Here is a 57,671-nt window from a genome sequence, read left to right as displayed (position 1 = left end):
GGAATGCTTAGTGGCTTTTCTGCGAGTGGAAACGTCCAGTCAGTTTCAACCGGTGCGATCCAAGTCCCGGTCAACGTTCCCGTCACCATGTTCTTTTCGTTGACGACAAGTCAAGGATATGACCTGACACGTTCGACGATTGACTTTGGCAGCACGTTCAACCTGACGAGATTTGGAGACGTTTTCACGATTCAGGGACCGAATGCATCAGAAGTCTATTCGGTTGACTCCATTGATGCTGGTATCGTGAACAATCGATTTCAATCCAAGGTTGTCCCGGAACCATCGTCTTTCGCATTGATCGGGTTAGGAAGTTTCAGCTTCCTCAGCTATGTAAGGAAACGTCAACGACCTCTCAAATTGGTTCGCCCCGCCGGGTAAGCGCGCAGGATGGCCCGGCCGACAACGGCGCGGGTGCCATGCCCTCGCTTGCGTGGGCATGTTGATACGGGGCAGTCGAACAGTCTTGAGTTGAGCTCGTCTTCGAGAACCGTAAGAGTCGGAACGGAATGCGGCTCAATCGAAATCGGAACATCCGACCCCGTATCCAAGTTCTTTCTGCAATGCCACCTAGCCACATGTTAAAGACATCTTGTGTCTTTGGCGCCCAGCCGACGTCGGCCAGACCACGCAGCTAAGTCTTCGACAGATAGTTCCTCGACCTCATTTCTTAAGACCTCCGACACCGTTGCGAATCAGTAAGTCTTTAATCTCGTACGGATTCATTTCAGCGTAGAGTACTGAGACTCGATGCTTGATCGTCGCCGTACTTAAGATGACATCGCACCGTGATGTGTTTTGCAGCCAATCGACTTCAACACCGACGATGTCTTTCGATGAGCACACAACAAAACGTGGATGCAATAGCGATTTTCGAAATCTGACGATATCGTCCCGGAGTGAAATCACAACAGGCCTCAAGAGCAGTAGCGTACCAAGTCCCAATGTTACGATGCCCAGCAACAACGCGATCAGAAGTTGTTCATCCATGCCAAGCGAACTCATGTTTTCGCGATTCACATACAGCAGGACTAAAAAGACGACGCAACCCAAAAAAAGTCCCGACGAATGCCCTGCGTTGAATTCGCACTTCGAAATCGACCCCGCGATCCACAATCACCTCCATACAGCAGATATGTATAGTTTCGACAATGGTTAGAGCCCTTTGTCAAGTAGGCTGTCAGTTGGATTACTCACTTCAGTCATGATCCTTTTAAAAGACTGCCTCATCTGTTGTTGTCGATGGTGTTCGCGAATCGTTTCTCCAACAACGATGGCATACACTCCCATGAGTCCAACGGCTAGCCAAAGTACCAGAAGGACTCTTCCGCGTTTTTGACCTCGGCAGAAGCAAGAGTAAGCTGCGAACACGCCGAGAAGCAGCCACGAAAGGAAGATCAATTTTCCACCTACGTCTGCCATGGTAATGCCTCTTGGAATCATCACAGAATAATATTCGGGAGATAGGTGTGGTGAATTGTGCGTGTGAGAGTCGCTTTCGTAGGTGGAGTTGAGAGAGGAAAAGTTAGCCTGGGTGCCCTCGCTCGCGTGGGCATGGCACCCAGGCCGATTGGTGACGAGAGATCTGTTGGCGACGATCAGTCACGACCGTGAAAAAGAACATCCCACCCAGAACATCAGCACGTCGATAATTCGCCATCACGACAGTTTACGACACACAGAATCCGATCGCGAGCACAACGATCAGCCTCGTTTCAAATGGTCAGAGAACAACAGAAAGATCAGCGATCTATCATCGTCAGGCACAGCCTGACCTACCTTGCTTTCGTCACATTCATGACGTCAGGTACGACATCCCAAACGATTTTGATATAGAAATGTTCATTCAATGGGACGATCACACTTTTCCGGCGGATTCAAGAATGTATTGATTCATGTTTTTGTCAACGACTGGGAACAGCTCGCACACTTCCTCAAACATTTCAACCAGGATCGCCGCATTTTCCGGCCAAGAGTCTTCATATGTCGCCTTGTGCGTCAAAACACTGATGTCAAAATAGAATCGCCCTGGAACATACTCTTCTCCTATCATAAACACATAGTTAATCTCGGTGCTTGGAGAAACACGAAACCCTGCATCGAAACAAATACGAGCATTGCTGTTCGCATTGAATTTCTGCAACAGATGGGAAATTCCTTCGCTATCGAGAAGGTGTGGTGGATTTCGCCGAGTTTCTTCAGAGAATTCATCCAATCCCCAGGATCTATTCAAAGCTTTCACTATAGTGTCAATAATCTGTTCGGCAGCTTCTTGCGTCAACATGTGATCAAACACCACAGTAAGAGACAATGGATCAGACATCACACTTCTTGAATTTTAAAAATGCACAGATTCACTGACACAAGAGACATCGACAGAACGTTGTGAAACAATGTTACTATGGAGTTGTGGTCTCTAAGACGAATTCGACGAATCCATTGCCATCAAGGAATTGGCGAGCGGTTGTCTCTGCACTGTCGAGTACGAGCAATACTGGACTTTTCCCGGTTGCAGTTGCGTAACTTGATGTCATTACCAACTGCCGAGTCAAAGTATCTCGATTTGCCGCACTTGTGGAAATTGAGGACTTCACTTCGTAGATTTTAGAGTCTGTCACGATATCAAGATCAGATAATACATTCTGATTGTTGGAATTAAGCCTTTGGCTGGGTTGACCGAAGGCAATAATTGTCTCGCCACGATTGGCCGCTTGCTCAGCGGCTGAAAGTACAGTCTTGTTTCCAGTAGACGTAGGTCAGGCTGTGCCTGACGAACTTTCATTCTCCAACCGATTCATTCATGTCATCGAAATTCATTGATCGCTGTGAGTCGTTCCAGCACGCCCAGTGCCAGGGGTAAACGCCTTGTTTGACCCAGCGATGAAAGCTCGAATGAGGCCATTCATGTGGACAGCGAACGAATCCGTGTTTCACCGGGTTGTAGTGAATGTAGTCAAAATGTCTCTCATAATCGTCGTCGGATTTGATTGTGTGTTCCCAAAATCTTGGTTGCCACACGCCGCGACGACCTTCTCTTCGGCGAGCTGCTGAAATCTCGTATTCGTGATGACCCGCTCCGAGCCACCGCTTTGAAAATTCCTTCTTGATCCACGACCAGCGGACAGAATAGTTCGAATCTCCACTAGGAAGCGACCAGATCGCATGCAGGTGATCTGGCAGCAACACGATTGCCATGATCTCGAAAGTCCATCTAGTACGACATTGACGCAGACAATCGCCCAGCAGGGACCGAGCCGATTGGCAACGAAAGATCGGTTGGCGACGATCAGTCACGACCGTAAAGAAGAACATCCCACCCGGAACATCAGCACGTCGATAATTCGCCGTCACGACAGTTTACGACACACAGAATCCGATCGCGAGCACAACCGAACGAATGCTCAGCCTCGTTTCAAATGGTCAGAGAACAACAGAAAGATCAGCGATCTATCATCGTCAGGCACAGCCTGACCTACCTTGCTAACCAAACCTGACCGAAGTTCACCCGCGAAATGACACGGCGAATCGCTCACGCACGCACGGGAATGGGGCAGCCCAAGCGTAGATACCAGCACGATGACGTTCAATCCGTCGTGACGAATGGGGAGCAATCTCCGCACAGCAACACTTCATCGTGACTAACTCTGATATGTTGGACGTTATTCAATACGAATTTAGCTCTTGCCGCCTCATCCTGCCGCTGCAAAAGGCTTGGAATCCAATAAAACCAATTCCGTGCCTGATCCTCTGAAGGATTCTTGGTATCTTCAAACTTTGTGTACTCCCATAGCTCGCCGCTTATGGCCTTTCGAGGTATTACCATTTCATATCGATGTCCTCCTGGAAACGGATCGGCCTGAAAATGCAGAACAATTTCGCTTGGAGAAGCATGTTGGCCGTCAACTTGGATTGTCAATTCGTTGCTCATTGCTAGTCCTCAAAATCCAATTTTCTCTTTCCAAACGATTGGATTGTAAGCCGACTTTAGATGAAGCTCCACACGGATGCCGGTTTCGTTGTAAAAGTCATCGGCGATAGACTTCAGCTTTGCTTTCACTTTGTCGTAGTGTCGGCTGCCTTTGAGTCCGCTGAAATCCTTGATTGCGATGTCCAAGTCTGAAGAATCGAGCGGCCCACGGCCACGAAACGTGCTTCCGCTACGAGAACCAAACGCACCCACGTCGTCCACAGTCACGTAGGTCAGGCTGTGCCTGACGACCATTCATTCCCCAACCGATCTCATTTATGTCTGTGCGTCTTTCCAACACCCCGGGTGCCACTGCTGAATTGGCCGGCGGTGCCAGTGGGTTCTCAATGGGGGAGACACAACTTCGGTGGAAGTCGTGACAGCACGAGCGCCATACCCTCGCTTGTGTGGGTATGCTGCTCAGGTCAAATCAGAAATTCGAGTAGACGTAGGTCAGGCTGTGCCTGACGAACTTTCATTCTCCAACCGATTCATTCATGTCATCGAAATTCATTGATCGCTGTGAGTCGTTCCAGCGCGGGTGCCATGCCTTCGCTCGCGTGGGCATGTTGACACGGGTCAGTCGAACAGTCTTGAGTTGACCTCGTCATCGAGAACCTAAGAGTCGGAACGGAATGCCGCTCAATCGAAATCGGAAAATCCGATCCCGCATTCAATTTCATTCTGCAATGCCACCTAGCCTTTCGTAACTGGAGTTGAGAGTGAAAAAGTTAGCAATGGCGATTAAATGGTGAGGCGGCGGTCGCGGGCTTCGATTGGCCATTCGTCGATTTGTTCGCCTTTGGAAATGATGATGGCTGCTGGGTAAAGGACGGATGTGGGGCAGACGTGGCGGGGGATGGCGAGGGTCCAGTCCCCGGTTTTCCATTGCTCGGCGGAGTCGGTCTCGATCACCAGGTGCTCTTCGTTTTGAAGGACTTGAACGCCGTCGGGGATGGCTGGGAAAATGGCTCGTTCACCCATCGCCGGATCGGAAGCAATGGCCTTTGTGCCGAGATCGAATGTGATGCGATTCGCGGTCGGGCGGCTGATGACTCGGGTCATGACAAGAGCAGCGGGGGTGAACATGTCGAGGTCGGGAAAGTTCTCACCGTATCCAGCATCATGATAGACACAGGTTCCCGGGCTGAGTTCGATGCAGTCATCATCGATTTCAGTATAAGCAGGGAATGTGGGAGTTCCACCGCAGATGACTTTCTCGACGGGGAAACCGTCCGCCTGCAAGCTGTCGCGGAACTCGCTGACTGATTGCCAGTAATTCTTAACAGCAGATTTCCGTTCGTCGAGATTGGAGATTTTGAGGTGACCATCGTAAAGATGCAGCCCAGCTGCGCGGAGTCCGGGAGCCTTTGAGATTTTGGCGTAGGCGATTTTCGCACTTTCTCCGAGCGGCAAACCAGTTCGATCGCGGCCGGGGTTGATGTCGAGAACAACATCAATCGAAGTGCCAGCTGCTTCCATTGCTCGGCTGAGAGCTTCGATCTGTGTTAAATCGTCGGCTGTCACACTGAGTCGAACGTTGGGGAATTTCTTTCGAAAAGCAATCGCACGATCGATCGCAGGGCCGATCAGGTTGTAAGCGAGGAAGACGTCTTCCACACCGGCAATGGCGAGCATTTCGGCTTCGGCGAAAGTCGCAGCTTTGTGTTTGCGAATGCCTCGCTGAAGCTCGTTCTTGATGATGGTGCTCATCTTATGTGTTTTGCAGTGGGGCCTCAGTCGCTCTGGTTGCTGCGCCATTTCGATCATGGCGTTCAAGTTTTGGTCGAGCAATTCTTGAAAGACGATAAGCGAAGGGCTGTCAATTCGCTCAGGTGAGTTGATCTGATAGATGCTGGGAAGCTGCGGGCGGGACATTTAAATGGCTTTCAAGTATTCAACTGCAAGGAAGCAAAGATTCGGAGAACAGTTTCGTCGGGAGGTGAATGATCTACAAGCGAAGAGGCCGTTACGATGGGTTCTGTTGAGAATGGAAATCTCCGTGAGTGATCAGATCGTGATTGGCAGCCCACTGTGTGAGGTCTTTGCGATCGATCGCAGCAGCGATCAGGTCAGGGAAATGATCGGGAGTGCAAGCGAAGGCAGGCACGCCCAGCGAAGCGAGCGCCCGCGAAAGATGGTCATCGAAAGAGGGGGCTCCCTCATCGTTCAACGCGAGCAGGCAGACGAGGTTGACGCCCGAATGTACGATGCGAGCAATCCGTTGAAGCAACTCGTTTGCGTTTCCTCCTTCGTAAAGGTCGGTGATTAGAATCATTACCGTCTGTTGAGGACGCTGTATCAGCGACTGGCAATAAGCCACCGCTCGATTAATGTCGGTTCCTCCTCCTAATTGAGCTCCGAAGAGAGTGTCGACCGGATCTTGCAGGAGTTCGCTGAGGTCGACGACTTCGGTATCGAAGACAACCAGGTTTGTGCGGAGCGAGTGAATCGACGCGAGGACGGATGCGAACAAGCTGGAGTAGACGACCGAAGTGGCCATCGATCCACTCTGGTCGACGCACAGAATAAGATCTCGCATGGCCGATCTTCGACGTCCGTAGCCGACCAGCTTTTCGGGGATGATTGCCTTTTGTTCCGGAAGAAAGTTCTTGAGGTTCCGTTTAATCGTCCGGTTCCAGTCGATTTCATTGGGCTTGGGGCGATTGTTTCGAGTGGCACGATGAAAGGCGCCTCGCACAGCCTCAACCATCGGCTGGCGGATTTTCTTTTCGACTTCCTCAACGACTTTTCTAACAACCTGCCGGGCTGTCTCTTTGGTCTTCGCGGGAATCACACTTTTCAAAGCGAGAAGCGTGGCGACGAGATGAATATCTGGCTCGACTTGCTCGAGCGTTTCCGGTTGCAACAACATTTCATGCAGGTTGAGCCGTTCGAGAGCGTCTCGCTGCATCAGCTTCACGTTGGATTCTGAGAAGTACTGGCGAATGTCTCCGAGCCAGCGATTGACGTTCGGGCAGGAACTTCCGAGTCCGCCCTGGCGATTGGAATCGTAGAGCGCCTGAAGAACGTCGTCGCGGCCTTTGTCTTCTGCTTCGAGTGGAAATGCGTCGTCCGGTGGGTCGGACTCTTTTCCGAGGACCATTCGCCAGCGTCGCGATCGTTCTTTTGATGAGTTATCAGTCATTCTTGACTCCCAGGATTTCAGACAGGATTGGAATGACCAGACTCGCACGTTCGGAGTGAATGGCTTTCTCGGTCGCAAGTGTGTTAGATGTTTTGCGAGACGTCGCTGTTAGGTCGAAAGTTCGAATCTTCTCCGCCATCTGTCGGCGTTCGGGACCGGTGAAATCGCTGAATGCTCTTCTAAGGATCGGCAGAAGTTCATCGAAGACCTCTTCATTCAGCAGCATCAACCATTGATCGAGGCTTCGCCATAAATCATCCATATGAAGCAGCACGAGCCCGCTCCCTTGCAATAAGCCAATCAGCCAATTCGCAGCTGTCCGCGTCGGCGTGGCGGGTGAAAGTTCCAGCGATGTAATTCGATTAAGCTCTTCGGTGTTGAGGATCTTGCGTTCGATTAACAGTCTGCAGACTGATCCTCTGAGGAGCCCGTGTGCACTCGAGTTTAAGATACGCGACAAACGTTGGTTCCATTCTTCGGTGAGTTCGGCATCCTGAATCAAGTCGAGAGCAGCTTGAGTGGAGAGGATGCCTTTTTGAACAGCTTCTGCTGCGTCATCGTCCGTCGACTGACATGCGCTCGGCAAACCAATCAAGATGCGTGTCAGCATTTCTTTGAGAAGTGGAAGCACCGCCGAGCACTGTGTGCCTCGTACGTCGCTGTAACGTGAAATATTCGCCAGCGGGCCGACTGCTTCCATTAAATGGACGACATCGCTGCCGACAGCGGACTTGCTTCGAATGAGTTCGATGAGACCGGGAATGGATTCCTGAAGGTCGGCGAGGATGGCGGCGTCGAGTGACTGAGTCAGCGCACTCAACGTTGAGGCAGAGTTTGCGAGATCAAGGATTCGGGATGACGCAGCCGATTCAACTGTAGTTCCCCAGACATTGGCATCGATCAGGTCCACTGCAAATTCGGGGTGCCACTGCAACTGCCACAATTCATGAAATGTGGAAATTCCTCCGCCCGACTGCTGAAGCGTTCCCCATGAAATTCCGAGGATATTCAGGCGATTGAGTAGCTGGCTGCGTTGCAATCCGATTGGCTTTCGCAAATCAAGATCGACAATTTTCTTCTCCACAGTTGGTTTCAGCCGCAGAGATTTCTGAAGTCGTGCGAGGTCCTCGGCCAGCGGGACCGTTGGTGTTTCGATCGGAACGGAACCGAGTCGGTCCCCGATTTCGAGTTCTTCCCGAATGAGTTGAAGCGGGGCGGTGTTTCCGTGACAGAGGACCGCGAGGATCGATTCATTAAGTTCCGCGAGGCCAGCACTTGGACGTTCTCGAATCGCAGCGAGACTCTCTGCCAATCTCAGCGCTTCGACAATGTTGGCAGGGGCGGCATCGAATTCCTTTCTGCGAAGCAATCGCGCAGCATTTGTTAACCAGCTGCGAGGTGCGTGATCCCCATAGTTCCAGACATGCTCATACCAGCCGGGAGATCGGATTCCTGCTCCATAGCCACTTCGATACGCGAGCCGGTCGTAAGTCCAGGGAATCCAGGTCGACGTGGTCTTCAGCTTGGGGAGGCCTTTCAGTCGAGCTTGATCATCTTTGACGCGACAGCCGGGGACCTTTCCTTTCAAGGCATCTTCATCGAGAACCGGGCAATGCCAGGCTCCACAGACAATGGCGATCCGCTGAAAGTCTTCCTTCAGAGCCCGACGAATCGTTTTTCGCATGAACGCTTCTCGAAGCAGATCAGCCTCTCGCGTTTCAGGGAATTCGTCTCGGACTGACCGCATTGCTTCCTGAATCGCTTCGAAGAGTTGTCGAGCATCCTGCCGGCGTTCAATCTGTTCATCCCACCACAACTCGGGATCGGAATAGCCCGCAGCGTTTGAGAGAATTGCGATCGGGTCCGCCCGCCAAGCTGGTTCGCTCTCGGTGGAGTCATCGCCAGCTTGTTCTTGATCGTCTTCAGGTTGATCAGGCGATGATTCTGCTTCGTCGAGGGCCAATCGATGAGACATCGGCAAATCGATCAGTCGCACCGGCACACTCTGTTCGTTGGCCCATTGAAGCGCTTGCCATTCCGGAGAAAAAACAGCGAACGGGTAGCTGATAGATCGTCGCGGCTGCTGCTTGGGATACACAAGCATGGCCACAGGGGGAATGACTTCGCCAGTTTGAATTAACTCGAGAGAAGGTTCGGCGTCGGCTGGTCCTTCCATCAGCACGACATCAGGACCCCATTCCTGAAACGCAGATAACAAGCTTCGAGCGCATCCGGGACCGTGATGCCGAATGCCGAACACCTGAATACGATTCACCGTTTCGCCGATCTCTTCTTACGTTTTGCAACCGATTTTCCGGTCTTCTTACCCGCAGCGAAAGCAAACGGAATCCAGATGACAGCCAGTATTAATGAGAGCACGACCGCCGTTGCAGATCCGAGCGGCTGTGCGAATTTCTCAGCCGTGCGAGCATTTCCTTCGCTCATGATATAGAGACCGGCAAACGCCAGTGCGGGAAGGGCGAAAACGAGAATGACGGTAAGAATCACGCGAGTCTTCAGGCTCATCAGTTCACTTTCTCTTTCAGGCGATTCGCTTTTGCGTACATTTGTACGATTGCGATTGTAATCGCTGTCAAAGACTTTCGCGACTGGCGCGATACAGATCTTTCCATCCCTCTCGCTCTCTAACAATCGCCTGCAGATACTCCTGCCAGACGATCAGGTCTTGTACAGGATCTTTGACGATGGCTCCGGTCAAGCTTGAGATGATATCCCCGGCTTTCAGGGAACCGTCGCCGTAATACGCGGACATCGCCATGCCACTCGAAACGACGGAGATTGCCTCTGCGGTGGAAAGTGTTCCCGATGGTGACTTGAGTTTCGTTTTGCCGTCAGCGGAAACGCCGTTCCTCAGTTCACGAAAGATCGTGACAACCCTGCGGATTTCGTCCAACGCAGGAACTTCGACCGGGAGTTCCAACGCGCGTCCGAGTTGCTCTGATCGACGCTGAACAATTTCTACTTCCTGCTCGAAAGAGTCCGGAACAGGCAGGACGACAGTATTGAATCGGCGAGTCAACGCGCTCGATAAATCGTTGACGCCTTTGTCTCGGTTGTTCGCTGTCGCGATGACGTTGAAGCCTTTGACGGCATGCACCGAGGAATCGGTCTCGGGAATCGGGAGTGATTTCTCAGAGAGAATTGTGATCAGTGCATCTTGCACTTCGCTTGGAATTCTCGTCAGCTCTTCGATCCTCGCAATGCGACCGGTTTTCATCGCTGTGAGCATTGGGCTCGCGACGATCGCTTTGTCACTTGGACCTTCCGCCAGAAGTCGAGCATAATTCCATCCGTACTTGAGGGCGGTTTCGTCAGTCCCGGCGGTGCCTTGAATAAGTAATTGCGACGTTCCACTGATGGCTGCGGCAAGATGTTCGCTCACCCAGCTTTTAGCTGTTCCCGGAATCCCGTAGAGCAGCAATGCCCGGTCAGTGGCGAGAGTTGCGATTGCAATCTCGATGAGTCGATCATTCCCGAGATACTTGGGGGTGATTTCTGTTCCATCACTCAGCGTGCCACCCAGCAAATAGAGTTTGACAGCCCACGGCGACAACTTCCAATTTGGCGGTTTCTGTCGATCGTCTTCCTCCGCCAGGCAGTCGAGTTCGTGTGCATACTGAACCTCAGCCTGCAAACGAAGTTGTGCGGCATCTGCTTTCGGGATGTCTGCTCCTTGAGCACTCATTTCGTGATGGACTCCTCAAAATCGTCTCTGAAAGAGCAGGGCGGCTCTCTCAATTGTCCGTTCAATAATTTGTCTTCGAATGATGATTGCTTGGCGTCATGATCTGCCTCATTTATCGCGATCTTTGTCCGCCATCTTGTCGAGTTCGCGATAGAACCGCTCTCGCAGCTTGACCCGTTCTTGAAGTTCCTGAATGAGTTTATCAATCGCTGCGGTGTCCCAGAAGTTGCGATTTCCCGAATGTGTGTTCCATGGTTTCATCGCTTCCGGAAATGACTCTCGCGGGATTCCTGCTCCGGCTAATTTCAGGCACGAGAGCCAACTGACGACCTTTTGATCGCTGCGATTTCTGAGAAGGTTACGCACCAAATTCAGAAACAGATCCGAGAACGAGCGGGACCAGGGTGTGGTCAATGTTTTAAGGAGTTCCGAAATCGGAAGAATGGTCGGATCATGAACTTCTCGAAGCGACTTCGTGAGTGCACTCTCTCGCATTTTCTCGGGAAACTTTGCCAGCAGTTCGGAGAGAATCTCACCGGCCAACTCGCGAACTTGTGGCACGTTGTGCTGGAGCATTGCCGTCCAGTAGGTCCACATCGGACGTCCCCACTGGACAACTTCTTCGTCTGCGAGTCCAAACCGTTGAATCGCCCTCGTCCAACCGAGAATCACGACAGGGCCCCAGTCATCGTTCAAGACTCCATTCAAAAGTTGTTCCGGAGTGCAGTCGAAGCGATCGGTCCATGTCCGGGGCGGAACTCGCGAGATGATCCAGTCGAGCCAGTGAGATTTCTGACCCTTCCGGCCTGTCGGGTTCTCGGGAATGCCGTCTGCTTCCCACTCTTTTGGATAAGTTTCAGGAGGGACACATTTCAGCCTGAAATCTTCGTTCGATGATGAAGTCCTCAGAAGAAAGTGCTCGGTGCGAATTTTCATCCGCTGAACGAGTTCCGATTTCGGCAACGTTGCCAGAAGCTCGATTGCTGTGGTCCGCACGTGTTTGCTGCGGTCGTTCAAACATTGAATCAGGAACGGTTCGTCATTCTCATTGAGTTGCTCAGCGAGGTCTTGAAGGAAGTTGTTGCGGTCATTTGCCTTGTCGGAAGCAAACGTCTGTTCCAGCCATTCAAGTCCCTGAGAAGGATCAATCTCTCGGATTTGTCGAAGCACCTGGCGACGCTCTCCGACGGTTCCTTCGTCCCATTGATGCTTCAACTCTTGCGGAGAGATGTTCTCGTCGGCCGTCGACTCCGAAGCAATTGCCCAACTCCAGTCGGGGGTCAATGCTGCCAGCCAACGCCCACGACTTCCGAGGCAGGGTAAGATCTCAGAACGGAGACCTGCCGATTTCGTGTCCAGAGCGGCGGGGAGAATCGCATGGGGGAGAGAGAGATTGGATTCCAGAATTCGTCGACAGAGTTCCGGAGCGACATCGACGAAGTCTTTCGAAAAGGCTTGTTCGAGAAGTTCGCTCGCTGCATCCGACCACGGACAAGCGGAATCGTCGAGATCGGGAGCGATGGCCGGGACGGTATTCGGTTCGATTCCCGCTGCTTCGTAGACGGCTGTCGCGCCCAGTTTGAGAAGGAGCGAAGATTCGGCGGTGAGTGAAGCCTCTGCAATGGAATCACAAACGTCGACGACCGGTCCGTCGTCGGTTTGAGGAGACGGGACAGCTTTGCTTGTTCCGAGCAGCGCTTGGCGAGTCAGTTCGTTCATGTGCACAGACGATACTTTCCGTGAATGATCGCCCCCAGCGGAGTCAGCGAGTTGCCGTTCCACTCGCCGAACAGCTGAAACGGATGTCCTCCAGACTCAGCGAGAAGTTTCCAGAAGTGCGAAGTTCGAACCGGCAGCCCGGAGGCATTCTGATCGCGAACGAACCATTGTCCCTCTTCGTTTGTCAGAGTGACGGAATCGAGCAGGCATGAGCAGGACCCCATCCACGGGTTGAGAGCAAGTTGCTGAGCATAGAAATTGAGAAATTCGTCGATGGTCGCATGACCTTCCGGAGCGATTTGCTCTTCGGCACGATTCGAGTTCGGCGCGCTGATTCGGGCTCTTTGCCGCAAGTTGCCCGGGTAAAATGCGAGAGTGGCGTCGAGAGTTTGACCGGGGACGATCGTTTCCGGGAATGACTCTCCTGAGCCTGCGAATTGAAGGATCAAGGCTTCGCGTTTCGACTTCTTCCCCATCAGCCAGGATCGTTGGCTGCGAAAACGTTCCTCCTCTTCCGTCCGTTGACCGAGAACAAACCACTCATCATGAACCTTCTCATCGTGAGCGTCGATTTCCTCCTGCGACGTCGACCACCCGATCAGTTGCCGGACTTCAGATTGCAGATCCGGTGACAATGTGTCGATACGTTCGAATGCATGAATCAGCAGTTTGACTCGCCCCAGATGGGCTGCAATTCGATCAGGCCAATCAGCACCTTGCCCGACAATTTCGGCACAACTCCAAAGACGTGACGCGAGCCCCTTGGCTTGTGAGTCAACCATTCTGCGTGCTGGCTGATCCCAAAACTCGAACGGCTTCGTCTCCAGGCCAGCGAGTCCTTCTCGCATCAAATCATCCAGCCACAGCGAGAGAAACTCGACACCAGTCTGAACTTTCTGGAAACGTTCTTCGGCTCGTTTGGCTTGAGCTTTTCGGTCGACTGGCTTGGGCGGTTTCTTTGCTGTTTCGGCCTGACGAGCAGCTCGCTCCTGACGTTTTTTGATCCAGTCAGACACCCACTCAGGAGGTGACTCAACCTGCGCACAATCAGGGGATTGAGTGAAAACTGTGAGAAGTGCGAGGCTGTGTTTGCAGGGATATTTCCGACTCGGACAACCGCAAGCTGCTCCAAGATTTGCGAGATCAATTTTGACTTGATAACCGCTCCCGCGACCGAAAATTCCCCACAGAGCAGATGGATCAACTCCGATGTGTTGCCACAAAGCAGGAACAGCGATGGCTTTTGCAGCATCAACCGATTTCTGATCCGGGGCGAAGGTCGCGATTTGCTCGAGAGAGATGGGCATTTCAGTCTTCAGGGTCTAATAGCAGGAAGACCATACTGATTCATCCGCTACCGGCAAATCAAGTTTCCCCTCAACCCGATCGGGCGAATCTTTTGACGGATCTTCAAATTTCCGGCCGGATGGTTGTCAACACATCGAGACAAACACTGGCAGGTGTCGCTATATTGTCGCCTCAGCGAGGGACTGCTTAAACTTTGCAGAAGACGTGCTATGAATTCAAAACCTCTGACGATTGCCCAATGGGGAGAAACTCAGATCCAGCCAGGAGAAATTCGGGATCTGGATCTCCGATTTTCTGAGTCTTACAGCGGAATGGGAGTCGCCATTCCGATTCAGGTCCGACGGGGACTCGAACCGGGACCGACAATCTTCGTTTCGGCCGCTGTGCACGGAGACGAGATCAACGGCACCGGAGCCATCCGGCAACTCATCATGGATCGCTCCCTGCAACTCACCCGCGGCGGACTCATTCTGATTCCCGTCGTGAATGTGCTCGGTTTCGAACGCCACTCGAGATACCTGCCCGATCGCCGCGATCTCAATCGATCGTTTCCGGGAAATCCCAAAGGCAGCCTCACGAGCCGATTCGCGAACTTCTTCTTCGAGCAAATCGTCGGACGTTCGGACTTCGGAATCGATTTGCACACAGCTTCGATTCGCAAAACGAACTTTCCGAATGTGCGCGCTGACCTCAGCGACACGCGACTGCGAGAAGTGACCAATGCTTTCGGCTGCACGTTAACAATCAATGAAGGTGGCCCCTCGGGAAGCCTGCGGCGTTCTGCCTGCGAAGCCGATTGTCCCACATTCATTCTCGAAGCGGGAGAAGTCTGGAAGGTGGAGTCGACAGTGACCGAACACGCCGTCCGAGGCATCCGAAACGTTCTGATTTCTAAGGGAATGATCGAAGGAGACATGATTGACCCTCCTTATCGGACTGTCATCGAAAAAACCAAGTGGGTCCGGGCGGAATCGTCCGGATTTCTCGACTTCCACGTCGCTCCTGGTGATATCGTGACCGCGTCGACAGCGATCGCGACGACGTCCAGTCTGTTGGGGAAATCACGCGAAGTGATTGAGTCACCCGAAGATGGTGTCGTGCTGGGGATGACGACCATTCCTGTGGCTTCACCGGGTGAACCGGTTTGTCACCTGGGACTGGTGAACCTCCACGAAAACCAGATTCATGAAGCAGTGGAGAATCTCCCGGCGGACGGTCTGCAGCAGCGAATTCGCGACGATCTCTCGACAAGTATTTCGATTGTTGATCCTGACCCAGTGGATGATGAAGTTCGACCGGAGGATGAAGAGTGAGTGTTGTTGTCTTTGGCTGTCGCGGTCAACTTGGAACGGAATTGTGCGAGCAACTCGGAACGAACGCCGTCGGATTCGGTCATTCTGAAGTCAACATTTCAAATTCGGACGCAGTCGCGGAGTGTCTCGACAGCGTTCGACCATCGGTGGTGATCAACGCAGCTGCCTACAATAAAGTTGATCTGGCGGAAGACGAACCGGAAGTCGCTTACCACGGAAACGCAATCGGACCACGTGTTCTGGCGATCGAATGCGCAGCCCGAAACCTCCCGTTCGTGCATGTGAGCAGTGACTACGTTTTCGGCGGACGAACAGAATCGAAAGCCTGGACGGAAGAAGATCTCCCGTTTCCGAATAGTGCGTATTCGACAAGCAAACTGGCCGGCGAATTCTTCGTGCGTTCGCTTTGTCCGAAACACTTCGTTGTTCGGACGTGCGGTCTGTACGGAAAAGCAGCCCGGGCTGGAGCGGGGAAGGGCAATTTTGTGGAGACGATGCTTCGTCTCGGTCAGGAACGTGAAGAGTTGCGCGTCGTCGTTGATCAAAACTGCACGCCGACTTCAGCAGCTGACCTTGCAAGCTGGATCATCGCTCTTTCTGAAACCAGCAACTACGGTCTTTATCACGGGACTAACTCCGGAGCGACGACGTGGGCTGATTTCGCCACGGAGATCTTTTCGTTTTACGGGCTCTCGACGAAAGTGATTCCGATTCCTTCGTCGGAATATCCTACCAAAGCTGCACGACCTCATCAGAGCATTCTCAACAGCCACGCTCTCTCACAAGCGATCGGTCAGGAACTCCGACCGTGGCAGACCGCTCTCGCAGATTATCTGGAAGTCCGCAAACTCGAACTCGCTTCTGCCTGAGTTCCGGGAACTCGTGGACGTCGTCCAGCAGTGCGTGACAGCTTCTTCACGCATGATAAAGAAACTTAATTGAATTACGTGAGTTCTCATTGATGTGATGCCGGTTTGCGCCGACAATCGAGAAGAGAGAGGCTCGCCTCTGGATGGCAGCACTTGCGGTCTCTTCTCTCGAAGTTTGCGGAACCTCATTCAATGTGCGATAGCGGTCGAGCAATGATCGCTGCACATTTGATAGCTCCGACCAGACATCTTGCTATAGATGGTCCGGTCACGGAACGGAAAGAATCTCAATGAAGCCTCGACGTATTCATTCGAAAAACTTGTTGATAGCAATCACGCTGTCAGCGATTTGTTTTCCCAGCATCGGATTGGGAGAAACACTGGAGTTGGCGAAGTGGAAATACAATTTCCGCAAACCACGAAACCGCTGGATGCAACCAGATTTTGACGACTCTCGCTGGATGGAAGGTTTCGGAGGATTCGGAACGCGAGAGACACCGGGCCAAAGAGTTTCGACCAGTTGGAATGGCAACGACATCTGGATGAGAAGATCATTCACGCTGCCTGAGGTTCCCGCTCGGCCAGCACTGTTAGTTCACCACGATGAAGATGCTGAAGTCTTCATCAACGGAAAAAAAGTTGCGGACTTAGACGGATACATCACTGAGTATCAGGTCGTTGAACTGGACGATGCAGCGAAGAAGGCATTGAAAGCGGGAGAAAACTTCCTTGCGGTTCACTGCCATCAGACCGGCGGAGGCCAGTACATCGACGTGCATGTGATTGATGCCGACAACGTTCCCGAACTCCCCGAACCAGCCCGCGAAACGAAACCGTTTCAGACGGAATTGATCACCAGCTGGGGAGTGGAAGTCACTCCGGAAAACGCTTGGACCGAATACCCTCGTCCAGCTCTCGTTCGAGATGAATGGCAAAACCTGAACGGCAATTGGAACTACGCCATCACTCCGAAGTCACAACGGAAAGCTCCTGAAAAATGGGATGGTGAGATTCTGGTTCCGTTCCCGCTCGAGTCGAAGCTTTCAGGTGTTCAGCGTCTGCTGGCCTCGGATGAGGCACTTTGGTATCAGCGTTCAGTGACTATCGAAAAGACAGAAGATGTTCGAACTCTTCTGAACTTCGAAGCAGTCGATTACCACTGCGAAGTCTGGTTGAACGGGACCCATGTTGGTGAACACACTGGCGGAAACGTTCCGTTTTCGATCGATGCGACCGATGCTGCCAAGGTTGGCAAAAACGTTCTCGTTGTCCGTGTTGAAGATGCGACCGAAGAATGGCAGTTGCGCGGAAAACAAGTGCTCAATCCACGCGGCATCTGGTACACACAAGTCTCCGGAATCTGGCAGACAGTCTGGGTCGAACAAGTTCCGAAGGCATACATCGCCGATCTGAAAATCCGAACCGATGCAGAGACCGGAACGGTCAGCCTGAAGCCTGTCATCGAGGGAAGTTCCGGAGACAGCAACCAGATCGAAGTTATCGTTCGCGACGGCGGAACCGAAATTCTTCGTGAGTCAGGGACAGCTGAGACTCTCGAGTTGACGATCCCAGATGCAAAACTGTGGTCTCCTTCATCACCTCATCTGTACGACCTGATTGTGAATTTGAAGTCTCAGGATGGCACTCTGCTCGATTCAGTCGAATCGTACACGGGCGTTCGAACGGTCGGGAAGATTCGCGATGCTGACGGCCACTGGCGATTGACACTCAATGGCGAAGTCATTTTTCACTGGGGGACCCTCGATCAGGGATGGTGGCCGGATGGGCTGCTGACTCCTCCCAGCGACGAAGCAATGTTGTTCGACATTGAATACCTCCGTGATGCCGGGTTCAACATGATCCGTAAGCACATCAAAGTTGAGCCACGTCGTTACTACACCTACTGTGATCAGATGGGCATGCTCGTCTGGCAGGACCAGGTCAGCGGAGGGCAGAATCCTCCCTGGACGCGCCTCGAGCCTGAGCCGAATGACGCCGAATGGCCGGAAGAACAACATGAGCAATTCATGGTCGAGTTCGAAGAGATGGTCAGCGCACTCGAATCTCACCCGTCAATTGTGGTCTGGACTCCGTTCAACGAAGCATGGGGTCAGCATCGCACCGTTGAGGTGGGAGAGTGGATCGCCGAACGTGATCCAACTCGCACAATCAACATCGCCAGCGGTGGAAACTTCTGGCCGGTCGGTGACATTGTCGATGCACATGCTTACCCCCATCCAAGCTTCCCATTCGAGCCTGATCGGGATGCGAATTTCGTGATGGTCATGGGAGAGTTCGGCGGCCACGGTTATCCGATTCGTGAACATCTCTGGGATGCCTCACGACGCAATTGGGGCTACGGAGGTCTTCCGGAAAACAAAGAGGAGTACCGAGCACGGTATCTTGAATCGATCCGATTGCTCACCGAATTGAAAGAGCAGGGGATTGCTGCCGGGGTCTATACGCAAACGACCGACGTCGAAGGCGAGATCAATGGCCTGATCACCTATGACCGCAAAGTGATCAAAATTCCCGCTCAGGAACTCAAGAAAATTCACGAACCTCTGCTCGACGATGCTTCAGAAGAGTAATATTCATTGGTCTTTCTGAGCGTCGACTGAATATGAAGCGGAACCACGTCGATTGAGATGGGTTCCGCTTCTTTTCTTTGCACTGATACGCATTCGCATTCTTTTCGACCGAGTTGGTGAGCGTCTGCCGAGCGAAATTCTTTCGGTGTTGATCAGATGCAACACGTCTGAAAAATCCATTCAGTGCTGTCAAAATGCGAAAAAGGAACGTCACGCACATCACTGCGCTCGTTCGCGAGCCACTCTTCAGCAGTTGATTCTCAGAAGGATCAACGTATCGTAATGTGTGAGGTGAGCTATTCTTTCAGCATGGACTGAATTTCTCTCTGACTGAAGAGATCAAGATGCACGAACGCTTTCGACGACTTCGACGACGACTCATTTGCTACTTGGCGTGTTTGTCGGGAGTTCTGCTACTGGCCAGTCAGTGCGTCGAAGCGGCCCCTCCTCGAAAAAAGAAGGCCAACCCGGCAAACCGGTTGCCCGCCCTCAAAGAGTCAGAGGACAAGCTGAAATTTCTGGAACAGATCCGCTCCAGTTTTCCGACGGTCAGAAGCCGACGGACCTCAACATATGGTTCCTCTGATCTCGATGAACAGCTTGAGAAATACATCTCTCGAGAAACGAGAACGCCACTTGCACCGATCGTCGACGATGCGACTTTCGTGCGACGTGTTTACCTCGACGTCGCTGGACGATTTCCGACTTCTGACGAAATACAACAATTCGTTTCGAGCTCTGCACCGGACAAACGTTCGGTTCTCATTGATGAACTTCTTGAGACCGAAGAGTTTGCCCGCAAGTTGGCCCGGTACTGGCGAACGGTCGTCTTCTCCGAATCAAACGCGAATCGCAATTCCGTCAATCCTCAGGCATTTGAAGACTGGCTGTTCGAAGAGTTTGATGCCGATTCCGGTTGGGATCGGATGGTGGGCGAGATGGTCTCCGCGACCCCGCAACGTAAGAAAGATACGAAGCCCCAAGACAATGGCTGGCATCAGGATCACGGACCCAACAATTTCGTGCTTGCGAATGAGCGGAAGCCGGAGTTGATTGCCTCTGCGACGGCGAGGTTGTTTATGGGAATCAGCATCGGCTGCGCTGAGTGTCACGATCATCCTTTCGACAAGTGGAAGCGAGAGCAATTCCATGAGATGGCAGCGTTCTTTTCCCCCGGTCGGTACTACATGACCGACCAGTACGATCCCACGAAAAAGTCTGTCGTCGAAGCGAAGTTTCTTCTCGGTGAGAAGCCACCGAAAGTGCTGAAGCCGGATCAACGTCGCGTCGCGGGAGCTGCGTATCTCATCTATAACCCGGACAACTACTGGTTCGCACGAGCGTTCGTGAACCGCGTCTGGAACGAATTGCTAGGCGACGGGTTTTACTCCGTGGACAGCCTGGGGCCGGACAAAGAGGTGATGCATCAACTGGTGGTGAACCGCTTGGCTGCGTCATTCCGGTACGAAGAGTTCAAGCCGAAATGGCTCTATCGAACCATTCTCAACTCACGAGCGTATCAGCGTGAGACACGCACGGTTGAACGCCCAGAGGACTTGTTCACAGCGGTCCGTCCGGCACGGCTGAGGCCCTATGAAATCTCAGACAACGTGGAACAACTCGTGGGAGAAAACAAAGGGCTTTCGAATGCGATCAATCGTACGTTTGAACAAGACCCGTCCATTCCCCAGCGTGACCTGGAAGGCAGCATTCAGCAGGCTCTCCTGATGATGAACAACGGGACGCTGAACAACAAACTCATCAACAGCCCTCTCAAAAAGCAGTTGATGAAAATTCAAGACTCGAAAGCGCTGGTGACCGAGGCCTTCGTGAGCATCCTTGCTCGTGAGCCGACCGATGAGGAACTGTCTCGGTATCAGGAGTACCTCAAGGCTTCCAATAAGCGAAACGAAGCGGTCGATGACATTCTGTGGGTGCTTGTGAACTCTTCAGAATTCATCACGAAACGCTGACGAATAGTATTCCACTGAGAGCCAGAGTTCGCCATCGCATCAAACAATTGAATCGTCCTCGCTGAGAGAAACGTAAGACCTGATATGAATAACAACCTGTTGCACGTCAATCTGAATGCCGGTGGCGACATCACACGCCGAAACCTGCTCCGCCTCGCTGGGGGCGGCTTTGCATCTCTCGCAGGCGCCGGATTCTTAAAGTCGCTTGGAGTTAATGCCGAGGAACTCAAACGTCAGGGACGGTCATGCATCATGGTCTTTCTGAACGGTGCCCCCAGTCAGATGGAGACATGGGACCCGAAGCCCGGTCATGAGAATGGTGGACCGACTAAGACGATTCAAACAGCCCAGCCGGGAGTTGAATTCGCGGAATACTGGCCGAAGCTCGCAAAGTTGGCGGGAGAGTTTTCCGTCATTCGAAGCATGAAAGGTAAAGAAGCCGCCCACGAACGTGGTCGTTTTCACCTGCGTACCGGTCATCGCTTGCTCGGACCGACTCGTTTCCCCCACTTTGGTTCTCTGGTGGCTCACAAACTCGGCGACCCGGAATCCGACATTCCGAACTTTGTGAGTCTGGGGAATACCGTCAGCTCCGGATTCTTAGGAGTGGAAGTCGCTCCGTTCATCGTGGATCAGGCAGGGCAACTTCCCGCGAATGTGAAGGCCATGCAGACCGGACCAAGGCAACAGCGACGAATGGAATTGCTATCGCTTCAAGATCAGGATCTCGGAACTTCCGGAGCGAAGCGTATTGCGCATGAACATCAGGAGTTGTACCGCAAAGCATCGAAGCTGATGACGTCATCCCGGCTAAACGCATTCACATTGGCAGGAGAGTCGGACAAAACAAAGCAGTCTTACGGAAATCACGCCTTCGGAAAAAGTTGTCTTGTGGCTCGTCGATTGGTTGAATCGGGTGTTCCATTTGTGGAAGTTCAGCGAGGTGGTTGGGACATGCACCAGAGTCTTTGGCAGAATATTCCAAAGACAGCAGGAGAAGTTGACCAAGGGGTGTCGGCGCTTTGGGAAGACCTGAGAGACCGTGGGCTTTTGGAGAAGACACTGGTCGTTTGCCTCGGCGAATTTGGCCGGACTCCCAAAATCAATCAGAAGACTCCAGCTGTCGGTCGCGACCACTGGGCAAAGAACTTCAATCTTTTGATTGGTGGTTCATCAATTCGCGGAGGCGTGTGTGTTGGTCAAACCAGCCCGGATGGCCTCGACATCACTGACCGTCCCGTCAGCGTCGAAGATCTGTTCGCGACGCTGTGTACGGCGATGGACATGGATCCGTATGAAGAGCTGATTACCCCCGAAGGTCGACCGCTCCAGATCGTCAGCGAGGGATTCGAAGTCTCGGAAATCCTTTCATAGTCGACAGTTTTGTCGGCTTCTGAACGAGATTCCTGTTTTATTGAAACCGGGAAACTTTTGCTCAGTTATTGACTTTTCCGGGGTTCTACACTCTAATTTCATTGTGGACATTCTCTGTCGTTGAGGGGTCAACGACGGGATTTTCGACAGCAAGTCTTTCAGGCCACTTGGTTTGAGAACAACTTTCCGTCAATGTCGACAACAAGAAATCAACATCCACAGCGGTCGAGGGGTCGAACGCTGTGAAAGTCTGCTCAGAAGAGCGTTGTTCTCCGAAGAGCTCGTGGATTTTTAGCGATATTGGGACAAGCGACAGTGGGATTTCGTCGCTTCCTCCAGCAACTGGTACGCAGATTCCTCGAATCTCGCAAACAATCTTCGAATGATTGAAGTTGTGAGAGTTACGGATTTCGGGTCTGCGTGACTCATCGCGGCGGTATATGCATTCCGATACATAGATCAGGAAGATGGTCGGATTGTGTTCCGTCGGGAACAAGAGGTCGAGCTATGATGGCTGGCAAGAAAACACCTGGCGTCGTCATTACCGGCGTCGGTGTCGTTTCACCGGTCGGTATTGGAAATGAACGGTTCTGGAGCAATCTAGTAGCCGGGCGTTCAGGTATTGGTCTATTGCGATCGGTTCCCTCTGAGAGCCTTCCGTGCAAGCTCGCTGCTGAAATTCACGATTTTGACCCGCTCGAATATGTCTATCAGAAGAAATTTCTGAAAGTCATGTCACGGGACATTCAGCTGGGCGTTTCCGCTGCATCTTTGGCAATGAAAGACGCCGGGCTGGGCAACGGACAAATGGATCCCGAGCGCCTCGGAGTTGAATTCGGGGCCGGGCATATCTCATTCACGCCAGACGAATTGGCTGAAGCCGCTCGCGACTTTGGAGATCCCACCAATCGCAAAGGGTACACCCGCTGGGGTGAAGACTCGCTCGGAAAAATCGCGCCACTTTGGATGCTGCGACAACTTCCGAACATGCCTGCCTGCCATGTTGCCATCGAGCACGAAGCAGCTGGACCGAACAATACGATCACAAGTGCAGATTCTTCGATGATTCTCGCACTTCAAGAAGCTGTGCGTTGTATCAATCGTGGTCATGCTGACGCGATGATCGTCGGAGCTTGCAGCTCGAATATTCATCCGGTGGATATCGCACGAATCAGCCTGTATGACAATTTGTCTCGACAGGTCGATCCCGAAACCGCTTGCCGCCCATTCGATCTCGATCGAGATGGAACAATTGTCGGTGAAGGGGCTGGAGTTGTCGTCGTGGAACGATACAGCCACGCGATTGCTCGCGGAGCCGACGTCTATTGTGAAGTTCTTGGTGTCGGGGCTGGCTGTGACGGTCGCGGATACGAAAACGGATCAGGTGGACGTGGCTTAAGTAACGCAATGACCGCTGCTTTGAAGCGATCTGAGATTTCACCAAGTGAGATCGGTCACATCAACGCACACGGCAAAAGCACGCTTCGAGACGATTTTGTCGAAGCCAAAGCCTATCACCGAACTCTGGGTGATGAGGGTGGTCGAATTCCTGTCACTGCTTTGAAGAGTTACTTCGGAAACTTCGAAGCGGGTTCGGGAGCAGTCGAACTCGTCGGCAGTATTCTCGCCATGAAGCACGGCGAAGTGCCTGCGACTCTCAACTACAAGCATCCAGATCCGAACTGCCGATTGAATGTCGTGCGGGAGCCGCAACGCCTCCGCTCTTCTGTCGCCATGAGTGTGAATCGCACTTCAATGGGACAAAGTGCAGCAGCCATTCTGCGAGCAGTTTAACGACGGCAATTGCGACCAGGAATAATGGGATTTCTTTAGCTGGTCATTCACTGTCGTCGTCACCGTTTCATTCTTTCTTCATTGTCTCAAGATCTCTCCAAAGTTGGATTGAGAGCCCTTCATTGCATGACGATGAGTCGTTGTTTCAACGAAAGGCTTCTTTCGGTTGCTGTCGAAAGAGAATCTCTTCAGAATCAGCTGAGCTGGACAAATTTCACGCTTACGTAGCAATCGCCCAAGCTCGAATCATTTGATGCGAGCCGCCTTTCATAGTGCGAAGTGCCCGCGCAACTAGGTGGAAAGTGTCTTAGCGTTCCCAGGCATCACGAGGCATGGCTGGGACAGGTTTTCGTTGCAATCCAAGACTTGGCTGATTGAAGAATCAATGGTTGACCCATTTCCGGAATCCTGGTCGCGCTCGCAAATTGAGAACAACCAGTCGGAGCGTCTGCGTGCATTGGTGAAGTTGGTTTCCGAGACGAACCCGTTTTGGAAAGAGCGTTGGAAACGTGCTGGCTTTGACCCCTCTTCATTTTCCGGGCTGGAAGATCTCTCGCGGATTCCGCTGCTGACCAAGCAGGAGTTGGTCGACGATCAAAACAGTAACCTCCCTTACGGTCGCAATCTGACTTTTCCAGTCACCGACTACTCGCGATTGCATCAGACCTCCGGAACAACTGGCAAGCCGATGCGCTGGCTCGACACGCCGGAGAGTTGGAACTGGTTCATGGAGTGTTGGTCGCAAATCTATCGATTGATCGGTGTCACTTCCGAAGATGTCTTTGCGTTTCCGTTTTCGTTTGGTCCATTCATCGGGTTCTGGGCAGCGTTTGAAGGTGCGCAGCGGCTGGGAAATCTCTCGCTGACAATGGGAGGGATGACCAGTGAAGCCCGGCTGAACATGATTCTCGAATTGGAAGCGACAGTCATTTGTTGTACGCCGACGTACGCACTGCGGTTGACCGAAGTCGCTGAGGCGCGGCAGCTTCCGATTTCCGAATCTTCGGTTCGATTGATCGTTGTGGCTGGCGAACCGGGCGGGGCGATTCCAGCGATTCGCAACCGAATTTCATCAGCATGGAATGCCCGCGTCATCGATCACTGGGGAATGACAGACATCGGTTCACTCGGAATTGAACCGATTGATCGTCCCGGCCAACTTGTGATCCTCGAAAGCGAATGCATCGCTGAGATACTCGATCCGGAAACGCTCAATCCCGTGGAGCCTGGGGAACTGGGCGAACTCATTCTCACGAATCTGGGCCGCACAGGGCAGCCGGTCATTCGTTATCGAACCGGGGACCTCGTGAAACAGTGCAAAGAAGTCCCCGAAAGTGGATGCCAATTCCTTTCTCTCGACGGAGGAATTCTCGGCCGGGCTGACGACATGGTGACGATTCGTGGAAACAATGTCTTTCCGTCGAGTCTGGATGCCATTCTTCGTGAGATCCCCGGTGTCGCTGAGTACATGATCCGCGTCGTGACCCACCGATCGATGCCACATATGAAGGTCGAAATTGAACCCGTTGTTGAACAAGCTGACGAGGGCTCTGTTCGCAAACTCACGACACTCGTTCAGCAGCGGATCAAGGATCGCCTCAATTTTCAGGCCGAAGTCGTTCCAGTCGGTGTTAACGAACTGCCGCGGTTCGAACTCAAAGGGCGTCGATTTCACCGGGAGAGTTAGAACGTCTTCTCGCTTGCTGAAGGCTCATTCGATTGGACATCGTTGATAGAATGTCACGTATTGCTGAGGGAGAATTCGCTTCGTTGACTGATCGAACAACGATCCGTTTCGGGAATGAATAGAACTCTCAATCTCGGTTTGTGTTTGATTCGATGAATGCTCGCGAACTCGCTACGATCTGGAGAAGCGAACACTTCTCTATTGCTGACTGACGAATCAACGAACATTGGAGTAGATCATGGCGAGTGACTGGCGCGGCGTTCTTCCTGCAGCGACAACACAGTTTCACGATGACGAGTCACTCAACATCCCGCAGACGATGAAGCATGTGATGCACATGATTGATCAAGGGGTACATGGCATGATCATGCTGGGAACAGTGGGTGAAAACTGTTCGCTCGAGTACTCCGAAAAGCTTGAGGTTTTGCGAGCGACCGTTGAGGCGGTCGGCGGAAAGGTTCCGGTTCTCACCGGTGTTGCAGAGTGCACGACATCGCTGGCGCAGCGGTTCGCCGAAGATGCTGCCAAGATTGGTGTCGATGGGCTGATGGTCCTGCCGGCGATGGTCTATAAGTCCGCTCCGGAGGAGACGATGACGCACTTTCGTTCTGTTGCGAAGGCGACGGACCTCCCGATTATGGTCTACAACAACCCTGTTTCATACGGCGTCGACATCACTCCGGAGATGTTTTTGGAGCTGGCCGATGAGCCCAAACTTGTGGCCATCAAAGAGTCGTCCGAGAATGTTCGTCGCATCACCGATTTGATCAATCTGTGCGGTGATCGATATACGCTCCTGTGCGGTGTTGACGATCTTGTGCTCGAATCGATTGTGCTCGGAGCGGAAGGTTGGATCTCCGGTTTGGTGAATGCTTTCCCTGCTGAGAATCGATTGCTTTGGGATCTTGCGACTTCTGGGGACTACGAACGAGCTGTTGAAGTCTATCGCTGGTACACTCCGCTGCTTCATTTAGATACTCACCCGAAACTCGTTCAATACATCAAGCTTGCAGTGCAAGAATGCGGACTTGGTTCGGAGAAGACACGTGCTCCACGCCTTGCATTGACCGGACAGGAACGCGAACAAATCCTTGAAGTGATTCGCACCGGAATCGCGAATCGACCGTCGTTGGATCGCTGAGGTCCTCGATTGACTCGATAGAGGCTTGTTCGTCCGTGCTCATCTGCAAGCGGAGTTCTTTATGGCTTTTCGGATTCCATTCGTCGTCGAATGTGGAAGACTCACTCGAACGGTTCTTCAGACTTGTCTTCTGATCCTTCTGGGCAACACGTGCGTCGCAGCAGAGACAGCATCATCGCCAGCGACGAACTTTGTGGTGATCATGGCTGATGATCTCGGGTATGCAGATGTCAGTTGTTTTGGGGCGACCTCCTACGAGACGCCTCATCTGGACCGAATGGCAGCCGAAGGGATGATGCTGACTGATTTCCATTCTAACGGTCCCGTCTGCAGTCCAACGCGAGCGGCCTTGCTGACCGGACGGTACCAACAGCGGGCCGGTATGGAAGAAGTGGTCTTTGCTGACCCGAAGCAGAACAGGCACCACGGGCTTCAGACTTCCGAAACGACATTTGCCGAAGTGCTTAAGAAGCTGGGATACACCACCGGCGTTATTGGAAAATGGCACCTGGGATACGAGAAGCAGTACAACCCGGTGCATCACGGTTTTGATGATTTCTGGGGGTACGTGAGTGGGAATGTCTGCTACCAGTCACACCTGGATCGGATGGGGATTGACGACTGGTGGCACAATGCTCAGCGAGTCAACGAAGAGGGATACACGACACATTTAGTCACTCAACATGCAGTCGACTTCATCGTCGATCATCAGGACGAACCGTTCTGCCTGTATGTTGCTCACGAGTGCGTGCACTCTCCCTTTCAAGGGCCGAATGACCCTGCAGTGCGTGTTCGCGGGCGAGTTGGTGATCTGGCTGACGCCAAAGTTAAAGACGTGGGGCGAGCCTATCAGGAGATGATTGTTGAGATGGATCGAGGCATCGGACAGATTGTTGAGACTCTCAAAAGTTGCAAACTCGATGGCCAGACGCTTGTCCTCTTCTTCTCCGATAATGGGGCAACGAAGGAAGGCTCGAACGCTCCGTGGAGCGGATACAAAGGGAGTTTGTGGGAAGGGGGACATCGTGTCCCGTTTGTGGCATGGCAACCGGGAAAGGTTTTGCCGGGGACGACATCCGCATCCCCCGCATTGACGATGGACATTCTGCCGACACTCGTCGAGATTGCTGGCGGCGAGCGTTTCGCTTCTGCCGATGGCCAAAGTCTTGCATCAGTATTGTACGAGCAGAAAGAGCTCCCGGATCGATTGCTACACTGGCAGTATCGAAAAAGCTGGGCAGTTCGAGATGGAAGCTGGAAGTTGCTCTCCGATCGAAATGGAGCTGACGTGAGGCTGTTCAACCTCGAGGAAGATCCTCAGGAGGAAGTCGATCTGTCAGAAGCCGAGCCAAAGATTTTCAAGCGATTGAAGCAGGCGCACGCTGACTGGAGCGTCGATGTCACCACCGGAGCAACTGTTCAACCTGCAGCAAGCGAGAATTGATTGAGCAAAAACGACTCAATTCGATGAACTGCCAATCAGTTGTTCGTGTTACTGGTCAGAACAAGTTAATCACTTCCATGGTTCAGCTTCTTCAGTCGGTCCATTACGATCCTCTACTGAAGAGGTTCGCTGAGAAATGCGAAGTCTTCATCGTCAGACTGCTCCATCGTAGGACGTCTTTTCAGGGTAGCTGTCCGCCACATCATTGATACCAACGACTTTCAAATGTCGTTTAGATACGAAAACGATTCATGATTGAAATTAACGATGCGTTAACTCCGCAAGACCTTCTTCCGGGCATTCAACGAATGTGGCAGTCCTCGGCGGAGAAGATTCTCTCCATCGAGCAAACGTGTGGACCGGAAGTCGGCTCGCCCGTCTTCACTGTGGAAGGGAATTACACAGCCCAGGGTTGGACCGAGTGGACTCAAGGGTTTCAATTCGGTTCAGCGATCCTCCAGTTTGATGCCACTGATGACGAGCAGTTTCTGGAGATTGGAAGAACAAAAACGCAGCAGTTAATGGCTCCTCACATCAGCCATATTGGAGTCCACGATCACGGATTCAATAACGTCAGCACTTATGGAGCACTGCGGAGGTTGATGCTTGAGGGCCGCATCGCGTTCCAGGAATCGGAGTTGGCAGGCTACGAATTGGCACTCAAGGTCAGCGGTGCTGTACAAGCTGCCCGCTGGAGCGAAACCTTTGACGGCGATGGGTACATCTACTCGTTCAACGGCCCGCAATCACTGTTCTGCGATACAATTCGGTCGCTCCGATCACTCGCTCTGGCACATCATCTGAAGCATCGTTTGATGGGGGAAAATGATGAAGCGATTTCTCTCCTTGATCGATTGATTCAGCACGCCCGAACGACGTCGCGATCCAATGTGTTCTATGGCGAAGGACGCGACATCTACGACGTTCGTGGTCGTGTCGCTCACGAAAGTCTGTTCAACATCAACGACGGGCGCCTGCGATGTCCGAGTACGCAGCAGGGCTACAGTCCCTTCACAACTTGGACTCGCGGAGCTGCCTGGATCATCGCAGGTTATCCCGAGCAATTGGAGTTTCTGGCTCAGATCCCAGATGAGGAACTTGAGGTGTTTGGAGGCCGCGAGCAGATTGAAGAGTTCATGACACATGCTGCGATGGCTGCGTGCGACTATTACATCTCAGAGAGTCCAATCGACGGGATTCCGTATTGGGATACTGGTGCTCCCGGGTTGGAGAACTTGGGCGACTATCGTAATGAGAAAGCAGACCCGTTCAACGACTTTGAGCCGGTCGACAGTTCCGCAGCTGCGATTGCAGCTCAAGGATTTCTGCGTCTCGGAAACTGGCTGAAGACACAATCGAGTCCCGATGCAGATCGCTACTCACAAGCTGGATTGACGATTCTCTTCAACCTGCTGGAAGAGCCTTATCTAAGTTTCGATCCGGCGCATCAGGGGTTGCTTCTGCATTCGATTTATCATCGACCACGTGGCTGGGACTACATTCCTGAGGGACGGCTTGTCCCGTGTGGCGAATCGTGTATGTGGGGCGATTATCACTTGCGTGAAGCTGCACTCATGGTCCAGCGAATGGCACTCGGTCAACCGTACTACACGTTCTTTGGTCCGACAGAAGATGCGTCAGCAGGAGCATGATTGGTCGCCATCTGAGTGAACTTGATACGCCCGCTCTTTGCATCGATCTCGACGTGCTCGACGAAAACGTTCGTGCCATGTCGACTGAGATTCACGATGCAGGAAAAGCGTGGCGACCGCATGCGAAGTGTCACAAGGTTCCGGAGATCGCGCTCCAAGAACTCGCTGCTGGAGCGATTGGCGTGACGGCAGCGAAGTCGTCGGAAGCAGAGACTTTCGTCGAGAACCAAATTCCCGATGTCTTGATCGCGAACTTGATCGTCGGAGAGCAAAAGCTCGAGCGCATCGTGCGCATTTGTCGCGATGGAGATCCCATCGTCACCTGCGATCACTTCGTGCAGGCGGAAGCACTCTCCGATGTCTGTCGCCAGTCGGGAGTTATTTGTCGCGTCATTGTTGAACTCGACATCGGAATGAACCGCGTCGGAGTTCGTCCCGGTCCTGACGCCGATCAACTGGTTCGCGGAATTGATCGATTGCCGGGAGTTCGGCTCGTGGGGATCATGGGCTATGAAGGTCATCTGTTGACCGAACCAGATCCTAAGCGCAAGCGAAATCGCATCGGGATTGCGATGTCCTTGCTCGAACGTCAGCGCGACCGAATGATCCGCGACGGAATGTGCTGCGACATCGTCTCCGCTGGCGGGACTGGTTCCTATCAGGTGACAGCCCATTTGCCTGCTGTGACAGAGATTCAGGCAGGTGGCGGAATCTTCGGTGATCCGTTTTATTCAGAGATGTGTGGAGTCACCGGGCTGAAGCCAGCTTTGGGAGTCGTGGCGACAGTGGTTAGCCGACCGAGCCTGATGCAAGCGGTGCTGGACATTGGCCGTAAGTCCATGCACTCCGAGATCTATCCGCCGCGAATTTCGAAGTTGGCAAACGGAAAGGAGTTGACCGACGCATCGATCAACTCCTTCAGTGCGGAACATACGGTGGTTGAGCTTGGCCCAGAGTCCAGAAATCTGATCATTGGGGACAAGGTAGTTGTCGTCCCCGGTTACAGCGACTTGACGACTCTGCTCTACGACCGATTCTACGGGTTGCGGGACAATTCAGTTGAGCGAATCCTGCCAATCGTTGGTCGAGGAAAGATTCAGTAGACAGCTTTCTGAGAAGGTCGTCCCGAACTCGCATGAACTTGCTGAGTCTATTGTTCACGCGAGTCTTCGGGAGTACGACTTGATTGCAGCGACGGCTTCTAAGCAGTGCTTACCAGAGGATCTCGAGTCCGAGACGACCACCGTGAGCAATGACTGATCCATCGTTCTCGACACTGTAGCGGCGATTTCCGAGCAAGTTTGTCGAGAGACCGTTGATCTGATCTGGTCCCAGAGCGACACCTGACAGGAAGAGTGCTTCGTAACCGGTCACCAGGTTGATGTAGTCGGTCAGAGAGACAGTCGCGGTGAAGCCAAGGTTTCCAGCGAAGGCAGCCCCGATTTCACTGTCAGAGAGTCGACGACGGTAAGCGGCGTTTCCGTTTCCGGTGGCGACGACGGTTTCACCGACGCTACCATGCATGTTGTTGTGGAAGATACCAGCTTTGCCGTAGCCTTCGATCGTGACCCAGTCGCCGTCGAAGAGTCGACCTGCGAATGTTGCCTGAGCACCATCCAGTTCGTTCGAAGCATCTCCGCGTACTTGATAGAGAATCGAATCAGGTCCGGCTGGTGTTGCGAATCCGTCGAGTGAACCCGCCACGATTGGATCGAAGCCAACGGCAGCCAGCGATGAACCAGCAAGCTGATCGTTCGGCTGTCCGCCAACAGGTGTTCCATCAGCAGCATCGACTGCGTCGAAGAAACCGCCCAAGGTCACTCCGCTCATCTCGTCGAGTTCAATGTGACGGTAACCCACGGATGCACGCCAGCGTCGACACTCACGGTTGGTTCCGATATTCAATTCGAAGTCGGAGTAGTTCGATTCCGAGAACGATGTCCAACGTGGTGAATAGCCTGCATCCATCGGATCCGTGGCTCTCAGAAACTCTGTTTCGTCGATTTCGGCTCCGACCAGAGTGGCGGCCTGACTGAGACCCAATGCTCGGTTCAGCGAGTTGCCACCAGCAGGGAAGAATCCGCCTCCGGCAGTGTCGTCGAAGAGGACGTCGCCGTTGAAAGTTCCGGAGTCGCTGGATTCCCAGGTATCCAGTTGAGTCCATGAAGAGTCGATGTCGACACATCCCAGTTGACCACCGAGAATGAGTCGGTAACCGGATGAGAAGTCGTAGTCGCTATTTCCAAGACCGAGTGATTCTGGTCCAGCGACGATGTTTCCGTCTCCATCGTTGTCGCGATCCATAAAGACCCAGTCCGCTTCGAAGAACATTTGAGCGTGACTGATCTGGCAGAATGACAGCACTCCAGTTGCGGTCAGGATTGCCAAGAATGTCTTCTTAAACATTGCAGTTCCCCCCTCGTCGCTGCATAGGAATTCAGTAGGTATCGGTGTCTGGCACCGTCCCGCTGATTTCTTCATCGGCATCTCTGCGTCTCAACACGAATGTTTGGGCTGTACTGGTCACCCGTTCGTGCGAAATTTGAGAATGATTCCGGTTATGAAACTTAGGTAATGTGGGAAAAGACGCTTTTCGAGCGGAATTCGCGGAGCGGGGAATGGCAATCGACACGATGGAGATCGACGCGTCTGTTTGATACAACACGCACTCGTGTCACCAACTGTACGCTGCGCTGCCTGCGTTTGGGGCTCGATTATTGATACAAGTGCTTATTCAGAAAAGCTTAGCGTTGAAAGGTGTCCCCATGAGTATTCCCGTTCTTGCAGTCCATGGACGACAAATCCTCGATAGTCGTGGAAACCCGACAGTTGAAGTTGAGGTCACGCTGGACGACGGAGCCGTCGGTCGAGCTGCTGTTCCCAGTGGAGCGAGCACAGGAGCACACGAAGCGTGTGAACTTCGCGATGGTGACAAAGATGTCTACCTCGGAAAAGGGGTCATCAAAGCTGTTGAGAACGTCAACGAAGAGCTGGACGACCTGCTGACCGGTCTCGACGCATTCGATCAGGCAGCGATTGATCAAGCCATGATCGCCGCCGACGGAACACCAAACAAAGCTCGACTCGGGGCCAACGCGATTCTCGCTTGTTCCATGGCGACAGCTCACGCGGCTGCCAATTCCTGCGGACTTCCACTGTTCCGCTACCTTGGTGGTGCTGGTGCTTGCCGCCTGCCTGCTCCCATGATGAACATCATCAATGGTGGAGCCCACGCGAACAACGGAATCGATCTTCAAGAATTCATGGTGATGCCACTCGGGTTCGATTCCTTCAGCGACGCACTTCGCTGCGGAACCGAAGTTTTTCACAGCTTGAAGAAAGTGTTGCACGACAAAGGAATGAGCACCGCTGTCGGAGATGAAGGTGGATTCGCTCCTGATCTTCCGAACAGCGACGAGGCCATCGAAGTCGTTTTGACAGCAATTGAGAAAGCAGGGTACAAGCCCGGGGAACAGGTCAAAATCGCATTGGACTGTGCTGCGTCCGAGTGCTACGACGAGAAGAAGAAACTCTACACCGTCGAAGGTCGTGAACTCGACTCCGCCGGCATGGTCGAACTTCTTTCCAGTTGGGTCGACAAGTATCCAATCTGCTCGATCGAAGACGGCCTCTTCGAAGACGATTGGGAAGGCTGGAAGATTCTGACAGACAGCATTGGCGACAAATGCCAGCTGGTTGGTGATGACCTCTTCGTGACCAACTCAGAACGACTCGCTCGCGGAATCAAAGAAGGGATTGGCAACAGCATCCTGGTGAAAGTCAACCAGATCGGAACGTTGACCGAAACCATGCAGGCTGTCGACCTCGCCTACAAGAACGGTTACACCGCTGTCATGAGTCACCGCTCCGGTGAAACTGAAGACACAACCATCGCCGACCTTGCAGTCGCTCTCGGAACAGGGCAGATCAAAACCGGATCAGCTAGCCGAACCGACCGAATCTGCAAGTATAACCAGTTGCTGCGAATCGAAGAACTCCTCGATAGCAACGCGATCTACGGCGGAACCATTTCCTAAACATTCTTCATTCGAAGTCAGTGGCATTCGCCAATGCGATTCGCTGCAGACTGAACGATGAAGATGATTTGGAGACAATGAGACTTCAAGTTGAAATTGCCCCGGTTGTGGATCGACACGACTGGGGCTTTTTTCATCTTGTGGACGCGTCAGCGAGTGACTGAATGATGAGGCTGATGTCATCGTTTCGCTGAGGCACCTTGACGGTACAGCCGTGCCTGTAAAAAGCCCGAGAGTTTTCTGACAATTCCCCGAGTGCTTCAATGCAGATCGTTCCTGTTCTCGACTTAATGGGCGGTCAGGTGGTTCGCGGAATCGCCGGGCGACGGGATGAATACAAACCGAATCAGAGTTGTCTGGTTGAGGGCTCTGAACCGCTTGCGACAGCTCGTGCGTTTCGTGAACGTTTTGGGCTGACAAGAGTTTATGTTGCCGACCTCGATGCGATTGCTGAAGCGCAGCCCGATTTTGAGACGATTGGTGAACTCGTTGAATCCGGGTTTCAAATCTCAGTCGACTGCGGAAGCGTTTCACTTCAGACTGCTGAACGACTGAGGCAATTCGCTGTCGAAGAGATCATTGTTCCTCTTGAAACCCTCGCCGACTGGAAGGCTCTTGAACAACTCCTCGAGGTGATCCCGACAACTTCTCTCAGGTTCAGTCTCGATCTCATGAACAGCGATCCGATGGGCGTTCTCGGTGAGAACAATACGACGCTCGAAATTGTTGACCGTGTTTCAGGCTTCGGTCTAACCAAATACATTGTCCTCGACCTCGCCGCTGTCGGCATGAATGGAGGTCTTCAAACTCTTGGGGTTTGCCAATCGATCTTGGAAAGGAACCCACAGGCGAAAATCTGGACGGGAGGAGGCATCCGCAACTGGGAGGAGATCGAAGAACTTCAAAATGCGTGCGATATCGACGGACTCCTCGTTGCATCTGCACTGCATGACGGACAGATTTCTCCGGCGGAAGTGAAGCGACTCAGCAAAACCTAGCGCAAGTTGCTCTTTCCTATGCACTCGCTCGCTTTGTTTCATAAGTCAAAAGGCTGTGCTTGCTCATGCGAGATCGTGCAGGCAAAATCAGAAAGTGCTCGAAAGATCGCTTCACGTTGTCCCCGCTCTCATCAAATCGCACAATAGCAGCGACCGCTCGTGTCGAGTAACAGTGACGAACCGGAACGAGATTCCGCTATTCGTTTTCGGCTTGCACCTTCGTCAGTGCCACAAGCTTCGTCAACGTATCGAACGGAACAACTTGATCGGACATCAACAATTCCGGTGGAGAAACTTGATCGGCTGACGGCAGTTCGACGCGATCGATCAATGGCGAAATCAGGGCGGCGGTTGTCACGACTCCTGCAATATCTTTAGGGCCGGAAACTGTCAGTTCTACATTTGAGAATTCTGGTTGTTGGTGCAGCCCTTTGCAGGCCTCCACGATGTCAAAGACTCTCAGGCTGTCCAAGGTGTGACCGAGGAGAGCAAGCCTTCGTTTCGCATGCGTGGCTGCGCGGAGTTCGGACGGCCATGCGGAAGCCCCAAACCCACGTGGAGCGAGGAAGGCGAGTGCTTTTCCTTTTAAAGAGTCAGACTCTCTCAATGATTCAATCAGCATCGAAACGTCCACAGCCTCATCTGCTTCCAGAGTTTGGTTCTCAGCTTGATTGGAAACGGTGACATTCGGATGAGTCGGAAAATGCTCGCCGACTTGTTTCGCAAATCTGCTCCATGTGGAGTCGTCACAAACGACGAATTCCAATGCCTTCGGCGTGCTTACTTGATCACTCAAGACCACGAAGACGGGAAGGCTGCAACTTGCGTCGCTGGCGAGTTTGAACTCTCGCAGCATGAGTCCATCGCTCTTCGTTTCTTGAACAGGTTCGAATTGGACTGGGCCGTCGCTGTCCGAGTTCGGCCAGTTGCGGAAACTCGTCTTCAAGAGTTCGGATTGCAGTTTATTGGCGAGTTCAAGTTGTTCCGAGGTGGTTTGAGGAATCTGAAGATCGGCAATGGGAACGAACGATTCGTGAATGGTTGATGTTCGTTCATCTGCTGGGATCGTGTCGAAGACTTTCAGTTCTTCTTTGGTAAAGATCTTTTCAGCGACGGATTCAATGGGTTGGTCCTCGCCTTTGAGGAAACGGTTGAACCAATGAAATGCGCTGACTTGTAAGCGTTGCGTGTCTTTATGCGGTCCCTCTGTGATGTTGAGGCCGATGTGATCAAGCTGACCGTACAATTCGTACAGGTGTCGCGTCTTCATGTAGACATCAACAACTCCATCCAAAGGGAAGATGGAGTCTTTGTCAGTGTTGGAGATCAATAGCGGACGCGGGGCGATCAAAGCTGCGACAATCGGAAAGTCCCATTGATAGGCGTTCACCTGAAACATGCAGTCGCAGTGCCCCTCGATGCAATCGTCGATCACATGATTCTGGAGGCTTGTGATCCCAGCAACGGGGACCGCTGCGGCGATGCGTTCGTCGAGAGCGGCGACCCACCAGGTGTAAGCGCCTCCACCTGAACGCCCTGTCATTCCAAATCGCTTGGAGTCGACTTCCGGGCGAGACTCAAGATAGTCCAGCGACCGAATTCCGTTCCAGGCTTCCACACCGGCGGGCGTGTATCCGCGATTGTGCCACCACCACATTCCTTCGCGGTAAGTTCCGTGGTGCAAGCCTTCAATCTCGCCAAGCTGAATCGTGTCGATGGTCAAGCAGACGTATCCGTTCTGTGCAAACCAGACACCATGATGGTGATAGCTGACCTTATTACCGTAGTTGATTCCATTCTCACGAACTCGGGCATGACCACACACGTAAAGAATGGCAGGCAGTGGCTCAGTTTGTGTTTCCGGGCGGTAGAAGTTGCCTGTCACATACAGGCCGGGCATTGACTCGAACACAATGTTCTCGACGATCACGCCGTCGCGTTGATGAGTCGCTGTCACTTTTGCATTGAGAGGTGTTCGTTCAGGCCAGGGGGAAAGTCCTAGCATCTGCTGAAGCTGTTGGAGGTACTCCGGTTTCTTTTGCTTCCAGGTGTCGAGATTCGACATCGCTGCGACAGTCAACTCAGCACACTTTTGCGTTTCCGCTTCGAGAAACTTGGGCAGCCAGTTGGAATCGTCTTCGGCCCTGACATTGGTCGACAGCATAAGGCTGGAAAACAGCAGCGCGACGAAAACATGCAAGCTGGTGTGACTTCGCATCGGGGATCTTTCGTTCAGTGATCCTGAGGAGTGAGAGTAGATCGTTCTCACGTTCAATCATAGGATCGGCGGGCACGTACCTCTGTTGCTCTCGGATAGACAATCCGTCGAACAGCTAGATTGTGAGTCGACCGAGGTCGATTGTGCAATGCAATGAGCGGAAATGCGAAACGAGGAGAGCAAAACTGCTCTCGCTACTGCGTTTCGAATCTGGACTGCTGCTGAAGAGTTTCGAGCATTTTCTTCGAGTGTCCATCTGCGGTCAGCAGCCCACTGTGTGGATGCCGATGCGGTGCCCCGTCGCTGAACTGGTCCAGAAAGACGCCTGTCACAGAGGGTTTCGCCATGAGCAGCGGAACGATTTCACCCATCCATTGGGCTTGTCGTTCTTCGGTCCATTGCGGTTGAGAAGGATGCGAGCGGACCGCGATCGTGGGATCAGCGAGCGGGTCGTGCGAAGCAGCCGACGGACAGGCGAGATTGACGTGAATTTGCAGGCCGAGAAGGCTCCAGAGATCGATCAGTTTCGAGATCGACAAAATGTCATGCGGCAGGCAGGCTCGATTCGTGTAGCCGACGTTGATGTCGAGACTCACACCGGTCAGGCCAAGATTCGAACGAACGAGTGCATCCACGAATTGAAACGGTGTGAGCTGATGATGTCCGAACCGTTGGTACTCACCCCACGGTTGTTCGATGCGAATAAAGAATTGGGAGTCGCTGTCAGTGCGGACTCCCGCTTCCAAAGTTCTTGCTGTCAGGGATAAGCACTGCTCTTCATTAAGGTTGAGTGCTCCCCCATAATTGCCGGCAGCGGAGATCTCCCAAATTCGAACGCGACCGGTGTAGCGTGAGACTGCTGTATCGACAAAGTCGCAAACGAAGCTGATCAAGTTGAGAAAGTCACTGCTCCACGGCTCGAGCCATTCCGGAAGTCCGCCATCATCGAGACCGACCAGCGGACCTCCGCGGATGATCAGCCGATTCTCTGAGACGGTTTCAATCAGCTGATCGACGAGTGACCAGTCATAGTCGCCTTCGTCTTTTTCGATGTCAGTCCATCGAATCGGAACAGATGCTGTATTGAAGGTGTTGAAGAATGTCGTTCGGCCGCGATCCGTTAATACTGATGCGTCGACAGTCGCTCCGAGCAAATTCGGAGCGTGAGAGGACGATCGGCGGATACTCGCCATTCTCTGGAGTGTATAAGCGTGCGTCAGTATGTTGGCTGCCTGACAAGCCAATTGCAGCGACCGCTGCGAAGCTTCGGCACATTGATCGGGGAGATCCCGACAGGCGCTGGCACGTGCGAGGGCTTTGAATGACTCGGACTGCAGCTTCGTAAACTCCGACGGAATCATCATCCGCGCCATCTCCCAGATGGCGGCCTGATCCCGAATCTGTGAGAGCTTTCCTCGAGCGAGTTCGAGAGGCAGAAAGTACGGCTTTTCCTGTTCTCGAAGCGAAGTTGTGGTCAGAACGGGCCGTCCGATGCCCTCAACCGGCCAGGGGACACTGACCTTTCCGCTGTCGGAATAAGAGCGACGACAGGAGAGTGTTGTGCCGTCGAATTCGACTCGGGTCGGGAAGATCCGCCCGTCAAATCCACTGATGTACGCCTGCCGGTGTTCTGGCCACTCCTCCGGACTTGTTGCGGGATGGACGACAAAACGCATCACTCCCATCCCGCTACTCCTGGCGCAACAATATCGATGAATCGTGAATTATCCGATGGCCAGCCCGAAGCAGCCAAATCAGTTCCACACTGATGAGTGAATTCACAGTAAGCGAGCATCATAGTTTTCAGGGGCAGAACGTACAAGAAGAGTCAGTTTCCCGTGGAAATCAATGACTGATGGGCGATATTGAAGAGTCCGAAACCGCCATTCTCTGATCTGCGACGGCCCACTCGTCACCACTTTGATGTCAGTCGAAAAACCGTTGATGGCGATCAGGTGGGAAGTGTGTGCAGTCGTTACTGTAAGTCACCTGCGCAGCTGTATTCAGGTCCGCTGAAAGAGATGGCTAGAAATTGATTCTGAATTCGAGAGTGAGAGATCGACGTTGAACTTCGAGCGTTGTTCGTTCGTCTGGATTCAACGATTCAAGCAGACTCTGAAGCTCCGATGGAGAATTCACTTCTGTGGAATTCAGCTTCAGAATTCGATCCTCCGGCTTCAGCCCAGCCCGTTCGGCAACGCTATTGGACAGAACCTCAACGACTTCCAATCCGGGATCTTCAGTTGTCGCTCGAACTCTCACCCCGAGCCCGGGATGTCTTCTCGCAAGGGCGGCACTGAAGTCCGCTGTGACGAGTTCGGACCAGAGACTGGACTGAGAGTCATTGGATCGCGTCAACGGGCTGCGGCCTGAGCCGATCTCGATAACAATTTCTGTGACGCAGTCCGCAATTTGTCGCATGCCTGAAATGTTCAACCATTCCGCATCGTCTTCGGGGCGATGGTACTGCGGATGAAACCCCGTGAAAAAATGCAGTACAGGAATCCCTGCTTCGTGAAACACTGCGTGGTCGCTGGGGCCGTATCCACTGTTGATGAATTCCGCACCTAAAGACGCTGCAGTCACCCCTTCGCTCACCAGTTCGTTCCATTCATTGGCAGTCCCGACTCCGTAGACGGTGACTTTCTCTCGCAGTCTTCCGACCATATCAAGATTGATCATGGTCATCGTTTCATTCAGAGTGACGACCGGCTCACGCACGTAATACTGGCTGCCACGCAACCCGACTTCTTCAGCAGTGAAAGCGACGAACAACACGCGATGCACGAGTTCATCGCGATGTTTCGACAACCGGCGGGCCACTTCCAAAAGGACACTCGTTCCGGAAGCATTGTCATCGGCGCCGTTGTGGATCTCTCCGTCTGCTCCGAGAGAGAGTGATCCCCATCCATCGCGACCAAGGTGGTCATAGTGAGCACCGATCACAATTGTTTTCGCTGCCTCAGGATCGAGCGGTTCCACCGATCCGATGACGTTCTTCACGAGTTGCCGATGCTTTGGCGATTGTGAACTGAAGTCCGCTTCGATTGAGTCCATCAACTGCGAGTGAGGAGCAGATGTTTGAGCGATGAGGTCCTCGAGTTCGTGGATTGTCAGTTGGCCTGAGTCCTCTAAGAACTGGTTGAGCGATTCAGGTCGACAATGGACCACCGGAATTGCCGAAGAAAACAGATTCTGTGAAAACTCGACGTCGAGCAGCCCTGATGGTGTTGTTCGAACCGATGACGAGGAGTGTTGTTGCGAGTGTGAGTCGACGATGAAAACTGTCGAAGCTCCGTGTGCAATTGCGTTTTCAATTTTCGCAAAGACAGAAGCGTGACGGCTTGGCTGACCAGAATTTCCAGGTTGTCGCGAGGCGACATGTGACGGCTCGCCGCGAATGATTATCACCGCGCAGCTTGTGACATCGACATCGTGATAGTCATCGTAGTTCCATTCCGGGGCTGTGATTCCATAGCCTCCGAAGACCAACGGACACTTCGCAGGCGCTCGGTCAGATCGAAGGAGAAACGTAAAGTCTGTGTCTGCTTTCAGTGTGGATGGTGGCGTTCGTGGACTGCCATTCGAATCTCCTCCGATAGACAGAACAATTTTCGGGGCTCCGACGGGAACCCGTGAGAACGCCGGGATTAAAGTGAATTCCTGGAAGGGACCATTGTCGCACCAGTTGGTCGTGAGTCCTGCTTGCAGAAACTCTTCGGCAATGTAATTCGCGGCTTGATCGAGCCCATCCGTGCCAAGTCCTCGCCCTTCGAACTCATCGCTGGCAAGTGTCGAGACATCGGTCCGCAGACGATTTTCAACTTCTGAAGGGGAGAAGAACTGCGTCTCGAGACTTGAAGGCTGTTCGACGGCGATCGTTTCAGCAGCAGGCAGAGTTTCTTCGGACTTTGAGATTTCGGTCCGAGAAACTTGCTGAGTATCTGTGGGTGGGACTCTCTGAGTGAGCCAAGACAGCCCAGCGATTGCAATGACTGCGGGAATGAGAATCAGTATTTTGTAGACCGCAGTTGTCGTCATTGGTGGGAGGCTCAATTCCTACCGTTCCGTGGAGCAAAATGACCACGCCATCGCTGTGTAAGACTTTCAGGGATTCATTCGAAGCATTGCCAGCGCGCAGCGAGATCCGAGGTAGTTACTCTCAGGATGAGCCACATCAGCGACGCGCGGGGAACTCTCTGTCCGGACACGATACGATTCAACGAGATTCCGTGGGCGATACCGACTTCCACTCGTCTGCGGAACTCGGCAGTTATGCGGATTTCGCTGGATGTAAGACGCGTGAAGTCCGTGAGGCGTCTACAAACGCGAGAGTGCGTAACACATCCCGTTGAAACGCGTTGAGTGTCGTCGGGGTAGTAACTGAGCGGACTACCAGATCTGGATTTCAGTCGCCAACTCGACACCGTGAACTTCGTGCACTCGCGATTTGATCAGCTCGATGAGTTGCAGCACGTCAGTCGCGGTTGCATCCGAATGGGTGACGATGAAGTTGGCGTGTCGGTCGCTGACTTCTGCGTTTCCAACACGAGTCCCTTTCAGCCCGGCTTGCTCGATTAACGCTCCTGCACTCAGGCCGCGAGGGTTTTTGAAGATGCAACCCGCCGACTGAAAAGAGAACGGTTGCGAGGATTTTTTCATGATCCAGATTTGCCGCATCCGTTTTGTGATTTCATCCGGATCTTCCTGAGGCATTTCGAGTTCGGCCGAAATCACCACAAGCTCGTTGATGCTGCTGGTCCGGTAGTCGAAACTCAGCTCGTCGCCGCTGCGAGTGAAACGATCTCCATTCGCTGTCATCACATCGACGGACTTCACAAACTGACCGATTTCGCCATGTCTGCCGCCAGCATTTCCTTTGATGGCTCCGCCGATTGTTCCCGGAATTCCGACCAGATTTTCCAGTCCAGCCAGACCAACGCCGACTGCTGATGAAATCACATGAGACAGTGGAGCCGCTCCACCGACTCGGAGACGAGTTCCTTCGGTCTTGATATCCGAGAAAGCATCGCCGGTCAGCTTAATGACGACTCCAGCGAATCCATCGTCGCGTACGAGGACGTTGGAACCGCCGCCGAGAAGGCGGACAGGCAAGCCCTCTTCGCTGACAGCTCGGAGCACTCCTTCCAATTCTTCTTCCGTGCGGGGCTCGATGAAAATCTGAGCGGGGCCGCCCACTTTGAGCCAGGTCAACGGGGCGAGTGGTTCGTCGAATTTCGTGATTTCGCTAAACTGATCAAGTCCGGTCATCGTGTATTTGAGCGATGTCGCCCGCTCCTAAAGTGATTATGAGTTCCTTCGTCAGTGGGGTAGTCTCCAATCTTGTGCGAATAGGGTCAAGCGATGTGAGAAACTCACTTTTCGTCCCCAATTGGGCGACGAGATTTGCCAGTTCTTTCGCTGTGGTTTCTTGAAGTTCGGAGATGGTTTCGCGGGCAGCGTAAATGGGAAGAACGAAAACCTCATTGGCCAATTGCAGCGAGTGAGCGAATTCATGCAGCAACGCACGTGTTCGCGAGACTTGATGCGGCTGAAAATAACACACGAGGTGAGAGTCGGGATAATGTCGACGCGCTGTCTCCAAGGTGACACGAACTTCCGTTGGATGATGGGCGAAGTCGTCGATGACCACACGTTCAGAGATTTCACGAACGACTTCGAATCTTCGTTTCAGGCCGCGATACTCCTGAATTGAACTCGCAATTCGCTCATCAACGCGAACCGATGCACTCAAGGTTGCGATAGCTGCAAGAAGATTTCTTAGAGCGTGTTCGCCCGGCAACGGAAACGACCCCTCGAGAACTTTTTGTCCGCTTTCGTAGATCAAAACGCTGCGACCATCGCGATGTGCTGTCCAGGTTGCAGCCGGATTTGACAGAGCATAGGAAACAACCCGCCCCTGTTGATTGCTCTCGTATTGGAGAGCCAGGTCGCGAGATGCTTTGCAGTCCCAATTGACAGTTAGAGTTCCGTTCGCTGGGAGTGACTGGATGAAGCGATCGTAGGCTCCGATCGCGTGATTGAGTGTTGGAAAACAGTCGAAGTGATCGGGTTCAATGCCGAGCAGGCAGATCTGTTTCGGTTGAAACTGAAGGAAATGCTCCCGAAATTCGCAGGCTTCAACGATGACGACATCGTCGAGACCCAAGCGACCGCTTCGGCCGTCAGAAACTTGTTGAGCGCCGCAGAATGTTGTCGCATGCACTCCGGCAGCCTGCATGAAATGGCTGAGCAGGCTAGTGGTAGAACTCTTCCCATGAGTTCCGCAAACGGCTATTCCGTCCGATGAGTTTGTGATCCGCGCCAGTGCCTCAACATATGAGAGCTGAGGAACATTGTTCTCATAGGCTAGTTGACGAAAACGGTCCGACTCCGGAACAGCGGCACTGTAAATGAGGAGATTGCAGGACACGCGGGTGTTCCAGTCAGAAACGTCTTGAAGACGGAACAGATTCCGCCTTCGAAGTTCCTTCCAGGTGTTCTCGTTCTGAGAAAAATCACTTCCAGTCATGTGCCAGCCTGCGTCGCAGATGACATCGACAAGTGATTTCATGCCCGATCCGCAGACTCCGACGAAGTGAATTGAGGGAATCAGGGCCTCCGGTGATTCCGGGAAAAGTCGCTCTCGCAGTCGGAACGAAGCGATGGAATCCCCATCAATCGACGATTGAGAGGCGGAATCTCGCGAAAAATGAGAGGCGGTCAATTTCAATCGTCCAGAATACTGAAAGCCAGTTTGTTGAGAGTGGTCGCTCGGAGCCGGAATCGTGGAGGCTGCGGATTGGATGAGCTGAGGCGATTATGCAGAAAACGATGACTCCATCAGGAGTTTCGACGAATGTTCTAGCGACAAATGCGGTCTCTGGACAGAACAGACTGAAAATCGATGCAATTTGCAGCGACAACATTGAACGAGTCAGATTCCGCATATGAAACACTGCCAGGTTGTAGTTCGCTCTTGGGAATGGCTCATGACAGGCTGCGAATGAGGATGTAAGATTCAGCTCACAGCTGATTGGGTGAGGCTGAAGAGTCACTCTTCCGCCTAACATCGAAATTCGAATGGTCTTCGGTCACTTATCGTGGTTGGAAACGCGATCAGTGATGCAATCGATCGGTCAGCGGCCCAGAAATGAATTCGGAATCGCCAAAGGTGCAGGCATTTTCATGATCGTTAGAGCGTTTTTTGAATCGGTCTTCTTGAATTCGCAGGAGCACGTTGTGCGGCATCGATCTCAATCATCCGAAGTGACTTCTTCTGGAAATCTTTCGCTGCGGCAAGAGGTAAAATGCCTTGCTGTTGTCGTTTGCGCAATCTTCTCTCTGTTCATGATGTCTTCGGAAGCTTTTGCGGAATTGACGACCGAGCATCGGCGGGAGATTGCTTCTCTGAAACGGACTGTCTCTCGAGTCGGTTCTCTGCTCCGTCGAGACCGATACGAAGAAGCTGAAGAGACCATTGATGAAGTTGAGTCTCGACTCGAAGCGATCATTGAAGAAGCAGGTATCAGCGAAGATGACCGCGCGTTGGCTTCGATTCAATCGGAAATCGAGCGTCAAAAGGGGCTCATGGACAAATCGTCCGGAAAAGCACCGAAGGCAAAGTCCGAAGTCAGTTTCATCGAGGATATCGCTCCGATTATCGATCAGAAGTGCTTGGGGTGTCACGGTGCTAACAATCCAAGAAACGGCCTCCGCTTGGACACGTTCGCCGGTTGGAGACGAGGCGGACAGAGTGGAAGCTTGCTGATTCCGGGACAACCAGCCAGAAGCTTACTGATCGCACGGCTATCCGCTCCCGAGGGACAAGGCAGAATGCCAGCTCGAGGAGAACCTCTTTCCAAAGACGAAATTATGCTGGTTGGGCAGTGGATTGGTCAGGGGGCGAAACTCGACTTCGGAAGTCCACAGGCAACTCTCGCAGATTTGATCTACGAGCATCAGAAAGAAACTCTGGACGTTCAGATTCCAAAACCAACCGGGACTGAAACCGTTTCATTCACGCAAGATATGGCTCCCTGGATGGCGAATTTGTGCTTGAACTGTCACAACTCTCGAAACAAATCGGGAGGGCTGTCTGTTGAAACGTTCTTCGATCTGATGAGAGGTGGAGACAGCGGCGAGGTCATCATCCCGGGTGACATGGAGAACAGCAGGTTCTTCCGGCTCGTCGGAGGTCTTGAGCTTCCTCGAATGCCACAGGGGCAGGGACGAATTACACGTCAGAATTACGAAGACATGAAGAAGTGGTTCGCTGAGGGAAATACCTTCGATGGGGCGGACCCCAGAACGAACATTCGCACATACGTCCGATCTGAAGCAGAGATGCTTGCCGAACAGTTTCGTTCAAAAACCGATGAAGAAATGATCGCCCACCGGCTTGAGCGGACGACCGAACAACTGAGACGATCGGTCCCGAATGACCCTCGGGAAAGCGTCGACACAGAGCATTTTCTGGTCGTGGGTAACGTCAGCAAGGATCGCTTGGAAGAAGTCGCAGAGGATGCTGAAGAACATCTCTCTGAGTTACATAAGATGTTCGGAGGGGAAGGTCTTCCCTGGCGTGGAAAGCTGGCCATTTTTGTTCTGAAAGATCGTTTCAGCTACGACGAATTCAATCAGGTCGTCGAAATGCGTCGAGCCGATCAAGAGATGAGTGGACACTCCAAAGTGACCGCGTCGCATGAAGAGGCATACATCGCATTCCAGGATCGAGGTGATGATGCAAGCGATACCCCGACGACAGAGCAACTGCTGATCGAGCATCTGACGGGAGCTTACCTGAAACAGTCAGGAACAGCTCTTCCGGATTGGGTTGTCAGCGGGACCGGACTGATGATGTCGATGAAAGGTGTGCGAACAGGTCCGCAAGTTCTGCAAATGAAACAGACAGCTGCGAGTCTTGTTCCGACACTCGGAAAGCCGGAGGACGTCTTCGAAGACGGAAGCTTCTCGCCTGCGACGATCGGACCAGTTGGGTTCACTCTCGTCCAGTACCTCCTCGATCAAGGAGGGCCTGGAAAGTTTGCGAGACTGATTCAGGGATTCCGTAATGGGCTGAATGCCGATCGGGCGTTTCGAGATGCGTACGGGGCTGATGCGACTCAAATTGCTCGAGGATATCTAGCATCCTTACGTGGCTAAATTCTCTCATCCATCTATCACTGGGATGACTTTCACGATCTGAGAAAACGCTACATCGATCGAAAGAAACAAGTTCGGGCGAGTGCAGACGAACCGTGGAAATGGTCTAATTCGAGTTTGCAGGTTGTCGTTGGACGATTGCTGATTCGAACGACGAGAGCATGTTGCTCTTTCCTGTGCACTCGCTTGTGCTGTTTCATCAAGCCAAAGGCTGTGTCGGCTCGTGCAAGAGAGTGCCAACCCAACCTAACGATGCACTAAAAGAGGAGAGTGGCCGCGCGCGGCTCGGAGTTGGATGACGGATGTCGTAATAGTCGGTGGCGGAGTGATCGGACTGACCGCAGCCTACGAACTGGCGCGTCGAGGCATGTCGGTCTCCGTTCTCGAGAAGAACCGAGTTGGTCAGGAAGCCTCATGGGCCGGAGCCGGAATGCTGCCACCGGGGCAGATCCATGGTCCTCAGGAAATCCGCGAACTCGTCCGTTTGTCCGCGTCTCTCTGGCCGAAGCTCTCTCAAGACCTCTCGGAGCGAACCGGCCTCGACAATGGATATCGAAATTCCGGTTCTTTGCAGATTTCGCTCGACGATGAGCAGGAGTTGCTCAATCAGAAACAACTCTGGGAGAACGAAAACGTTCCCGTGGAAGGGCTGAAAGGGAGCGAGCTGTCCGAATACGCACCGGGGTTGTCGAATCGACTCACCTGCGGTTTTGCATTGCCGACGATGTCACAGGTCCGAAACCCACGACATGTCAAAGCACTTCAGGCAGCGTGTCTGTCGGCTGGCGTGACCATTCAGGAAAACTGTTCCGTCGATCAGATCGATTCCAGTGGTAACCAAATTGAGGCAGTCCGGGCTCAGGGATCAGTTTACTCTGCCGATCAATTTCTGATTACAACGGGTGCCTGGACAACTCAGTTGCTGGAATCCGTCTCCGTCAATTTCGAAGTCGAGCCAGTGCGGGGGCAGATCGTTCTATTGATGACCAGTCCGGGAACAATCACTCACATTGTTGAAGATGGTCGACGGTACATCGTCCCTAGGGATGATGGACACGTATTGATCGGATCGACGATGGAGGATGTCGGATTCGTCAAGCAGACAACTGAAGAGGGAGTCGCGAGCCTCATGGATTTCGCGACCAGTCTTTTCCCCGGACTGAAGCAAGCCAAGTTTGTCCAATCATGGGCAGGTCTGCGTCCAAGAGCGGTTCGCGGATTCCCAGCGATCGGTGCGATCGACACCTTCGAAAACCTATTCGTCGCTGCCGGACATTTCCGCGACGGATTGTGTCAGTCAACGGCGACAGCGGTTCTGATTTCGGACCTCATCGAAGGCGTTCAACCAACCATTCCGGTGGAGTTGTTTCGACCGCCGGTTGCCGTTCCTCCTCGGCTGTGATGCACTTGTTTGACTCGTTTACGCTGGCGAGACGAAATGGCTTCTCAGCGACCAGAGGAGTTTTCGTGAAAACTGTTCGAACTCGGGCTGACTCCAACCGACCGACTTCGGAAGTATTTCGACATCCACCTGTGAGCATTTGGCTGCTGGAAGAACATCTTTCATCTCGCCTGCTTCTTCATGGTCGTCCAGGTGTCGGACGCGCAACATGACATCAACAGGTCGCGTGCGGGGGCAGTTGAAGATGAATTGCTCAAGCATGGTGAAGCCGATTCGAACTCGAATCTGACCATCTTCTGCGCTGAGAATGCGAGCATGATGTTCCTCGACGAAACCACATGCTTTGAGAATGATGGTCGAGCCGTAGTTCGTCGTGAAGAAACGATCGCGGATTGATGAGAGAGATGACGTAAACAACATTCCGATAGAACCTCAAGAATTGAGATGTAGGTTTGACGTGATCGGAAGAGTTCTGCGGACGCCGTGCCGAGCAGCAAGAGAAAGCGATGTATTCGTTGCAGTAAGCGGCTCTTTCCTGTTGGCGTGTCATGGGTTACAAACATCGAGATGGGCCAGCTACACTTTCGTTTTTATGATCGATGTTTCGAAACTGCATCATCTCTCGTTTCCGAAATTCCACAGACTGAGTGATTGATGGTCGCTGCACATGTGATTGACGATTTGTCAGACCGAATCCTGGCTGGTTACCCGCTGTTGGTGACGCGGACTTACGAAGAGCGTCGATGGGAGCAGGAGTTTCAGCGACTGGCCGCAGACCTAGGATGGAACTGCGTCAGTTGGTCGATGACCGGCGGAGTCGTCGCTGACTCAAAGTCTTCAAGTGCAGCGTCGGAAACTGAGAGAGTCGATCCGGTTGCTTTTCTGGATCAAATCCAGAATGACTATGCGAGCCAACATCTGTTTCTGCTGAAGGACTTTCATCTCTGCTTCGACGATCCGCGAGTCATTCGCAAGCTGAGAGATCTGGTCCCGGTCCTTCCCGGTCAGCAAAAGACTCTTGTTCTCATGGGGGCCGTCGACAACATCCCGAAAGAGATTTCGAAAGACGTGTCGATGATCGACCTTCCACTCCCTGACGGAGACGATCTGCACGAGATACTTGAAGCGATCCTTAACGATCCAAAATCCGGCATTGTGGCATCGATCCAACAATCGGACCGGGAGGCTCTGGTCCGTTCAGTCCTCGGACTGACAGCTGACGAAGCTCGTAAAGCTTGGGTAAAGTCACTGCGCGGAGCAGATGGAGTGACGGACGAACTCTTCGCAAACCTGATTTCTGAAAAGCGACGATTCGTGCAAGGCGCCAGTTTGCTTGAGTTCGTTGCTCTCGATGAGGGAATTGAAGACGTCGGCGGATTGGATGGTCTTAAGGAATGGATTTCGAATCGATCGGAAGCCTTCTCAACTGATGCAAAGAACCGGCACATTGGGAATCCAAAAGGAGTCTTGCTGGCCGGTGTTCAAGGATGTGGAAAGAGTCTGACTGCTCGCGCGATTGCCAGAATGCTGAAATTTCCTCTGATTCGAATGGATCTCGGAGACCTGCTGGAATCGGGACGTGGTGTTTCAGAACAGAATTTGAGAGATGTGCTGTCGACCGCTGAAACGATCGCGCCGGCTGTGCTTTGGATCGAAGAAATCGACAAAGCCTTTGCAGGTTTTGTTGGCAATGAGTCACAGGATCCAACGGTCTCCCGCATCGTCGGACGGTTTCTGACATGGCTTCAGGAACATACGCATCCTGTTTTCGTCGTCGCCACCGCAAACCGTATCGAGTCACTCCCGCCCGAATTGTTGCGACGCGGACGTTTCGACGATTTGTTTTTCGTCGATTTGCCAACATACGAAGAACGGCTCGCCATCTTCAGGATTCACCTTCAAAAGCGAGGCTGGAATCCGGAGCAGTTTGATCTCGATGCCCACTCCAATGCGACAGAAGGATACAGCGGGGCTGAGATTGAAACGCTTGTGAACTCTGCGATTATCGACTCGTACGCGGAGAAGCGAATCCTTTCCGACGACGACTTGCAGGACTCAATTGAACGCACGGTTCCGCTGTCGATCACAATGGAGGATGAGATCTTCCAACTCCGTGAATGGGCGAGAACGCGCTGTCGACCGGCGACGCTTGATCATCGCGTGATTCGAGTCATGGAGGAAGAAGCCCGTCGCGGAGAAACGCCCGCTGCGGAAGCGGAAGAGGTGCTGAAGTGGAAGCAACTGGCCGAGTACGGGCAAATCCCTGCGGCCATCATCGAGTTTCTTCGGCACCACGAACGAGTGACGTGGGATGTTCTGCTGAATGAATTCGCTGACTACACAGACGTTTCCGGGCGATACGGACTCGTCTTCCGGTCCGATCCAAAAGTTGTCGTTTGGACACGGATGGGCCGCGACCTGGTCGACCAACTGAGCGATCTTATCGTCCGGAAACGGCTCTATCTTCATCCGTGTGGCGAAGACCTCTATCAGCAAGCTTCGACACCGAAACTGCCAGTGGTTTCCAATTTCCCCGATCAGCGTGTCCAGAACCCGGTCTGGCTCCCGACGGAATTGCAACTCGCTCCGTATGTGGGCGGGGCAGGGCTTTACGGACGAGTGGCCCGTATCAAGATGGGCGCGCCGAACTCCTGACTTTGATCGCAGGAGATGTTACATCGGAAGACATTGATTGTTTGGCTCGATCTGGCAACCACTCTCAGTCAGAAGTCCGCAGATTTCACACTTCAGATCATGACACTCCCCCGAAAACGAACGTTTTGCGTCATCCGGGCGAAAATCTCTTTCTGAGAGACACGACACAATTGACAATGTTCTGCAATTCGTCCATCGTGACCTAGCGTTTTTCTCGACAAACATCCTTACCATGAACGGGTGTCCCCATGATTCCATCGCTCGAACGACGGCAGTTTCTTCAGGGAACTGCAGCACTCGCAGCTTCTGCTCTTCTCCCGCAATTCGCACTGTCAGCGGATAAGAAGCCGCTCTATCAGATCTCTCTCGCTCAATGGTCACTCCACAAGGCCATTTTCGACAAGAAGATTGATAACCTCGACTTCGCAAAAATCGCGAAGACCGAGTTCGATATTCATGCGATCGAGTACGTGAATCAGTTCTTCTTCGAAAAAGCCAAAGACGAATCGTACCTGGCGGACATGAAGAAGCGGGCTGCCGACAACGGTGTGCAGAGTCTGCTGATCATGGTTGATCGAGAAGGACAACTCGGCGATCCAGACAAGAACAAACGTGCTCAGACTGTCGACAATCACAAGAAGTGGGTCGAAGCTGCCAAATTCCTCGGTTGCCATTCGATTCGAGTCAACGCAGCCAGCCGTGGAACATACGACGAGCAGATCGAGTACGCCGCCGACGGGCTTGCTCAGCTGACTGACTTCGCAAAGCCTCTCGGACTGAACATTCTCGTTGAGAACCATGGTGGGCTTTCCTCCAACGCAGCCTGGCTCTCGACAGTCATGGAACGTGTCGCCGATCCACATTGCGGCACGCTTCCAGATTTCGGAAACTTCCGCATCAGTGACGACAACTGGTACGACCGATACCAGGGTGTTGAAGAGTTGATGCCGTTTGCTCAAGCGGTCAGTGCCAAGTCCTACGACTTCGATGAAAACGGAAACGACACCAGAACGGACTTCCTGAAGGTCATGAAGATCGTGCTGGACGCCGGGTATCGCGGTTTCGTCGGGATCGAGTACGAAGGACATCAGCTCGACGAATACGCAGGAATCCGAGCAACGAAGAAGCTGCTCGAAAAAGTTCGTGATGAATTGGCAGGGGACTATGCCTGAGATTTTTGCAGGTGTCGACGTTGGAGGAACGACGGTCAAATGTGCCCTCGCGGATCAGGATGGAAACGTCCTGCGTGAGGGCACGATTGATACCGATTCTCATTACGGTCCGAACGAAGTCCTGAGACGCATCGGTGATCTCGTCCTGAAACTCGCAGGAGAATCGGGAGGGGCTGAACTCGCTGCGCTCGGTATGGGACTTCCGGGACTCGTCGATCTCCACGCTGGCGAAACACGTTACCTTCCGAACATGACAACGCACTGGAAGAACATTCCAGTCTCGGCGATTCTCTCTGAGCAGATAAAGTGTCGTGTTCTGCTTCTCAATGACGTACGAACTGCAACACTCGGTGAGCTGACCTTTCGAGAAGGACCTCCCGCCAACACGATGGTGTTCATTGCGATCGGAACCGGCATCGGTGGTGGTGTCGTCATTGATGGCAAGCTGCGCTTAGGACCGCTCGGAGCTGCAGGAGAGCTGGGGCACCAGACGATCGACCGGACAGGTCCTCTGTGTGGATGCGGGAATCACGGATGTCTCGAGACTCTCGCGAGTGGTACTGCTCTCGCTGCCGAAGGAATTCGGTTGATGTTGATGGGGCTCGCACCGAACCTGCATGACTTGGTGGATGGAGATCCTGCGAGAGTGGACGTCGAGATGATGGGCCAAGTCGCTGAACAGGATGACGCGGTTCGTGATGCAATTCTCAATGCGGCTTCGGACATCGCTATTGGCGTTGCGAATGTCGTGACGACTGTCCATCCGGATCTTGTGGTCATCGGAGGGGGAGTTGCGAATCTCGGTCCGCTTCTACTCGAACGTATCAGAGAAGATGTCGAAACGCGTGTCGGAAGACTGTTTCCAGTCGACGATATCCGGATTGAAAAGTCCCAGTTGGGTTCAAAAGCCGGTGTTCTCGGAGCCGTCGCACTGGCCATTCATGGATTCCCGGAGTAAGAGGACTCCGCGCGACGATCAAAGATCCTCGTTTCTGATTGAATTGAACGCACTGCATCACCAATCAAAAAAAGCCCGCCGCTTTCATCACTTCAGCGAAGGACGAAAGCGGCGGGCTTTGCAGTTATTGTTCGGCTTAAAACGAGAGTGGATTAAAAGCCGAACGAGAAATACGGAGTGGAAATGTATCCATTCCGATAGCGAGGACCATAATACGGTCGACGTCCGTAGTAACGACCGCGGTCATAACGGTTGTCGAAACGTCGATCGAATTGCCGATCTAGCTGACGATAGTCTCGCCGTGCATCTCGATAGCCTCGATCGAAGGACCGATCCACACGTCGTTCGATTCGATTTCTGAGCACTCTTAATGGGGGCGCAGCTTCGGCACTGCTTGTGTCACCGACTCCGGTAAAGACGAACATGGAAGCAACAGTTGTTGCGATCAGAAAATTTTTCATGAGAGACCTCCGCTCGTTAATTCACTTCATGCAATCGCTCGACTTGAAATGAGCGCGTTAGTTTCATCCTATGACCGCCCTTCTGAAGATCAAGACGTGAGGAGTCCTCCGCTGGCTGATCAGCGATGCGATTTTGAGGAGCAAATTCCTGTCAGAGAACGGTTTACCAATATTCCGAGGTTTGCCCAGGTTTACTCGTTGGATGCGACACGATTTGGACTCGATGCAGCTGAATTCAAGTCATGGTGACGCGAGTTTCTTCCATCGAAAGTCCGTCTCAAATTGATGCCAGAGTCCAAACGTTTGCACCATGAGTTCGCGCTTCAGTCCTGTATGAAGAGACTGTCACGACTGAAGAAAAGCACCTCGTCTTCAACGAATCGGGCCCAATAGAAGTTCGCGTGAAACGAGACCATCGACGACGATGCTGCCACGCAATATCATCCACCTCAGTGAACAGTCAAAGTCTACATAGTCGATTGAAGTGTGGTGAACGATGAGTTCGAAGAACCTCCGAATTGTGGGATGGGTCCTGAGTATTCTTCTGGTGGCGTTTCTGATTTTTGGAAGCGCAATGGGGAAGTTTACGGAATGGGAAGGCAAAGCGGAGATGTTCGACAAGATGGGCTGGAAGCAGGAAGTGATGCATACCGTCGGCATCGTCGAAGTTGTGATCGCGATCCTGTTCCTCATTCCTCATACGGCGTTCGTCGCTGCCATTCTGCTCGCTGGCTACCTCGGCGGAGCGACTGCGACGCATGTGCGGATTGAAGATTCGTTTCTCTTTCCCATCATCATCGGAGTTGTGGCCTGGATCGCTCTGGGATTGCGTCAACCGGATGTCTTCCGACTTGCTTTCCGCGGGCCGAACGCCAGCAGTGAACAAGCTTCTAAAACAGAAGCCGACAAAAGCTAAACGGCTCTTGCGGCTTCTTTGCGTTTGTTGAATTCGCTCTCAGCATTGAGTGCTTCGCTACTCTTGAAGTCCTTCAAGGTAAGTGTAGCCGTTGAGCCCTTCCTCGTAGAATTTGATCAAGCGGCCAGCTTCGGCGTTATCGATGAGTCCTTCTCGAACGGCGGCTTCGGTCGCCATTTGAAGTCGATCGATGAGCTCACGTCCGTTGAACTGCACGTATTCTAAGACTTCGCTGACGGTCTCACCTTTGATGATCGACTCCAGCGTGACTCTGCCGTTCTCGTCGAGATCGACATGAATCGTGTTGGTGTCCCCAAACAGGTTGTGAAGGTCGCCGAGAATTTCCTGATAAGCTCCGATCAGAAAAGCTCCGAGGTAATATGGGGAGCCATCGAACTCGTGCAGACGCAGCGTCTTCTTGACATCGCGACGATCGATGAACGTGTCGATCTTGCCGTCTGAATCACAGGTGATGTCGCAGAGCACCGCATGCCGACTTGGTTTTTCCTCCAGCCGATGAATCGGCATGACCGGGAAAAGTTGTTTGATGGCCCAGCTGTCGGGCATCGATTGGAACAGCGAGAAGTTGCAGAAGAACAAATCAGAAAGCATTCCCGGCAGCGATGTCAGTTCCTCGGGAATGTAATCGAGCTCTTCGAGAAGCCGTGTGATTTTTCGACAGATGGCGAAGAAGAGATTTTCTGCAAGCACTCTTTGTTCGAGCGGCAAGTATCCGCCGCTGAACAGGCTCATCGCCATGTCGATGGCTTGCTGTCCATCGTGAAAGCTTTCCTGAACGTTTCGCTGAGTCAGCTCATTGTACGTCAGCATCAAATCGTGAAGTGGTTGCTCGTAGTCATCCGGAAGCTCAGGCGGAATCGCTTCGACATCTCCCTGTCGAGTCACACCCAAAGTTCCAAAGATGAGAGCACTATGAAAAGCTGCAATTGCTCGACCACTCTCTGAAAGAATGATCGGATGATCGACACCGGTCTCATCACAGACGGTCTGTACGTGATAGATTACGTCGTTCGCATATTCCTGAAGAGTGTAGTTCATACTCGACTGGAAGTTGGTCTGTGAGCCATCGTAGTCGACACCAAGTCCACCCCCGACGTCGAGATATTCAAGTCCGGCTCCGCGTCGAGCGAGATCAACATACACGCGACTGGCTTCCGTAATGGCAGCTTTGACCTGTCGGATGTTTGTGATTTGGCTGCCGAGATGGAAGTGCAGCAGCTTAAAGCAATCCTGCATTCCCTGACTCTCCAGTAACTCGAGACCTTTGAGGATCTCGCTGACGGTCAGACCAAATTTCGAACGGTATCCACCTGAAGATTGCCATCTTCCTGCTCCGCGAGCAGCCAGTTTCACGCGCATTCCAATTCGTGGACGGACACCAACCTGCTTGGCGATTTTGAGAATGCGTTCCAGCTCGGTGTATTTCTCAACGACCGGCAAAACTGTTCGTCCGATCTTCTGCGCGAGCATCGCCATTTCGATGAACTCGTCGTCCTTGAAGCCGTTGCAGATGATCGGCATTGACGGATCAGTCATGGCAACGACAGCCAGCAACTCCGGTTTGCTTCCTGCTTCGAGTCCGAATCCATATTCCCGACCGTATTCGACGATTTTCTCAACGACTTCACGCTGCTGGTTCACCTTGATCGGGTAAACGCAGGCGTATCGGCCTTTGTATTCATTCTCTTTGATCGCTTTGGCGAAGACGTCGCGAATTTCGGTCAGACGTTCTTTCAGAATGCCGTTAAATCTGAGCAGAATCGGCAAATCGAGACCTCTGACCTGGAGTCGATCGATCAACTCTTTGAGATCAATGTTTCGATCGGAATTGCGGTCCGGGTGCACGAGCAGGTGACCGTTTGGACCGATGGAAAAGAAGCCGTTGCCCCACCTGTTGACTTCGTACAGATCGTTCGAGTCGTTTGTGGTCCAGGAGTTTGCAGAATCGATCATATTGGGCAGAATTCCAAATCTATTCTTACAGGGCTGATTTCATTGATTGCGAATCCGATCACAGATTGGAAACGCGAGAGAATATTGATAAACGTTCGGGCGGTCGTCCAAAAACCGAATGTCAGCATACAAGCCAAGTCAAACGATTCGGAGTTTGCTCCCGAAGATTTCAAGCATTGGTGCGATAAACATGCTCCGCCACTTAAGTCCCGGCGGTGCCGAATTCTCCGTCATTCGATTCGTCAGTGAAAGCAAACAGGGGAGAACTTTCCGAAAGTTTCCCGTCGCTGGGATTTGTTAATCGGCTGTTGGATGAAGACGCATTGATGAACCCGTTGCCCGTTTGAACTCGTCGGCCCGACGCTCGAATTCTTCAGTCGGCAGAACCGCGTTCAATTCATCTGTCGCGAGAGGGGAATTCATCGTCAGCCAACTCTTGCAGCCATCGTACTGAGCATTGTTCTCAATCAGCACCGGTTCGGGAAGTGAATAAGCGCGAATGAAAAGAGCTGTCAGCCCGGGTGAACGATAGTCGAACCGTTGATGAGTCACTTCGTCTTTCAGGACATGCAGATTGCGGATTGTCGGAAGTTGAGACAAATCGTCGATGTAGCAGCTCATGTGAACTTCACAAAAGACATGCAACGGAATCTGATTCCCAAGAGTCTCAGAAACGACGGGCGCCTCGCTGCGGCTCATCGTCTCTGCGAATTCTGGAGTGATCAGTTCGACGGTCTGATGGAAACGTGTTGGGAATAACCAGAATCGATCGGATTCGATTCGGAACTCTCCGTGATCTTCTCGAATTCCGCCGGTTCGCAGGAGCACACTTTGATGCCCTGAGCGTATTGCCTCGCAGACGACTGCCCATTCCTTCAGGGCGTGCTCGCATTCCTGAACGGCAGGGGCTCCCTGATTCATCGTGGGTTTGCTCATGATGCGTGGCGAATGGACAGGTCGCGCTGGAAAGAATGAGTCAGGGTTCGAGTGAGTGCGTTCGAACCCTGTCTAAATGTCGTCTAGTGCTCGACGAATTTCTTCACGTAGGGGAGCGACTCAAGTTTGGCCTTAATCGAAGGATGTCGATCGAGCAGCTGGCCGAGGAAGTCCCATTTTCCGGATGTGAGAGCTTCGTGTGCACTCTGTGGCATCTCGACGGAAACGACTTGATTACCGAAAGTGATTTCCTTCTTCGGGAGATTCAATTCGAACTCGAGGTTGGGATCTGCCGCCGCAGCAGCCGCGAGGCGTTCCAGGTCAGCTCGTGAAGCTGTGACTGCGGGGATGCCGAGCGATGTGCAGTTTCCGAAGAAAATCTCTGCGAAGGATTCCGCGACGATGGCTTCAATTCCCCAACGCATCAACGACTGCGGAGCGTGTTCGCGAGACGATCCGCACCCGAAGTTTCGGCCACTGATCAGAATTTTTCCGTGTTGATGAGCTTCGTGGTTGAAGGGATGCGATTCATCCTGCTCACGATCATCTTTGAAGGCGTGCTCACCGATGCCATCGAAGCTGACGCAACGAAGAAAACGTGCTGGGATGATTCGGTCTGTGTCAATGTCGTCGAGCAGCAATGGGATTCCTGGCCCTGTGACTGTTTCGATTACCTGCATTTCAATTCCTCAATTCGTTCAACATCAAGCCAGGTGAGGCTGCGTGATTTCTGATCCCACAGAATAGCAGACCATTGATTCTCTCGAAAACGAATCAGCATCACGAATTTCAGACTCTGGCGATTCCGGTGAGAGAAAGTGGTGAAGATTTGCAGGTCATTCCGTTCGAGTTGAAGTTTCCGTTGAGGATGTACGAACGGCATGAGTTTCGTTGGAAATCGCGATTTCGCCGTCTCTTGCGTCAGAGAGATCGATCGCTCTGACGATTTTTCATCTCAGACGGAGCGCTACCCATCCACCTCTTTTTATCTTCGCCCATGCCCATGACTCATTCATTCGAGTCCTGTCCCGAGTTGCCTGCGCCTCCCCGACGCATCGCGTTCTTCTCTATCGTTGCGCTCACACTTGGGATT

General features: G+C 52.7%; 45 protein-coding genes (2 of these 45 running past the window's edge). 21 read left to right on the top strand and 24 right to left on the bottom strand.

The window, feature by feature from the left end; genetic code table 11:
- Window positions 1-381, top strand: partial view of a PEP-CTERM sorting domain-containing protein gene (locus AB1L42_RS16060; protein WP_367057886.1) — the 3' portion only. 489 nt of this gene lie to the left of the window's left edge; 381 of the gene's 870 nt are visible here — the last part of the coding sequence; its start codon lies beyond the left edge, outside the window; it ends in the stop codon at window positions 379-381.
- Window positions 382-663: 282 nt separating this feature from the next.
- Here the strand turns inward: AB1L42_RS16060 and AB1L42_RS16055 are convergent, their stop codons facing one another.
- From AB1L42_RS16055 to AB1L42_RS15995, 13 genes are all read right to left on the bottom strand, one after another.
- Entirely contained in the window at window positions 664-990 is a 327-nt protein-coding gene (locus AB1L42_RS16055; RefSeq protein WP_367057883.1) for a hypothetical protein, read from the bottom strand.
- 165 nt (window positions 991-1,155) lie between these two features.
- Window positions 1,156-1,422: a hypothetical protein gene (locus AB1L42_RS16050; protein WP_367057880.1), complete on the bottom strand. Its 267-nt coding sequence runs from the start codon at window positions 1,420-1,422 to the stop codon at window positions 1,156-1,158.
- A 436-nt stretch (window positions 1,423-1,858) separates the two neighbouring features.
- Complete coding sequence (locus tag AB1L42_RS16045) at window positions 1,859-2,323, bottom strand: hypothetical protein (protein WP_367057877.1); 465 nt, start codon at window positions 2,321-2,323, stop codon at window positions 1,859-1,861.
- A gap of 455 nt (window positions 2,324-2,778) precedes the next feature.
- On the bottom strand, window positions 2,779-3,312 hold the full coding sequence (locus tag AB1L42_RS16040) for a transposase (protein ID WP_367057929.1): 534 nt from the start codon (window positions 3,310-3,312) through the stop codon (window positions 2,779-2,781).
- A gap of 271 nt (window positions 3,313-3,583) precedes the next feature.
- The gene (locus AB1L42_RS16035) at window positions 3,584-3,928 is read right to left on the bottom strand and encodes a hypothetical protein (RefSeq protein ID WP_367057874.1); all 345 of its coding nucleotides are present in this window, start codon (window positions 3,926-3,928) and stop codon (window positions 3,584-3,586) included.
- A gap of 9 nt (window positions 3,929-3,937) precedes the next feature.
- On the bottom strand, window positions 3,938-4,222 hold the full coding sequence (locus tag AB1L42_RS16030) for a hypothetical protein (protein ID WP_367057871.1): 285 nt from the start codon (window positions 4,220-4,222) through the stop codon (window positions 3,938-3,940).
- 489 nt (window positions 4,223-4,711) lie between these two features.
- Window positions 4,712-5,845 (bottom strand): D-TA family PLP-dependent enzyme, encoded by a 1,134-nt coding sequence (locus AB1L42_RS16025; protein WP_367057868.1) that lies wholly within the window; start codon window positions 5,843-5,845, stop codon window positions 4,712-4,714.
- A 91-nt stretch (window positions 5,846-5,936) separates the two neighbouring features.
- Complete coding sequence (locus AB1L42_RS16020) at window positions 5,937-7,115, bottom strand: VWA domain-containing protein (protein ID WP_367057865.1); 1,179 nt, start codon at window positions 7,113-7,115, stop codon at window positions 5,937-5,939.
- The gene (locus AB1L42_RS16015; RefSeq protein ID WP_367057862.1) at window positions 7,108-9,390 is read right to left on the bottom strand and encodes a DUF5682 family protein; all 2,283 of its coding nucleotides are present in this window, start codon (window positions 9,388-9,390) and stop codon (window positions 7,108-7,110) included. The genes AB1L42_RS16020 and AB1L42_RS16015 overlap by 8 nt, the downstream gene beginning before the upstream one ends.
- A complete protein-coding gene (locus AB1L42_RS16010; protein ID WP_367057859.1) occupies window positions 9,387-9,641 on the bottom strand; it encodes a hypothetical protein in 255 nt (84 codons plus the stop codon). Before AB1L42_RS16010 ends, AB1L42_RS16015 begins: the two co-directional genes overlap by 4 nt.
- Window positions 9,642-9,708: 67 nt before the next feature.
- Window positions 9,709-10,821 carry an AAA family ATPase gene (locus tag AB1L42_RS16005; protein ID WP_367057856.1) on the bottom strand — a complete coding sequence of 371 codons (1,113 nt, stop codon included), beginning with the start codon at window positions 10,819-10,821 and terminating at the stop codon, window positions 9,709-9,711.
- Window positions 10,822-10,929: 108 nt separating this feature from the next.
- The gene (locus AB1L42_RS16000) at window positions 10,930-12,540 is read right to left on the bottom strand and encodes a DUF5691 domain-containing protein (protein ID WP_367057853.1); all 1,611 of its coding nucleotides are present in this window, start codon (window positions 12,538-12,540) and stop codon (window positions 10,930-10,932) included.
- Window positions 12,537-13,847, bottom strand: coding sequence for an SWIM zinc finger family protein (locus AB1L42_RS15995; RefSeq protein ID WP_367057850.1), 1,311 nt, complete (start codon window positions 13,845-13,847; stop codon window positions 12,537-12,539). The genes AB1L42_RS16000 and AB1L42_RS15995 overlap by 4 nt, the downstream gene beginning before the upstream one ends.
- 210 nt (window positions 13,848-14,057) lie before the next feature.
- Between AB1L42_RS15995 and AB1L42_RS15990 the strand changes: the two genes are divergently transcribed.
- The 11 genes from AB1L42_RS15990 (at window position 14,058) to AB1L42_RS15940 (ending at window position 30,789) form a co-directional block, all read left to right on the top strand.
- Entirely contained in the window at window positions 14,058-15,161 is a 1,104-nt protein-coding gene (locus AB1L42_RS15990) for a succinylglutamate desuccinylase/aspartoacylase family protein (RefSeq protein ID WP_367057847.1), read from the top strand.
- A complete protein-coding gene (gene rfbD / locus AB1L42_RS15985; RefSeq protein WP_367057844.1) occupies window positions 15,158-16,030 on the top strand; it encodes a dTDP-4-dehydrorhamnose reductase in 873 nt (290 codons plus the stop codon). The genes AB1L42_RS15990 and rfbD overlap by 4 nt, the downstream gene beginning before the upstream one ends.
- Before the next feature lie 290 nt (window positions 16,031-16,320).
- The gene (locus AB1L42_RS15980) at window positions 16,321-18,621 is read left to right on the top strand and encodes a sugar-binding domain-containing protein (protein WP_367057841.1); all 2,301 of its coding nucleotides are present in this window, start codon (window positions 16,321-16,323) and stop codon (window positions 18,619-18,621) included.
- Between the two features lie 344 nt (window positions 18,622-18,965).
- Window positions 18,966-20,594: a DUF1549 domain-containing protein gene (locus AB1L42_RS15975; RefSeq protein WP_367057838.1), complete on the top strand. Its 1,629-nt coding sequence runs from the start codon at window positions 18,966-18,968 to the stop codon at window positions 20,592-20,594.
- An 84-nt stretch (window positions 20,595-20,678) separates the two neighbouring features.
- Window positions 20,679-21,968, top strand: a complete 1,290-nt coding sequence (locus AB1L42_RS15970; protein ID WP_367057835.1) for a DUF1501 domain-containing protein — start codon at window positions 20,679-20,681, stop codon at window positions 21,966-21,968.
- A gap of 507 nt (window positions 21,969-22,475) precedes the next feature.
- The gene (locus AB1L42_RS15965) at window positions 22,476-23,762 is read left to right on the top strand and encodes a beta-ketoacyl-[acyl-carrier-protein] synthase family protein (RefSeq protein WP_367057832.1); all 1,287 of its coding nucleotides are present in this window, start codon (window positions 22,476-22,478) and stop codon (window positions 23,760-23,762) included.
- Between the two features lie 385 nt (window positions 23,763-24,147).
- On the top strand, window positions 24,148-25,449 hold the full coding sequence (locus AB1L42_RS15960) for an AMP-binding protein (protein ID WP_367057829.1): 1,302 nt from the start codon (window positions 24,148-24,150) through the stop codon (window positions 25,447-25,449).
- Between the two features lie 238 nt (window positions 25,450-25,687).
- Complete coding sequence (locus AB1L42_RS15955; protein ID WP_367057826.1) at window positions 25,688-26,590, top strand: dihydrodipicolinate synthase family protein; 903 nt, start codon at window positions 25,688-25,690, stop codon at window positions 26,588-26,590.
- Between the two features lie 61 nt (window positions 26,591-26,651).
- The gene (locus AB1L42_RS15950) at window positions 26,652-28,034 is read left to right on the top strand and encodes a sulfatase-like hydrolase/transferase (protein ID WP_367057823.1); all 1,383 of its coding nucleotides are present in this window, start codon (window positions 26,652-26,654) and stop codon (window positions 28,032-28,034) included.
- Window positions 28,035-28,285: 251 nt separating this feature from the next.
- A complete protein-coding gene (locus tag AB1L42_RS15945; RefSeq protein ID WP_367057820.1) occupies window positions 28,286-29,686 on the top strand; it encodes a glycosyl hydrolase in 1,401 nt (466 codons plus the stop codon).
- Complete coding sequence (locus AB1L42_RS15940) at window positions 29,683-30,789, top strand: alanine racemase (protein WP_367057817.1); 1,107 nt, start codon at window positions 29,683-29,685, stop codon at window positions 30,787-30,789. The genes AB1L42_RS15945 and AB1L42_RS15940 overlap by 4 nt, the downstream gene beginning before the upstream one ends.
- A gap of 109 nt (window positions 30,790-30,898) precedes the next feature.
- On the opposite strand, the gene AB1L42_RS15935 is transcribed toward AB1L42_RS15940, so the two are convergent.
- Complete coding sequence (locus AB1L42_RS15935) at window positions 30,899-32,092, bottom strand: hypothetical protein (protein WP_367057814.1); 1,194 nt, start codon at window positions 32,090-32,092, stop codon at window positions 30,899-30,901.
- A 359-nt stretch (window positions 32,093-32,451) separates the two neighbouring features.
- Between AB1L42_RS15935 and eno the strand changes: the two genes are divergently transcribed.
- Window positions 32,452-33,723 carry a phosphopyruvate hydratase gene (eno, locus tag AB1L42_RS15930; protein WP_367057811.1) on the top strand — a complete coding sequence of 424 codons (1,272 nt, stop codon included), beginning with the start codon at window positions 32,452-32,454 and terminating at the stop codon, window positions 33,721-33,723.
- A 263-nt stretch (window positions 33,724-33,986) separates the two neighbouring features.
- Window positions 33,987-34,721 (top strand): HisA/HisF-related TIM barrel protein, encoded by a 735-nt coding sequence (locus tag AB1L42_RS15925; protein WP_367057808.1) that lies wholly within the window; start codon window positions 33,987-33,989, stop codon window positions 34,719-34,721.
- A 196-nt stretch (window positions 34,722-34,917) separates the two neighbouring features.
- Here the strand turns inward: AB1L42_RS15925 and AB1L42_RS15920 are convergent, their stop codons facing one another.
- The 5 genes from AB1L42_RS15920 to AB1L42_RS15900 all read right to left on the bottom strand — a co-directional run bounded on the left by AB1L42_RS15920 (window position 34,918) and on the right by AB1L42_RS15900 (window position 43,666).
- Entirely contained in the window at window positions 34,918-36,939 is a 2,022-nt protein-coding gene (locus AB1L42_RS15920; protein ID WP_367057805.1) for an acetylxylan esterase, read from the bottom strand.
- A gap of 194 nt (window positions 36,940-37,133) precedes the next feature.
- The gene (locus AB1L42_RS15915; protein WP_367057802.1) at window positions 37,134-38,624 is read right to left on the bottom strand and encodes an endo-1,4-beta-xylanase; all 1,491 of its coding nucleotides are present in this window, start codon (window positions 38,622-38,624) and stop codon (window positions 37,134-37,136) included.
- A 340-nt stretch (window positions 38,625-38,964) separates the two neighbouring features.
- Window positions 38,965-40,980 (bottom strand): M28 family peptidase, encoded by a 2,016-nt coding sequence (locus AB1L42_RS15910; protein ID WP_367057799.1) that lies wholly within the window; start codon window positions 40,978-40,980, stop codon window positions 38,965-38,967.
- Window positions 40,981-41,331: 351 nt separating this feature from the next.
- Window positions 41,332-42,210, bottom strand: coding sequence for a UDP-N-acetylmuramate dehydrogenase (murB, locus tag AB1L42_RS15905; RefSeq protein WP_367057796.1), 879 nt, complete (start codon window positions 42,208-42,210; stop codon window positions 41,332-41,334).
- Window positions 42,197-43,666: a Mur ligase family protein gene (locus tag AB1L42_RS15900; RefSeq protein WP_367057793.1), complete on the bottom strand. Its 1,470-nt coding sequence runs from the start codon at window positions 43,664-43,666 to the stop codon at window positions 42,197-42,199. Before AB1L42_RS15900 ends, murB begins: the two co-directional genes overlap by 14 nt.
- Before the next feature lie 398 nt (window positions 43,667-44,064).
- Between AB1L42_RS15900 and AB1L42_RS15895 the strand changes: the two genes are divergently transcribed.
- Together AB1L42_RS15895 and thiO are read left to right on the top strand one after the other, a co-directional pair.
- Window positions 44,065-46,104 carry a c-type cytochrome domain-containing protein gene (locus tag AB1L42_RS15895; RefSeq protein ID WP_367057926.1) on the top strand — a complete coding sequence of 680 codons (2,040 nt, stop codon included), beginning with the start codon at window positions 44,065-44,067 and terminating at the stop codon, window positions 46,102-46,104.
- 295 nt (window positions 46,105-46,399) lie between these two features.
- The gene (gene thiO / locus AB1L42_RS15890; RefSeq protein WP_367057790.1) at window positions 46,400-47,506 is read left to right on the top strand and encodes a glycine oxidase ThiO; all 1,107 of its coding nucleotides are present in this window, start codon (window positions 46,400-46,402) and stop codon (window positions 47,504-47,506) included.
- 18 nt (window positions 47,507-47,524) lie between these two features.
- Here the strand turns inward: thiO and AB1L42_RS15885 are convergent, their stop codons facing one another.
- A complete protein-coding gene (locus tag AB1L42_RS15885; RefSeq protein ID WP_367057787.1) occupies window positions 47,525-47,926 on the bottom strand; it encodes a hypothetical protein in 402 nt (133 codons plus the stop codon).
- A gap of 234 nt (window positions 47,927-48,160) precedes the next feature.
- On the opposite strand from AB1L42_RS15885, the gene AB1L42_RS15880 reads away from it, so the two are divergent.
- The 3 genes from AB1L42_RS15880 to AB1L42_RS15870 all read left to right on the top strand — a co-directional run bounded on the left by AB1L42_RS15880 (window position 48,161) and on the right by AB1L42_RS15870 (window position 52,291).
- Entirely contained in the window at window positions 48,161-50,161 is a 2,001-nt protein-coding gene (locus AB1L42_RS15880; RefSeq protein WP_367057784.1) for an AAA family ATPase, read from the top strand.
- A 248-nt stretch (window positions 50,162-50,409) separates the two neighbouring features.
- Window positions 50,410-51,333: a sugar phosphate isomerase/epimerase family protein gene (locus AB1L42_RS15875; protein ID WP_367057781.1), complete on the top strand. Its 924-nt coding sequence runs from the start codon at window positions 50,410-50,412 to the stop codon at window positions 51,331-51,333.
- Complete coding sequence (locus AB1L42_RS15870; protein ID WP_367057778.1) at window positions 51,326-52,291, top strand: ROK family protein; 966 nt, start codon at window positions 51,326-51,328, stop codon at window positions 52,289-52,291. The genes AB1L42_RS15875 and AB1L42_RS15870 overlap by 8 nt, the downstream gene beginning before the upstream one ends.
- 152 nt (window positions 52,292-52,443) lie before the next feature.
- Here AB1L42_RS15870 and AB1L42_RS15865 read toward each other — a convergent pair whose 3' ends face one another.
- A complete protein-coding gene (locus tag AB1L42_RS15865) occupies window positions 52,444-52,752 on the bottom strand; it encodes a hypothetical protein (RefSeq protein ID WP_367057775.1) in 309 nt (102 codons plus the stop codon).
- Window positions 52,753-53,248: 496 nt separating this feature from the next.
- Between AB1L42_RS15865 and AB1L42_RS15860 the strand changes: the two genes are divergently transcribed.
- The gene (locus AB1L42_RS15860; RefSeq protein ID WP_367057772.1) at window positions 53,249-53,668 is read left to right on the top strand and encodes a DoxX family protein; all 420 of its coding nucleotides are present in this window, start codon (window positions 53,249-53,251) and stop codon (window positions 53,666-53,668) included.
- A gap of 57 nt (window positions 53,669-53,725) precedes the next feature.
- Here the strand turns inward: AB1L42_RS15860 and speA are convergent, their stop codons facing one another.
- The 3 genes from speA to AB1L42_RS15845 all read right to left on the bottom strand — a co-directional run bounded on the left by speA (window position 53,726) and on the right by AB1L42_RS15845 (window position 57,258).
- Complete coding sequence (speA, locus tag AB1L42_RS15855) at window positions 53,726-55,651, bottom strand: biosynthetic arginine decarboxylase (protein WP_367057923.1); 1,926 nt, start codon at window positions 55,649-55,651, stop codon at window positions 53,726-53,728.
- A 288-nt stretch (window positions 55,652-55,939) separates the two neighbouring features.
- Window positions 55,940-56,578, bottom strand: a complete 639-nt coding sequence (locus AB1L42_RS15850; protein ID WP_367057769.1) for a DUF1802 family protein — start codon at window positions 56,576-56,578, stop codon at window positions 55,940-55,942.
- Window positions 56,579-56,661: 83 nt separating this feature from the next.
- Window positions 56,662-57,258: a 3-isopropylmalate dehydratase small subunit gene (locus tag AB1L42_RS15845; RefSeq protein ID WP_367057766.1), complete on the bottom strand. Its 597-nt coding sequence runs from the start codon at window positions 57,256-57,258 to the stop codon at window positions 56,662-56,664.
- 323 nt (window positions 57,259-57,581) lie between these two features.
- Between AB1L42_RS15845 and AB1L42_RS15840 the strand changes: the two genes are divergently transcribed.
- Window positions 57,582-57,671, top strand: the 5' end (the start) of a protein-coding gene (locus tag AB1L42_RS15840; protein WP_367057763.1) for a hypothetical protein. 1,026 nt of this gene lie beyond the right edge of the window; 90 of the gene's 1,116 nt are visible here — the first part of the coding sequence; its start codon is at window positions 57,582-57,584; the stop codon falls past the right edge of the window.

It is taken from the genome of Thalassoglobus sp. JC818 (genome assembly GCF_040717535.1).
Taxonomy (GTDB): Bacteria; Planctomycetota; Planctomycetia; order Planctomycetales; family Planctomycetaceae; genus Thalassoglobus.
The sequence above is the reverse complement of the archived record's forward strand: the minus strand, read 5'-3'. Positions and strand labels throughout refer to the sequence as shown.

Bases quoted from the DNA above. Each gene is read 5' to 3' on its own strand.
- murB (WP_367057796.1), bottom strand. From the start codon at position 42,210: ATGACCGGACTTGATCAGTTTAGCGAAATCACGAAATTCGACGAACCA.
- AB1L42_RS15925 (WP_367057808.1), top strand. From the start codon at position 33,987: ATGCAGATCGTTCCTGTTCTCGACTTAATGGGCGGTCAGGTGGTTCGC.
- AB1L42_RS16005 (WP_367057856.1), bottom strand. From the start codon at position 10,821: ATGAGTGCTCAAGGAGCAGACATCCCGAAAGCAGATGCCGCACAACTT.
- AB1L42_RS15950 (WP_367057823.1), top strand. From the start codon at position 26,652: ATGGCTTTTCGGATTCCATTCGTCGTCGAATGTGGAAGACTCACTCGA.
- thiO (WP_367057790.1), top strand. From the start codon at position 46,400: ATGACGGATGTCGTAATAGTCGGTGGCGGAGTGATCGGACTGACCGCA.
- AB1L42_RS15920 (WP_367057805.1), bottom strand. From the start codon at position 36,939: ATGCGAAGTCACACCAGCTTGCATGTTTTCGTCGCGCTGCTGTTTTCC.
- AB1L42_RS15965 (WP_367057832.1), top strand. From the start codon at position 22,476: ATGATGGCTGGCAAGAAAACACCTGGCGTCGTCATTACCGGCGTCGGT.
- AB1L42_RS15870 (WP_367057778.1), top strand. From the start codon at position 51,326: ATGCCTGAGATTTTTGCAGGTGTCGACGTTGGAGGAACGACGGTCAAA.
- AB1L42_RS15850 (WP_367057769.1), bottom strand. From the start codon at position 56,578: ATGAGCAAACCCACGATGAATCAGGGAGCCCCTGCCGTTCAGGAATGC.
- AB1L42_RS15995 (WP_367057850.1), bottom strand. From the start codon at position 13,847: ATGCCCATCTCTCTCGAGCAAATCGCGACCTTCGCCCCGGATCAGAAA.
- AB1L42_RS15860 (WP_367057772.1), top strand. From the start codon at position 53,249: ATGAGTTCGAAGAACCTCCGAATTGTGGGATGGGTCCTGAGTATTCTT.
- AB1L42_RS16045 (WP_367057877.1), bottom strand. From the start codon at position 2,323: ATGTCTGATCCATTGTCTCTTACTGTGGTGTTTGATCACATGTTGACG.
- AB1L42_RS15945 (WP_367057820.1), top strand. From the start codon at position 28,286: ATGATTGAAATTAACGATGCGTTAACTCCGCAAGACCTTCTTCCGGGC.
- AB1L42_RS16035 (WP_367057874.1), bottom strand. From the start codon at position 3,928: ATGAGCAACGAATTGACAATCCAAGTTGACGGCCAACATGCTTCTCCA.
- AB1L42_RS16040 (WP_367057929.1), bottom strand. From the start codon at position 3,312: ATGTTCTTCTTTACGGTCGTGACTGATCGTCGCCAACCGATCTTTCGT.
- AB1L42_RS15940 (WP_367057817.1), top strand. From the start codon at position 29,683: ATGATTGGTCGCCATCTGAGTGAACTTGATACGCCCGCTCTTTGCATC.
- AB1L42_RS15885 (WP_367057787.1), bottom strand. From the start codon at position 47,926: ATGTTGTTTACGTCATCTCTCTCATCAATCCGCGATCGTTTCTTCACG.
- AB1L42_RS15875 (WP_367057781.1), top strand. From the start codon at position 50,410: ATGATTCCATCGCTCGAACGACGGCAGTTTCTTCAGGGAACTGCAGCA.
- AB1L42_RS16020 (WP_367057865.1), bottom strand. From the start codon at position 7,115: ATGACTGATAACTCATCAAAAGAACGATCGCGACGCTGGCGAATGGTC.
- AB1L42_RS15990 (WP_367057847.1), top strand. From the start codon at position 14,058: ATGAATTCAAAACCTCTGACGATTGCCCAATGGGGAGAAACTCAGATC.
- AB1L42_RS15895 (WP_367057926.1), top strand. From the start codon at position 44,065: ATGCAATCGATCGGTCAGCGGCCCAGAAATGAATTCGGAATCGCCAAA.
- AB1L42_RS16050 (WP_367057880.1), bottom strand. From the start codon at position 1,422: ATGGCAGACGTAGGTGGAAAATTGATCTTCCTTTCGTGGCTGCTTCTC.
- AB1L42_RS15910 (WP_367057799.1), bottom strand. From the start codon at position 40,980: ATGACGACAACTGCGGTCTACAAAATACTGATTCTCATTCCCGCAGTC.
- AB1L42_RS15880 (WP_367057784.1), top strand. From the start codon at position 48,161: ATGGTCGCTGCACATGTGATTGACGATTTGTCAGACCGAATCCTGGCT.
- AB1L42_RS15980 (WP_367057841.1), top strand. From the start codon at position 16,321: ATGAAGCCTCGACGTATTCATTCGAAAAACTTGTTGATAGCAATCACG.
- AB1L42_RS15975 (WP_367057838.1), top strand. From the start codon at position 18,966: ATGCACGAACGCTTTCGACGACTTCGACGACGACTCATTTGCTACTTG.
- AB1L42_RS16010 (WP_367057859.1), bottom strand. From the start codon at position 9,641: ATGAGCCTGAAGACTCGCGTGATTCTTACCGTCATTCTCGTTTTCGCC.
- AB1L42_RS15960 (WP_367057829.1), top strand. From the start codon at position 24,148: ATGGTTGACCCATTTCCGGAATCCTGGTCGCGCTCGCAAATTGAGAAC.
- AB1L42_RS16025 (WP_367057868.1), bottom strand. From the start codon at position 5,845: ATGTCCCGCCCGCAGCTTCCCAGCATCTATCAGATCAACTCACCTGAG.
- AB1L42_RS15845 (WP_367057766.1), bottom strand. From the start codon at position 57,258: ATGCAGGTAATCGAAACAGTCACAGGGCCAGGAATCCCATTGCTGCTC.
- AB1L42_RS15970 (WP_367057835.1), top strand. From the start codon at position 20,679: ATGAATAACAACCTGTTGCACGTCAATCTGAATGCCGGTGGCGACATC.
- AB1L42_RS16055 (WP_367057883.1), bottom strand. From the start codon at position 990: ATGGATGAACAACTTCTGATCGCGTTGTTGCTGGGCATCGTAACATTG.
- eno (WP_367057811.1), top strand. From the start codon at position 32,452: ATGAGTATTCCCGTTCTTGCAGTCCATGGACGACAAATCCTCGATAGT.
- AB1L42_RS16000 (WP_367057853.1), bottom strand. From the start codon at position 12,540: ATGAACGAACTGACTCGCCAAGCGCTGCTCGGAACAAGCAAAGCTGTC.
- AB1L42_RS15935 (WP_367057814.1), bottom strand. From the start codon at position 32,092: ATGTTTAAGAAGACATTCTTGGCAATCCTGACCGCAACTGGAGTGCTG.
- AB1L42_RS15915 (WP_367057802.1), bottom strand. From the start codon at position 38,624: ATGGGAGTGATGCGTTTTGTCGTCCATCCCGCAACAAGTCCGGAGGAG.
- AB1L42_RS16030 (WP_367057871.1), bottom strand. From the start codon at position 4,222: ATGGTCGTCAGGCACAGCCTGACCTACGTGACTGTGGACGACGTGGGT.
- AB1L42_RS15955 (WP_367057826.1), top strand. From the start codon at position 25,688: ATGGCGAGTGACTGGCGCGGCGTTCTTCCTGCAGCGACAACACAGTTT.
- AB1L42_RS15865 (WP_367057775.1), bottom strand. From the start codon at position 52,752: ATGAAAAATTTTCTGATCGCAACAACTGTTGCTTCCATGTTCGTCTTT.